The 57,671-nt window shown below is 45.0% G+C and carries 52 protein-coding genes (2 of these 52 running past the window's edge); 18 read left to right on the top strand and 34 right to left on the bottom strand.

What is annotated here, in order from left to right; all coding sequences use genetic code 11:
- Positions 1 to 1,795, bottom strand: the 5' portion of a protein-coding gene (locus A4R26_RS18080) for an efflux RND transporter permease subunit (protein ID WP_081165957.1). 557 nt of this gene lie to the left of the window's left edge; only the first 1,795 of its 2,352 coding nucleotides appear in the window; the start codon lies at positions 1,793 to 1,795; its stop codon lies beyond the left edge, outside the window.
- A gap of 585 nt (positions 1,796 to 2,380) precedes the next feature.
- On the opposite strand from A4R26_RS18080, the gene porZ reads away from it, so the two are divergent.
- Together porZ and recO are read left to right on the top strand one after the other, a co-directional pair.
- Positions 2,381 to 4,666 (top strand): type IX secretion system anionic LPS delivery protein PorZ, encoded by a 2,286-nt coding sequence (gene porZ / locus A4R26_RS18075; RefSeq protein ID WP_165760322.1) that lies wholly within the window; start codon positions 2,381 to 2,383, stop codon positions 4,664 to 4,666.
- Positions 4,663 to 5,403, top strand: a complete 741-nt coding sequence (gene recO, locus A4R26_RS18070) for a DNA repair protein RecO (protein ID WP_081165951.1) — start codon at positions 4,663 to 4,665, stop codon at positions 5,401 to 5,403. Before porZ ends, recO begins: the two co-directional genes overlap by 4 nt.
- Positions 5,404 to 5,598: 195 nt before the next feature.
- On the opposite strand, the gene A4R26_RS18065 is transcribed toward recO, so the two are convergent.
- Positions 5,599 to 6,771 carry an amidohydrolase family protein gene (locus A4R26_RS18065; protein ID WP_081165948.1) on the bottom strand — a complete coding sequence of 391 codons (1,173 nt, stop codon included), beginning with the start codon at positions 6,769 to 6,771 and terminating at the stop codon, positions 5,599 to 5,601.
- Between the two features lie 141 nt (positions 6,772 to 6,912).
- Between A4R26_RS18065 and prfA the strand changes: the two genes are divergently transcribed.
- Positions 6,913 to 7,977, top strand: a complete 1,065-nt coding sequence (gene prfA, locus A4R26_RS18060; protein WP_081165945.1) for a peptide chain release factor 1 — start codon at positions 6,913 to 6,915, stop codon at positions 7,975 to 7,977.
- Between the two features lie 723 nt (positions 7,978 to 8,700).
- Here prfA and A4R26_RS18055 read toward each other — a convergent pair.
- From A4R26_RS18055 to A4R26_RS18030, 6 genes are all read right to left on the bottom strand, one after another.
- The gene (locus A4R26_RS18055; protein ID WP_081165942.1) at positions 8,701 to 9,093 is read right to left on the bottom strand and encodes a VanZ family protein; all 393 of its coding nucleotides are present in this window, start codon (positions 9,091 to 9,093) and stop codon (positions 8,701 to 8,703) included.
- A 223-nt stretch (positions 9,094 to 9,316) separates the two neighbouring features.
- On the bottom strand, positions 9,317 to 10,114 hold the full coding sequence (locus A4R26_RS18050; RefSeq protein ID WP_133054722.1) for an anti-sigma factor: 798 nt from the start codon (positions 10,112 to 10,114) through the stop codon (positions 9,317 to 9,319).
- Positions 10,115 to 10,143: 29 nt separating this feature from the next.
- Positions 10,144 to 10,689 (bottom strand): RNA polymerase sigma factor, encoded by a 546-nt coding sequence (locus A4R26_RS18045; RefSeq protein ID WP_081165936.1) that lies wholly within the window; start codon positions 10,687 to 10,689, stop codon positions 10,144 to 10,146.
- Positions 10,690 to 10,785: 96 nt separating this feature from the next.
- Positions 10,786 to 11,166, bottom strand: a complete 381-nt coding sequence (gene gcvH / locus A4R26_RS18040) for a glycine cleavage system protein GcvH (protein ID WP_081165933.1) — start codon at positions 11,164 to 11,166, stop codon at positions 10,786 to 10,788.
- A 119-nt stretch (positions 11,167 to 11,285) separates the two neighbouring features.
- Positions 11,286 to 11,975: a peptidylprolyl isomerase gene (locus tag A4R26_RS18035; RefSeq protein WP_081165930.1), complete on the bottom strand. Its 690-nt coding sequence runs from the start codon at positions 11,973 to 11,975 to the stop codon at positions 11,286 to 11,288.
- A gap of 172 nt (positions 11,976 to 12,147) precedes the next feature.
- Positions 12,148 to 12,492 (bottom strand): hypothetical protein, encoded by a 345-nt coding sequence (locus A4R26_RS18030; protein WP_081165927.1) that lies wholly within the window; start codon positions 12,490 to 12,492, stop codon positions 12,148 to 12,150.
- Positions 12,493 to 12,667: 175 nt separating this feature from the next.
- On the opposite strand from A4R26_RS18030, the gene serS reads away from it, so the two are divergent.
- The 5 genes from serS (at position 12,668) to A4R26_RS18005 (ending at position 18,477) form a co-directional block, all read left to right on the top strand.
- On the top strand, positions 12,668 to 13,939 hold the full coding sequence (gene serS / locus A4R26_RS18025) for a serine--tRNA ligase (RefSeq protein WP_081165924.1): 1,272 nt from the start codon (positions 12,668 to 12,670) through the stop codon (positions 13,937 to 13,939).
- Positions 13,940 to 14,063: 124 nt separating this feature from the next.
- The gene (locus tag A4R26_RS18020; protein ID WP_081165921.1) at positions 14,064 to 14,711 is read left to right on the top strand and encodes an autotransporter domain-containing protein; all 648 of its coding nucleotides are present in this window, start codon (positions 14,064 to 14,066) and stop codon (positions 14,709 to 14,711) included.
- Positions 14,712 to 14,739: 28 nt separating this feature from the next.
- Positions 14,740 to 15,399, top strand: a complete 660-nt coding sequence (locus A4R26_RS18015; RefSeq protein WP_081165918.1) for an autotransporter domain-containing protein — start codon at positions 14,740 to 14,742, stop codon at positions 15,397 to 15,399.
- Between the two features lie 193 nt (positions 15,400 to 15,592).
- Positions 15,593 to 17,035 (top strand): DUF1800 domain-containing protein, encoded by a 1,443-nt coding sequence (locus A4R26_RS18010; RefSeq protein ID WP_081165915.1) that lies wholly within the window; start codon positions 15,593 to 15,595, stop codon positions 17,033 to 17,035.
- Positions 17,036 to 17,265: 230 nt separating this feature from the next.
- Complete coding sequence (locus tag A4R26_RS18005; protein ID WP_081165912.1) at positions 17,266 to 18,477, top strand: DUF1501 domain-containing protein; 1,212 nt, start codon at positions 17,266 to 17,268, stop codon at positions 18,475 to 18,477.
- Between the two features lie 66 nt (positions 18,478 to 18,543).
- Here A4R26_RS18005 and A4R26_RS18000 read toward each other — a convergent pair whose 3' ends face one another.
- Together A4R26_RS18000 and gyrB are read right to left on the bottom strand one after the other, a co-directional pair.
- Entirely contained in the window at positions 18,544 to 18,750 is a 207-nt protein-coding gene (locus A4R26_RS18000) for a hypothetical protein (protein WP_081165909.1), read from the bottom strand.
- A gap of 400 nt (positions 18,751 to 19,150) precedes the next feature.
- Positions 19,151 to 21,130, bottom strand: coding sequence for a DNA topoisomerase (ATP-hydrolyzing) subunit B (gene gyrB / locus A4R26_RS17995; RefSeq protein WP_081165906.1), 1,980 nt, complete (start codon positions 21,128 to 21,130; stop codon positions 19,151 to 19,153).
- A 278-nt stretch (positions 21,131 to 21,408) separates the two neighbouring features.
- On the opposite strand from gyrB, the gene A4R26_RS34485 reads away from it, so the two are divergent.
- Both A4R26_RS34485 and A4R26_RS17985 read left to right on the top strand, forming a co-directional pair.
- Positions 21,409 to 21,996, top strand: a complete 588-nt coding sequence (locus A4R26_RS34485) for a MerR family transcriptional regulator (protein WP_107685854.1) — start codon at positions 21,409 to 21,411, stop codon at positions 21,994 to 21,996.
- A gap of 99 nt (positions 21,997 to 22,095) precedes the next feature.
- Positions 22,096 to 22,638 (top strand): hypothetical protein, encoded by a 543-nt coding sequence (locus A4R26_RS17985; protein ID WP_081165904.1) that lies wholly within the window; start codon positions 22,096 to 22,098, stop codon positions 22,636 to 22,638.
- A gap of 248 nt (positions 22,639 to 22,886) precedes the next feature.
- Here A4R26_RS17985 and A4R26_RS17980 read toward each other — a convergent pair whose 3' ends face one another.
- The 7 genes from A4R26_RS17980 to rsfS form a co-directional block, all read right to left on the bottom strand.
- Positions 22,887 to 23,987 (bottom strand): mechanosensitive ion channel family protein, encoded by a 1,101-nt coding sequence (locus tag A4R26_RS17980; protein ID WP_081165902.1) that lies wholly within the window; start codon positions 23,985 to 23,987, stop codon positions 22,887 to 22,889.
- Positions 23,988 to 24,076: 89 nt separating this feature from the next.
- Positions 24,077 to 24,850, bottom strand: a complete 774-nt coding sequence (locus tag A4R26_RS17975) for a hypothetical protein (RefSeq protein ID WP_081165899.1) — start codon at positions 24,848 to 24,850, stop codon at positions 24,077 to 24,079.
- 47 nt (positions 24,851 to 24,897) lie between these two features.
- The gene (locus A4R26_RS17970; protein ID WP_242674940.1) at positions 24,898 to 25,737 is read right to left on the bottom strand and encodes a UDP-2,3-diacylglucosamine diphosphatase; all 840 of its coding nucleotides are present in this window, start codon (positions 25,735 to 25,737) and stop codon (positions 24,898 to 24,900) included.
- A gap of 93 nt (positions 25,738 to 25,830) precedes the next feature.
- Positions 25,831 to 26,256, bottom strand: a complete 426-nt coding sequence (locus A4R26_RS17965; protein WP_081165893.1) for a gamma-glutamylcyclotransferase family protein — start codon at positions 26,254 to 26,256, stop codon at positions 25,831 to 25,833.
- 5 nt (positions 26,257 to 26,261) lie between these two features.
- A complete protein-coding gene (locus A4R26_RS17960) occupies positions 26,262 to 26,897 on the bottom strand; it encodes a LutC/YkgG family protein (RefSeq protein WP_081165890.1) in 636 nt (211 codons plus the stop codon).
- A gap of 8 nt (positions 26,898 to 26,905) precedes the next feature.
- Complete coding sequence (gene ftsH / locus A4R26_RS17955) at positions 26,906 to 28,963, bottom strand: ATP-dependent zinc metalloprotease FtsH (protein ID WP_081165887.1); 2,058 nt, start codon at positions 28,961 to 28,963, stop codon at positions 26,906 to 26,908.
- A 137-nt stretch (positions 28,964 to 29,100) separates the two neighbouring features.
- Entirely contained in the window at positions 29,101 to 29,502 is a 402-nt protein-coding gene (rsfS, locus tag A4R26_RS17950; RefSeq protein WP_081165884.1) for a ribosome silencing factor, read from the bottom strand.
- A 198-nt stretch (positions 29,503 to 29,700) separates the two neighbouring features.
- Here rsfS and A4R26_RS17945 point away from each other — a divergent pair, with 198 nt between their 5' ends.
- The gene (locus tag A4R26_RS17945) at positions 29,701 to 30,459 is read left to right on the top strand and encodes a biotin--[acetyl-CoA-carboxylase] ligase (RefSeq protein WP_242674939.1); all 759 of its coding nucleotides are present in this window, start codon (positions 29,701 to 29,703) and stop codon (positions 30,457 to 30,459) included.
- 102 nt (positions 30,460 to 30,561) lie between these two features.
- Here the strand turns inward: A4R26_RS17945 and A4R26_RS17940 are convergent, their stop codons facing one another.
- The 4 genes from A4R26_RS17940 to A4R26_RS17925 all read right to left on the bottom strand — a co-directional run bounded on the left by A4R26_RS17940 (position 30,562) and on the right by A4R26_RS17925 (position 32,998).
- The gene (locus A4R26_RS17940; protein WP_081165881.1) at positions 30,562 to 31,452 is read right to left on the bottom strand and encodes a DUF5777 family beta-barrel protein; all 891 of its coding nucleotides are present in this window, start codon (positions 31,450 to 31,452) and stop codon (positions 30,562 to 30,564) included.
- A 118-nt stretch (positions 31,453 to 31,570) separates the two neighbouring features.
- Positions 31,571 to 32,137, bottom strand: coding sequence for a YceI family protein (locus A4R26_RS17935; RefSeq protein WP_081165878.1), 567 nt, complete (start codon positions 32,135 to 32,137; stop codon positions 31,571 to 31,573).
- Positions 32,138 to 32,201: 64 nt separating this feature from the next.
- Positions 32,202 to 32,636: an OB-fold protein gene (locus A4R26_RS17930; protein ID WP_081165875.1), complete on the bottom strand. Its 435-nt coding sequence runs from the start codon at positions 32,634 to 32,636 to the stop codon at positions 32,202 to 32,204.
- 14 nt (positions 32,637 to 32,650) lie between these two features.
- Positions 32,651 to 32,998, bottom strand: a complete 348-nt coding sequence (locus tag A4R26_RS17925; protein ID WP_081165872.1) for a hypothetical protein — start codon at positions 32,996 to 32,998, stop codon at positions 32,651 to 32,653.
- A 753-nt stretch (positions 32,999 to 33,751) separates the two neighbouring features.
- On the opposite strand from A4R26_RS17925, the gene A4R26_RS17920 reads away from it, so the two are divergent.
- Positions 33,752 to 34,963 (top strand): ROK family transcriptional regulator, encoded by a 1,212-nt coding sequence (locus tag A4R26_RS17920; protein WP_081165869.1) that lies wholly within the window; start codon positions 33,752 to 33,754, stop codon positions 34,961 to 34,963.
- Between the two features lie 162 nt (positions 34,964 to 35,125).
- On the opposite strand, the gene bcp is transcribed toward A4R26_RS17920, so the two are convergent.
- Positions 35,126 to 35,587 carry a thioredoxin-dependent thiol peroxidase gene (gene bcp, locus A4R26_RS17915; RefSeq protein WP_081165866.1) on the bottom strand — a complete coding sequence of 154 codons (462 nt, stop codon included), beginning with the start codon at positions 35,585 to 35,587 and terminating at the stop codon, positions 35,126 to 35,128.
- A gap of 93 nt (positions 35,588 to 35,680) precedes the next feature.
- A complete protein-coding gene (locus A4R26_RS17910) occupies positions 35,681 to 37,393 on the bottom strand; it encodes a M23 family metallopeptidase (protein WP_165760321.1) in 1,713 nt (570 codons plus the stop codon).
- A 440-nt stretch (positions 37,394 to 37,833) separates the two neighbouring features.
- Here A4R26_RS17910 and A4R26_RS17905 point away from each other — a divergent pair, with 440 nt between their 5' ends.
- Both A4R26_RS17905 and carB read left to right on the top strand, forming a co-directional pair.
- The gene (locus A4R26_RS17905) at positions 37,834 to 38,049 is read left to right on the top strand and encodes a hypothetical protein (protein ID WP_081165860.1); all 216 of its coding nucleotides are present in this window, start codon (positions 37,834 to 37,836) and stop codon (positions 38,047 to 38,049) included.
- 594 nt (positions 38,050 to 38,643) lie between these two features.
- Positions 38,644 to 41,466 carry a carbamoyl-phosphate synthase large subunit gene (gene carB, locus A4R26_RS17895; RefSeq protein WP_081165854.1) on the top strand — a complete coding sequence of 941 codons (2,823 nt, stop codon included), beginning with the start codon at positions 38,644 to 38,646 and terminating at the stop codon, positions 41,464 to 41,466.
- A 74-nt stretch (positions 41,467 to 41,540) separates the two neighbouring features.
- Here carB and A4R26_RS17890 read toward each other — a convergent pair whose 3' ends face one another.
- The 4 genes from A4R26_RS17890 to A4R26_RS17875 form a co-directional block, all read right to left on the bottom strand.
- The gene (locus tag A4R26_RS17890; RefSeq protein ID WP_081165851.1) at positions 41,541 to 42,197 is read right to left on the bottom strand and encodes a response regulator transcription factor; all 657 of its coding nucleotides are present in this window, start codon (positions 42,195 to 42,197) and stop codon (positions 41,541 to 41,543) included.
- 17 nt (positions 42,198 to 42,214) lie between these two features.
- Entirely contained in the window at positions 42,215 to 43,006 is a 792-nt protein-coding gene (locus A4R26_RS17885) for a sensor histidine kinase (protein WP_081165848.1), read from the bottom strand.
- A 191-nt stretch (positions 43,007 to 43,197) separates the two neighbouring features.
- The gene (locus A4R26_RS17880; protein ID WP_081165845.1) at positions 43,198 to 43,839 is read right to left on the bottom strand and encodes a hypothetical protein; all 642 of its coding nucleotides are present in this window, start codon (positions 43,837 to 43,839) and stop codon (positions 43,198 to 43,200) included.
- Positions 43,840 to 43,933: 94 nt separating this feature from the next.
- Positions 43,934 to 44,407, bottom strand: coding sequence for a hypothetical protein (locus tag A4R26_RS17875; RefSeq protein ID WP_081165842.1), 474 nt, complete (start codon positions 44,405 to 44,407; stop codon positions 43,934 to 43,936).
- A 598-nt stretch (positions 44,408 to 45,005) separates the two neighbouring features.
- Here A4R26_RS17875 and A4R26_RS17870 point away from each other — a divergent pair.
- On the top strand, positions 45,006 to 47,102 hold the full coding sequence (locus A4R26_RS17870) for a ComEC/Rec2 family competence protein (RefSeq protein WP_081165839.1): 2,097 nt from the start codon (positions 45,006 to 45,008) through the stop codon (positions 47,100 to 47,102).
- A 114-nt stretch (positions 47,103 to 47,216) separates the two neighbouring features.
- Entirely contained in the window at positions 47,217 to 48,740 is a 1,524-nt protein-coding gene (gene purH, locus A4R26_RS17865) for a bifunctional phosphoribosylaminoimidazolecarboxamide formyltransferase/IMP cyclohydrolase (RefSeq protein WP_081165836.1), read from the top strand.
- An 82-nt stretch (positions 48,741 to 48,822) separates the two neighbouring features.
- Here the strand turns inward: purH and A4R26_RS17860 are convergent, their stop codons facing one another.
- From A4R26_RS17860 to mutY, 7 genes are all read right to left on the bottom strand, one after another.
- Positions 48,823 to 50,148, bottom strand: coding sequence for a DUF7033 domain-containing protein (locus A4R26_RS17860; protein ID WP_081165833.1), 1,326 nt, complete (start codon positions 50,146 to 50,148; stop codon positions 48,823 to 48,825).
- Positions 50,149 to 50,228: 80 nt separating this feature from the next.
- Positions 50,229 to 51,605 carry a LutB/LldF family L-lactate oxidation iron-sulfur protein gene (locus A4R26_RS17855; protein WP_081165830.1) on the bottom strand — a complete coding sequence of 459 codons (1,377 nt, stop codon included), beginning with the start codon at positions 51,603 to 51,605 and terminating at the stop codon, positions 50,229 to 50,231.
- A 25-nt stretch (positions 51,606 to 51,630) separates the two neighbouring features.
- Positions 51,631 to 52,227 (bottom strand): DUF3109 family protein, encoded by a 597-nt coding sequence (locus A4R26_RS17850; protein WP_081165827.1) that lies wholly within the window; start codon positions 52,225 to 52,227, stop codon positions 51,631 to 51,633.
- A 95-nt stretch (positions 52,228 to 52,322) separates the two neighbouring features.
- Positions 52,323 to 52,919, bottom strand: a complete 597-nt coding sequence (gldD, locus tag A4R26_RS17845; RefSeq protein WP_081165824.1) for a gliding motility lipoprotein GldD — start codon at positions 52,917 to 52,919, stop codon at positions 52,323 to 52,325.
- A gap of 105 nt (positions 52,920 to 53,024) precedes the next feature.
- On the bottom strand, positions 53,025 to 54,377 hold the full coding sequence (gene gldE / locus A4R26_RS17840; RefSeq protein WP_081165821.1) for a gliding motility-associated protein GldE: 1,353 nt from the start codon (positions 54,375 to 54,377) through the stop codon (positions 53,025 to 53,027).
- A 169-nt stretch (positions 54,378 to 54,546) separates the two neighbouring features.
- Positions 54,547 to 54,996, bottom strand: a complete 450-nt coding sequence (locus A4R26_RS17835) for a single-stranded DNA-binding protein (protein ID WP_081165818.1) — start codon at positions 54,994 to 54,996, stop codon at positions 54,547 to 54,549.
- A gap of 218 nt (positions 54,997 to 55,214) precedes the next feature.
- Positions 55,215 to 56,285, bottom strand: a complete 1,071-nt coding sequence (gene mutY, locus A4R26_RS17830; protein ID WP_081166315.1) for an A/G-specific adenine glycosylase — start codon at positions 56,283 to 56,285, stop codon at positions 55,215 to 55,217.
- A 436-nt stretch (positions 56,286 to 56,721) separates the two neighbouring features.
- Between mutY and A4R26_RS17825 the strand changes: the two genes are divergently transcribed.
- Both A4R26_RS17825 and A4R26_RS17820 read left to right on the top strand, forming a co-directional pair.
- Positions 56,722 to 57,042 (top strand): HU family DNA-binding protein, encoded by a 321-nt coding sequence (locus A4R26_RS17825; protein ID WP_081145882.1) that lies wholly within the window; start codon positions 56,722 to 56,724, stop codon positions 57,040 to 57,042.
- 25 nt (positions 57,043 to 57,067) lie between these two features.
- Positions 57,068 to 57,671: the 5' portion of a tetratricopeptide repeat protein gene (locus A4R26_RS17820; RefSeq protein ID WP_081165815.1), read on the top strand. It continues 242 nt past the right edge of the window; only the first 604 of its 846 coding nucleotides appear in the window; its start codon is at positions 57,068 to 57,070; the stop codon falls past the right edge of the window.

Genomic DNA, 57,671 nt, shown 5'->3' with positions numbered 1-57,671 from the left:
ATAACTGGCTGCTTCGTTTTTCAATAGTGCTTATAAGTTCGGGCAAACGTTTACTTCCAACATCGGCCATGCTTACACTTATACGCGCCTGCCGGCGGTTGCTATCCATAAACGAAGCTACCACGCGGTTGAAGTTGTTTTGTTTACCGCTGCTGTCAGTTGAGCCTTTGCCGCTCAGGTATTGCGACAAGAACAGCAGGTCGCCTTCATTGGGAACCCGGTAAGCAGCGCTGTCGCCATTGTAATAAGCCTGGCGCGCGAACTTCAATCCTTCCACTATCGACAACGGCCGCGCCATTTCGGGTTGTGCAGCTATGAATTGCGATAAGGAATCGATGCGGGCGAAGGTTTGAACCGGACTACGCCGCAAACCCTGTTTTTGCTTGGTATCTACAACGATCTCCAGCGGCATTACCCCTCTGAAGTGTTGCTCGAAGTATTTCAGGTCTTTGTAGATCTTATCGGTCTTTGGCAGGTCATCAACGATAAAACCTACCGATTTCAATTTGAACATGCCTGCTACGGAAACAAGTAAAATGATAACCGTAATACCGTAAATGAGTTTTTTGTGATGTGACGACCAGCGTTCGAGGTTATCGAGGATCTTAAGCAACCATTTGTTCTCGAGGTAACGGGTGTGTCTTTTCTTTGGATCGGGTAAAATGCTCAGCACGCCCGGAATGAACATGATGGAAATAAAGAACAGCGCCATGATATTGATACCGGCAACAACGCCAAACTCTTTCAGCACTTCGCTTTTGGTTAAAGCAAAAACAGCAAACCCGATAGCTGCTGCAATGTTACAGAACAGCGTTACAATACCCATGCGGCTGATCATGGCTGTTAAAGCTACGCGCTTCCTGCTCTCATTGGTAAATACCTCGCCGTTTATATCATTATAAGCGGTATGATATTTATTGAGGAAGTAAATACAATTGGGAATACCTATTACTACTATCAATGGAGGAATAACGCCGGTAAGCAGCGTGATCTTGTATCCCATCCATTCAATTGTTCCCATACACCATATTACGCCAATGATCACAACAGCCAGTGAAATAGCGGTAGCGCTCAGACTGCGGAAGAATATCAATAAGATTATGGCTGATAGAATAATTGAACCCAACAGGAACAATTGCATTTCTGCGGCCACCTTGGTAGCCAGGTTGGTTCGTATCAACGGCAGGCCGCTGTAGTGCATTTCGAGGTTGTGCTTTTTTCCAAAAGCATCTGCGATCTCAACTATTTTAGCTACAACTACATTTCTGCGTTTGGAGTTCAGTACGTCTTTATTGATGCGTATACCCATCATGTACGTATTTGAAGCGGGGTCGTACATCAATCCCTGGTAGAAAGGCAGGCTAAAAAAAACAGCCGCCATACTATCGAGCTCCGGTTGCGTAACCGGCCGGCCGGGAAAAACAGGAACGGCATTCAGCTTTTCGTTCATTGCATCCTTTACCAGGTTGGTAGCGGCGGGTACACTCAGCACATCCTCTACGGCAGTAACGTTCCTGATATCTTTAGCCAGCGCTGCATAATCGTTGAAAACTGGCGCCTGGAACAATTTATCGGTAGTGATACCTATGGCCATCAGGTTCCCGTCTTCGCCAAACTGGCTGCGGAAAGCCTGGTAAGCCTGGTATTTTGGATTATCGGTTGGAATGGCTCTCGTAAACTCATAGCTCATCTGTACTTTGGAAGCGTGGTAACCCATTACAACGGTACAAGCCAACAGGATTATCAACAGGGTCCAGCGTGATCTTAAAATAAACCGGGCGATTTTTTCCCACATAAGATTTATCAAATATTAGATCCTCAAATAAAAAGGCACAAGTCACAAACGCACAAGGCGCTGGCAGTAGCCGGTCCTTGCCTCATTCATTCTATGTTCTTCCGCCGCCAGGCGGGACAGTGGTGCGCAAAGAAACTCAATTTAACAGGATTAAGGAAGTTTATTTGCCGCTAATAAAAGCCGCTAACGAACTTTTAATGTCAGCGCATTAGGAAACAATTAATAACAACATAACACCTTCATCCTGCTTAACCGGCACAATGAGCAACCTGCCCATAAGTACGTTTTTGAAAACAGTTTAGTATTAATGCACACATATTTTTAACTGTCGGCCACTATTTCAGGCCGTGACATAATAACAATTTACCGTAGCCTGCTTCCGGCCTGATGCAGGATCGTCCATGGCTTATCCCCGGTTTTTAACACCTTTCACAGGAGAAAGCGGGAGACTCCCCGAGAAATCCGCCACCCGTTCCGAAGGATTTCGACACCCGACCCGAAAACCGGGGCGAGATTGGCCCGCCGGTTGTATATTACCAAATCAACTACATATAACTACCTTTGAAAACTATGTTTCAACGGATCATGGCTCTTTATTGCCTCGCGCTTACCATTCCGTTCGTATCCATGGCTCAGTTGCAGCCAATAGGTCAATGGCGGGATCACTTACCTTATCAACAGGTAACCGGTGTTACGCATACCGCCGATAAGATATGGGCCGCTACCCCTTACAGTTTGTTTTCAGTTGATGCTGCCGATAACAGCATTGAACGATGGAGCCGCACCAACGGGCTTTCTGAAACAGGCATCAGCGCTATTGCTGCTGAACCTGGTGGCCGGCGCCTGGTGATCGCCTACACTAACAGCAATATCGATGTGCTGGTCGATGAAAAAGTGATCAATATAAATGCTTTAAAAAATGCCGCTACAGCCGGCGATAAAAGCGTTCGGTCAATATACATTCACCAACAGCTGGCGTATGTAGCAACCGGTTTTGGAATTGTGGTTGTCAATCTTGATAAATACGAAATAAAAGATACCTGGATCATCGGTAACAACGGCTCAAAGATCAAAGTGAATTCAGTTGCAGGCGATGGCGCTTTTTTATATGCAGCTACCGAAGAAGGAATAAAGAAGGCACCGGTAAATAATATAAACCTGGCCGATTTTCGCAACTGGCAACTGGTATCAGGCGCCAGCGGATTGCCTGCTGGTGTTGTACAATCGGTAGTATCGGTACAAAACAAAGTGCTGGCGCTAAAGAACGATACCCTGTATTTACAATCAGGCGCCAACTGGAATGTATTTTACCGCGATGGCTGGGTTATCAAAAACTGTACGGTATCAGACAACGTCATCTTATTAAGCGAAACCAATAACAATTCAGGCCGTATTGTAACGCTTACCGCCAGCGGCTCTTTTGAAAGAATAATTCAGGATGCGCAGCTGACGCAGCGGCCGCAACAGGCGGTTGCTTTCCAAAACACCTATTGGATCGCCGATACGCTGGCCGGTTTATCAAATTTCAGCGGCGCTTCCTTTAACCGGTTAATACCCGGTTCGCCATTATCAACCGTTACCGGTGGTATGCAAATAGTGCACAACACGCTTTGGGCTGCCGCAGGAAGTGTAAATGCCAACTGGGAACCGCAGAATAATAAAAACGGATTGTTTACTTTAAGCGATAACAACTGGAACTATTTCAACAGCACGCGTTTTTCCATACTCGATACCCTCCCCGACCTGGTATCGGTTGCTGTAGACCCCGCCAATGAAAGCGTATGGGCCGGCTCCTTTGGGGGTGGACTTGTGAATATTAAAAAGGATAACAGTATACAGATCTTTAAACAAAACTCGGCCATACAACCAGCATACTTCAACCCGGCCAGCTACCGGGTAAGCGGCCTCGCTGTAGATGCGGAAAGTAATCTTTGGGTTGCCAATTACGGCGCCCTGAGCCCGCTGCACGTAAGGAAGGCCGATGGCAACTGGCGTTCTTTTATCATTCCGTTTTCCCTCAGCGAACAAGCCGTTTCGCAAATTGTAATAGATGATAATAACCAGAAGTGGATCGTGCTGCCGAAGAACAAGGGACTGGTCTGTTTCAGTCATGGCGAAGGCATAGACAACCCCGGCGATGATAAATGGAAATTGTACCAAAGCGGCAAAGGAAACGGCAACCTGCCCGATAACCAGGTGCGTTGTATTGCAAAAGATAAAAACAATTTCATCTGGGTTGGAACCGCTAAAGGCGTTGGCATAATTCAATGTGCCCAACAGGTTTTTACCAGCCAGGGATGCGAAGCGGTGCTGCCCGTTGTACAGCAGGATAATTTTGCCGGCTATTTGTTCAGCGACGAAGATGTGCAAAGCATTGCCATCGATGGCGCCGATCGAAAATGGATAGGTACAAAAAACGGCGTATGGCTTATAAGCGCCGATGCCAATAAGATCATTTACCGGTTTACGGAAAGCAATAGCGAACTGTTAAGCAATGACGTAAAACAAATTGCCATCGACGGAAAAACAGGCGAAGTGTTTTTTGCAACCGCCAGAGGCATTTGTTCATTTCGCGGTACAGCCACCGAAAAAACGGAAACCAATAGCGATGTGCTGGTTTTTCCAAACCCCGTACCGCCGGGTTACAACGGCACCATTGCCATCAGGGGCGTTGCCCATAATGCCATTGTAAAGATCACTGAATTGAACGGGCGGCTGGTATATCAAACAAGGGCCCTGGGCAGCCAGGTCGTCTGGAACGGAAAGGATTATAAAGGCCGCTCTGTTTTAAGCGGCATCTACCTGGTATTCAGCAGTGATGAGAACCACCAGGAAAAACAGGTTACAAAAATCGTATTCATTCAAAAATGACGCTGCACAACACTAAAGGCATTGTATTACGCACCGTAAAATACGGCGAAACCAGTGTGATCGTCACCATTTTCACGGAGCTGTTCGGCATACAATCGTATATAGTGAACGGCGTTCGCTCTTCTTCCAAAAAAGGAAGCGGTAAGGCCAACCTGTTTCAGCCAGGCGCCATTCTCGACCTCGTAGCTTATCATAACGAACTGCATCACCTGCAGCGCCTCCGTGAATTCAGGTGGAGTTATTTATACCAGCACATTTTTTTCGATGTAGTAAAAAATTCCGTAGCGCTATTTATGGTAGAACTGTTATCGAAAACGCTTAAACAACCCGAGAGCAATCCGGAACTGTTTTACTTTGCGGAAGATGCGTTTACACATCTCGATAAAGCCGATGAGCAGGTAGCAGCGAACTTTCCATTATACTTTGCATTACACCTGGCCTCGTTCTATGGTTTCCGTTTTACCGACAGGTATACTGAAGCAACCCCCTATCTCGATCTGCAGGAAGGGGAATTCGTACATGAGCACCCGGTGCATCCGAACTTCCTGTCGTATCCATTCAGTTATATTACTTCACAACTGTTAAAGGTTATGCAGCCGCAGGAGCTCACGCAAATAAAGCTGAACAAGGAAACCCGCCGTACCTTATTACATGCCTACCAGGTCTACTATGCGCTGCATGTACAGGATTTTGGCGTAATGAAAACACTACCTGTTTTACAGGAAGTATTGGGATAAATTATATCTATTGTGAATTTTAAATAGCCGTCGCAGGGCACAAGGGGAGCCAGTTTCCGGTTTCCGGCGGATACAATAGAACTTACAACTTAATATTTACGAACTGAATAATTCAACAACCCGGTACCCGGTAACAGGGGCCTGTATTGGCTTTCCCTGAATCATGGAACCTGGAACATGTAACTTTTCTCCTGTTTATACCAGTCTTTCAACCGTAGACAGATCTTCATCAATAATCAACACACCCGGTTTTTTTCCCGTGTCAAAGCTGCCCACCACAGCATCCAGCTCAAGTGCGCGGGCGCCATTCAATGTAGCCCATTGCAATAACTCCTTTGTAGCTATATGAGGGAAATGGCGGTGAATGGTTTGCAGTTCGGCCAGCACGCTCAACTGGCGATTAGAAGCCAGGCTATCGGTTCCCACAACGATAGCCGCGCCGTATGTACGCAACAGGTCGAGATCGGGCAAAGGATTGCCGATGTATTCATTGGCGTTGGGGCACACACAAAAGAACAAATTGGCAACCGGCAACTTGCAACCCCTGCTGCCGGCAGCAATAAATTCAAGATCGTTTTTATTGGTATTGGTATTATGTACCAGTATCAGCGATTGATTGGGCAGAAAATGCGATAACCAGGAAGGCATTCCGGCCGGTTTGTAAAACGAGATGTCGATACCCAGCGCCTGGTACAACCGGTGAAAATCGCCGGTGCCTTTCTCTATGAAGTCCCGTTCGGCCGCGCTTTCCTGGCTGTGAATGGTAAGCAGGTGATTGCCTGGGAAACGGGTGATCAGTTGAAACAGGGCCGGAGAAACCGAATAAGGGGCATGCGGCACAATAGAATTCGATTCTGCCGGTGTTCGGTATAACCGGGCAAACTGGTCATAAACCGCCCTCGATGCCTCGAACCGCTGCGCGGCCGTACCTTCTATAAAACCCATCGTTTCAATGAAATTATGGTACAGCAGCCGCCCTTTCTTTTTTTGTTCTACCGTATTGGCCGTATTACAAATATCACCTGCCGCCACTATGCCGTTTTGCAGCATACTGTTTTCTGCATCCTCTATGGCCCTGCCGATCAGCCGGGCATCGAAGCCGCGTTGTTGAATTACCCGCACCAGGAAGTCAACCATGCCCGTTTTTTCAGGAATAAGGCCCTTCATATGGCTTAGTTCGAGGTGGCAATGGCAGTTCACAAAACCCGGGCTCAGGATACCCGAAAATCGGCTGATATTATCCCCCGCCGCTGCCGCCGGAACAATATCCACAATTTCCCCCTCCTGACTGGTGACCAAAACGGAATCGCCTGATAACCATTCATAACCGGTAAATAAATGATCGGCCTGGAACTTTCTGTAATTCATGTAAGCGATGAAACAATTAACTTTGCAGGTTTATAATGGTCGGAAAATGCGGGTTAGGCGCACCGGGCTGCCCGCAATGGTGAAACATTGCCAGGGTAACCGTTAAAAGCCCTTTCCACCGTTCAAAATTAAGTCAAAACTATGTTAGACAAGCTGGAAGCTATAAAAGCCAAGTTTGAGGACCTGGGAGTTGCGTTAACAAACCCTGAAATTGTAGGCAATAACAGGAAGTTCAGGACCATGAGCCAGGAATACCGTAGCCTGGAAAAGATCGTAAAAGCATACGAGGATTATAAAAAGGTGCTGAGCGAACTGGAGGTATATAAAGAAGCCCTGAACGGCGAAGATGCTGAATTGCGCGAACTGGCCAAGGAAGAACTGCCGGTGCTGGAAGAAAACAAGGAAAAACTGGAAGCCGCCATCCGCCAGTTGCTGATACCAAAAGATCCGCAGGATGAAAAGAACTGTATTCTGGAGATCAGGGCCGGTACCGGTGGCGACGAGGCCAGCCTTTTTGCCGGCGATCTGCTGCGCATGTACCTGCGCTATTGTGAAAAGAAAGGCTGGAAAACAGCCGTGCTGAGCGAATCGGAAGGTACTGTAGGCGGCTACAAAGAGGTACAGCTTGAAGTAACCGGTGAAGATGTGTATGGCACGCTGAAGTTTGAAAGTGGCGTACACCGCGTACAACGCGTTCCCGATACCGAAACATCGGGCCGGGTGCACACCTCCGCCGCTACCGTGGCGGTAATGCCCGAGGCCGAGGAAGTAGACGTAGAAGTAAAGGACAGCGACGTAAAGATGGAAACGGCGCGGAGCGGTGGAGCCGGTGGGCAGAACGTAAACAAGGTGGAAACCAAAGTAATTCTCACCCACCTTCCTACCGGTACGGTGGTAATGTGTCAAACAGAACGCACCCAGTTAGGCAACCGGGAAAAGGCTATGCAAATGCTGCGTACCAAACTGTATGAAGAAGAGGTACGTAAACAGGAAGAAGAAATTTCAAGACATAGAAAGAGCCTGGTAAGTTCGGGCGACCGTAGTGCAAAGATCAGAACATACAACTATCCGCAAGGCCGTATCACCGACCATCGTATTGGCCTTACCGTTTATAACCTCGATGACGTAATGAATGGCAATGTGCAGGAATTTATCGACGCGTTACAGTTTGCCGAGAATGCTGAAAAACTTGCTAAACAAAACTAGTTGTAAAGCACTATAAAGTGAACTGGTAATAAAGTACCATAAGTAGTTAATAAAGTACATAAAACACAAAGGAACGTCCCGCCGGTTACCCGGCGGGACGTTCCTTTGTAATGATCATCTATCGGATAAAACTATAATGAAAGCGGCCCTATATGGTAGGCACTCCTGTGTAACCCGGTGCAGATCGATGTTTCACAGGGTTCCAAATTAACCGGTTACCTCGAAACACATTGACCATATCTTCCTTAAGAACTTAAGATTAATTTTCCATTAATTTCACTAGTATAATAATCCCCGTTATAACGGTATATGTTACCGAAGTTATAATTAAGGAGTTATAGCAGCTTTAAATTAACGTTCGTTCGGTGTATAATTAGGGGTTTTACGTGATACTGCTTCCACAGCCGCCACTTAAAAACACGCGAATGTTAACGTTTTACAAAAAGATCGAAAACCGTAATGAAATTCAAAATTTAGGTAGTTCCTTTGCATTAGAAATTAATACGCACAGTTCTTTGCCAGTTAGCCCAGGGGATTTAATGTTACTTTAACGGGCTTATCTATACTAATGGCATTGGATTTGCGTTATATAATAAAGTTCTTTTTTAACGACTCACACAAAGCAGTCAATTTTCTCATAAGCAGTTAGTTTTGGTTACGGCCCCTGTTTCTACAGGGGCTATTTTTTTGCATATAACTAACTGAACTTCAATAAGCAATTTGCTATTTAACTTTCACAAACCAATGGTATACCGCAGCAGCTACAGCACCAGCCGAATCGGCAATAATATCATTACCGTCAAAACTGCGGTTAGGAATATAATATCTTTGTAGAAATTCTAACCCAATCCCCAATCCTATACTGAAAAGTGTCAGTGTTACAATAATCTGCTGCCATTTTGCTTTATCATTACGACGAAAATAAATGCTGAACGCCCATAACAAAACAATACCGCCGAACAAAATGGCATGCACCACTTTGTCGATGCCTTCAGTTGAAAATACGCCGGCGCTGGGTATTGCAGAACCAGGCAAACACAGTAAAAAAATGGTTATGGCTGTCCAGGCAAAAGGAATGATCTTCCAGGTACAAAGCTTTTTAACAAGACGCATCATGGCGTGGAAGTTAGCTCAAAAATGATTACCATTCACAAAGGTGCAGGAGTTACAAGTTACAGGTTGCAGGGGAAGACAGGTTCCGGTTACCAGTTGCCGGTTTCCGGGAAATACAAATACAGGTCACAGTTTGCAGGTTGCCGCCAACAATTATGGGTTGCGGATACAGGACTTTCACGTTTCACAGCTTGCCCCGATGGAGTTGGGGATTGCCGTCTGCCGGCTACACTTTACCCATTACATACATTTTGCCCTTAGGAGTAGGACTGCCACCCTGCTGTTCAAGGGTGATGGCAAATAGCTGGGCGCGGGGAATATTTTTCATTTTAACCATCATTAGGCCTTTATCCATATCGAGCATACCGGCATCAACCGGCTGGTTGTCAACTATGGCCCATAACTGGTATTGCATACCTGCCTGAGGTTGCGGCAGGTTGCCAACCATGAGGTAAACATCTTTTGTGCGGGTATCCCATAAAATAGTGGCCTTGCCGTCCGGGGCCGGACTGGCAGGCACGGCGCTTCCTTCCATTTTTATCTGGGCCATATACGGGCTGTTCAATGCCTGAACGGTGCTTTCGTAATTACCCAGTTTGGTTTGCAGCACTTCATTATTCTTAGCCAGCTCAGTTTGTTGCGCCAGCAGCTGATCGTAGCGTTTGCTGAAATCCTGGTATTTATTAAAATAATACACATTAAGGCCAACACTGCCCAACAGCAAAACAATGGAAGCAGCGGCCACATAGCGCATAGCCATGGGAATGGCGCCTCGCTTTACAGGCCGCAACTGAACCACAGGAGCCGCCATTTTACCGGCATCGCCATCCGGCCCGGCAGCCAGCTGTTGTAAAACGGCTTCCCGTACGCGGGCAGGCGGCGCTACAGCAGCAGCCATGGCGTGTTGCTCCAGCGAAAGCTCAAAAGCATCCCGGGCAGCCCGTACTTCAGTATGCTGCGTGCACATTTGTTCAAACTGTGTCCGTTCCGCTTCATCAGCGAGCCCCAACACATAGCTTTCCACTATGCCGCTTGATATGTATTCCTGTATATTCACTTTAATAATCCGCGTAACTGAATCAATGCACTTCGAATGCGTGTTTTCACAGTGCCAAGCGGTAATTTTTCCAACTCGGCAATCTCTTCGTGCGTATATCCTTTAAAATAAGCCAGTTCTATCAAAATTCGCTGCTCCGCCCTCAATTTTTCCAGCATTTTCCGCAATCCGATCGTATCAACCCCCGGCTGCAATACATCCCTGGCCTGTAAGGTATCTACGTTGCCCTGTATTGATTGGTTTTTGCGGCTGTTCTGGTACCCCCGCGACCGCAGGGTATCGATGGAGGCATTACGGGCAATGTTCATCATCCAGGTAAACAGGCGGCCCTTGCCCGCGTCGTACTGTTCTATCCTTCGCCAGATATTTACAAATACTTCCTGCAGCACATCATTGGCCAGCTCGGCATCGTTCACTATCTGCAATACAATACTGTACAGGGCAGATGCATAATTATCATATAAATACGCAAAGGCTTTATTGTCCCTGTTACGTAGCAGGGAAACCAACTCCTGTTCGGTATATGTTAGTGTAATACCCAATGTGTTTACCCGGAAACGTGGCGTGTTACAAAAAAAGTGGTCATTTAAACCACTTTCAATTTACGTAATAACGTTCGCACCGGATTTTAATTTTTTTTAGGCGCCTGTCAGTTGTTTATAAGCAGCAGCATCCATCAATGCATCCACGTCGGCCGGGCTGTTCACGGTCATTTTTACCATCCAGCCTTCGCCATACGGATCGGAATTTACCAGCTCTGGCGAATTGGCCAATGTTGGGTTCACTTCGTTGATAGTGCCGGAAACAGGCAGGTACAGGTCAGAAACGGTTTTAACAGCTTCTACCGTACCAAATACGGCTTCAGCCATCAGGGTTTTGCCCACTGTTTCTACTTCTACATACACTATATCACCCAATTCGCGTTGGGCAAAATCAGTAATACCAATGGTGGCAGTATTCCCTTCCAGCTTTATCCATTCGTGATCCTTAGTGTAACGGAGATTATCCGGAAAATTCATGTGTTTAAATTTTGTGCTGCAAGATTAAGAAATTTATGTTAGCTGCAAGGGCCCAAAGGCTGAAAGTGTACAATTATGTTTTTACCGGCTTACCGGCAGCACTTTCCGTACTTCTCACATCATTGCCTTTTAATAAGGGAAGCCTTAATGATCTTCACATCCACATCGGGACGGTTACGCTCGCCGGTGGTAACGGCGGCTATACTATCAATTACATCCAACCCTTTTATCACTTCGCCAAATATCGTATACTTCTGATCGAGCGAAGGCGTACCGCCAAGGGTTTTATACACTTCGCGATGGGCTGCCGGGATCTTATAGCCGTTTAACCGGGCTTCAACGTGGTTCAGGTCATTATCGTCATAAACCCTTCCATGTACCAGGTAAAACTGGCTGCCATTGCTTTCACGCGTAGGGTTTACCTCGTCGGGCGTACGGGCGGCCGCCAACGCTCCTTTTTTATGGAATAAGTAGGGACGCATTTCGGCGGGGATCGTATAACCGGGACTGCCCTGCCCCAATGCCTCGCCAGGTTTGGCGGTTTTACTTTTGGGGTCGCCGGTTTGTATCATGAACTGGCTCATAACTCGGTGAAACAACAAACCATCGTAAAAATGCCTGTTAACAAGTTTTATGAAGTTGTCGCGATGTTTTGGGGTAGAATCTGATAACCTTATTACCAGAGTACCCTTTGAGGTCACCAGTTCCACATCTTTGTTAAGGTCGCCCTTTTTTACCTGGTAGGGTGGATCGGTGCTATAGGATGACACAAGAATTACAAAAGCGAGAAAGAGGAGTAGTTTATTCATAGTGTTAATATGATAATGTGATATTGTGATAATTCGATAATGTGATAATTAATGCAGCCATCCCGGCAATCTTACATAAAACGAATGATAATGAGGTTTACGTATATATGAACCCGGCCCAGTTTCAGGCTTCCATTATCGAATCATCTCATTATCGAATTATCACATTGGTTTAAAACTCCTGTTGATCGAAATACAGCAGAATATGATCTTTCAAAAAATTCTCCTGTTCGTGCAGGTTCATCACCGGCAGGGCTTTCAACTGCCTGAAGTGCGGCCAGCCTTCTTCATCTACTCCTTCCAGTTCGTAAAAACCGCTTTGCGCCAGCAGCGAACAGGTAGCAATATGCATAAGATCCTGCTTTTGCTCCTTGCTGAACTTTGCTTTTATATCGCCGAACTCCTGTATACCTATTAAGAATAATATGGTTTCCATATCTGGTTTCCTGCCAAACCGTTCAATCAGCTTTTCTTCCAGCTTCCACCAACGGCTTTGTAAATCGTCATTTGCTTGCATAGTGCAAAATTAATGTGATAATGTGATAATTCGATAATGTGATAATTGGCGTCTGAATTTCGGAAATCACGCCAACACGCGCATACCCCGGGCATTGAAGCTGTATTTCAGTACCGAATTATCGAATTATCACATTAACTAATTAGTATTATTTTTGCCGCAAACCTGATTTCACATGTTACAGATCGCATTTATTCGACAAAACACAGCACTGGTAAAGGAACGACTGGCTTTAAAGAATTTCGGGGAAATAGCATTGGTAGATGAGCTCATATCCCTTGACGACGCCCGTAAAAAGTTGCAGCTTGAATTTGATACTACCCAGTCAAAAGTAAATGCAGCATCCAAAGAAATCGGGCAATTGATGGCCAAAGGCCAGAAAGAAGCGGCCGAAACCGCAAAACTGGAGGTTGCTTCTTTAAAAACAACTTTACAACCGATCGCCGATCAGCTGGCGGCAACGGAAAAAAAATTACAGGAGCAGATCGTAAAGCTGCCTAACCTGCCATCTGATAAAGTGCCCCCGGGCAAAACACCAGAGGACAATATCACCATTCGTGAAGGCGGTAATAAACCAACCCTGCACGCCGGTGCGGTACCGCACTGGAACCTCACAAAAAAATACAACCTCATCGATTTCGAGCTGGGAAATAAGATCACCGGAAGCGGTTTTCCCGTATATATTGGTAAAGGCGCCAAATTGCAACGGGCGCTTATTCAGTATTTTCTCGATTTCAATACCAATGCCGGTTATACCGAATTTATACCGCCGCATATGGTGAACGAAGCATCGGCCTTCGGTACCGGTCAGTTACCCGATAAGGAAGGACAAATGTATTTTGTTACCGAAGACAACTTTTACCTGATACCAACAGCCGAAGTTCCGGTAACGAACATTTATCGCGACGAATTATTGAAAGAAGCCGATCTGCCGGTTAAGATGACGGCATATACTCCCTGTTTTCGGCGTGAGGCGGGCAGCTATGGTAAAGACGTACGTGGCCTGAACCGCCTTCACCAGTTCGACAAAGTGGAAATAGTACAGATCGTTCACCCCGATAAAAGCTATGAAGTGCTGGAAGAAATGGTGAACCATGTAGAGAAACTGCTGAACACATTGAACCTCCCCTACCGCATTTTGAAATTATGCGGCGGCGATATGGGATTCGCATCTGCACTTACCTACGATTTTGAAGTATGGAGCGCCGCTCAGCAAAAATGGCTCGAGGTAAGTTCCGTATCGAACTTCGAAGCATACCAAACCAACCGCATGAAAATACGGTTTAAAGATGCCAATGGTAAAAACCAACTTGTGCATTCATTGAACGGAAGCTCGCTTGCATTACCAAGAATAGTTGCCTGTTTGCTCGAAAACCATCAAACCGCGAACGGGATTGAATTACCGGCTGTACTTCACAGTTACTTCGGCGCACAACAGATAAACTAATACGCGCATGTGATGTTTTACTCATTTGTTTATACTTAACATAAAACTTTGCTAAAGGAAGTACACGTAATAAGTACTTCCTTTTTTGTTTTTCATATTTGCGGTATCCAAAAACCAAAGTAATATGAAACAAAGATTTTTACTTTCCTTCATTTTCGTTTTTACATGTATGGTAGCCACCCGGGCGCAGATCGGCAAAGGTTCAACATGGCTGGGTGGCAGTGTAGGCTATAGCCATTCGAAAGATAACTCCGGCGCACCTGCAACCAGCACCAAACAAAATAATTTTTATATAAGCCCGGCTATCGGAACTGCTGTTAAGGAGAATCTCATTTTGGGAGTTTCCCTCAGTTATAATAATAATACTACCAAATTTGGTTATACCTCTGCTAAAAAAGACAGACTCTACGGCGGCGGCATCTTTTTACGTAAGTACTGGCCCGTTGTAAACAGGCTTTACATTTTTGGTGAAGCCGAAGCATATTATCAGGCTATTCGCAGCACTGATAATTACACTACCGGCGGTAACGAACTAAAAGTGAAAGGCTGGAATAGCGGTATTGCATTAACACCCGGTTTATCGTATGCCATTACCAGAAATTTACAACTCGAAACAGGACTTAACTCTCTTTTCTCAACCCGGTATCAAAAAAGAAAAAACAAACAAGGTTTCACTAACACAGAATCCAGCGCATTCAACACCGGCATCTCACTCGATAACGCGTCGGATATCTTTATAGGCTTCCGCATCCTGATCAATAAAAAAGCATAGGCAGCTCAGTTAACCAAACCAAATCGTTATGAAACAGAAATTCTTACTTTCTCTTTTATTCGTTTTTGTGTTGCTGACCACTTCTTATGCACAGATCAAAAAAGGAAGTAACTGGTTAGGAACAAATATCTCTTACAGCAAAACGAAAAACAACTCCAACAACCAATTAGTTCCACGGGAAGTTCGCGCAACAAACGTAATGCCTGCCTGGGGTACGGCAATAAAAGATAACCTGGTGGCCGGCATTTTCGGTTCCTATACCCATACCAACAGAGAGCGTGATGGGTATACTATTGAATACAGCGAGAAATCATATGGCGGCGGTTTGTTTGCACGCCAATATGTGCCGGTGTTTAACAGGTTTTACATTTTCGGCGAAGGCCGGGTAAGGTACCTGCACTTTAAAGCAGATCACAGCTGGGCATACCCCGGTGTATTTGGCACGGCCACTGTAAAAGGCTGGGAAACCGGAATCAGTTTTACACCAGGCATTAGCTATGGACTTACCAATCTTATACAACTGGAAGCAGGTTTCGCCTCGCTTTTCGATGCCGCTTACAGAAGCGCAAAGTCCGGCTCTAACTCTTTTAGTAACGAACCAACCACCAAATCATTTAGTGCCGGGGTCAGCCTCGAAAATGCTTCGCGCTTATTTATTGGCGTTCGTTTTTTGATCAACAAAGGGTAAGCATCTCTATCTATTCAACATCGACCTGAAGGCCATCGTTCACGATGGCCTTTTTTACATTTCGCCTGCAAAAACCCGCAATTCAACAGCACAAAGAGCCCTTTACAGGCCCTTTGTACCAACACGCCATTAATTTAATATAAATCGTTAAACTTTTAATCCCGTGGGTAGTCACATGCAAAACACCCATGAAATGACTGTGACTCCCCAGTTGAAAAATCAACACCTGCTCTGGCGCGCCGGCTTTGGCCCAATGGCCTCAGCATATCACCAACTGTCAACCGTCTCGTATAAATCCTACGTCAATTCCCTGTTCAAGGCCTCGGCCAAAGGCCCTCAGATGATCGATGTGGCGGACACCGCTGTCAAAGGGCTGATTATGGGCGTTCAGGAGGCAAGTACAAAAAAGCGCGACCTGAATCCCGAAGAGCGCAGGCGCATTCGCCAGCAATCGCGCGAGAACATAAAGAACCTCAACATTACCTGGTTGAATGAAATGGTCGACAGCGATCAGCAACTGCGCGAAAAAATGTCGCTCTTCTGGCATGGGCATTTTGCCAGCCGCAACATTAACATCCTGTATCAGCAACAACTGCTCGATGTTATTCGCCAGAACGCACTGGGCAATTTTGGCGACCTGCTGCGCGAAGTAAGCAAGAGCGCTGCCATGATCAACTTTCTCAACAACAATCAAAATAAAAAAGGCCATCCCAACGAAAACTTCGCCCGCGAAGTAATGGAACTGTTCACCATGGGCCGCGGTAACTATACCGAAAACGATATTAAAGAAGCCGCCCGCGCATTTACCGGCTGGGGAGCAACTTTAAGCGGAGAGTTTGCTTTTAGAAAATTTCAACACGACGATGGAAAAAAGACCGTGCTTGGCAAAACCGGTAATCTGAATGGCGATGATGTGCTGAACATTTTGCTTGAGCACAAACAAACCGCTACTTACATTACCCGCAAAGTATATCGCTTCTTTGTGAACGACATACCCGATGAAGCGCATGTAACGTGGCTGGCTGACCGTTTTTATCAAAGCCGGTACGATATAAAAGAATTGATGAAAGACATCTTCAGCAGCGAATGGTTCTATGATGCCAAAAACATCGGCTGCAGAATTAAATCGCCGGTTGAGCTCATCGTTGGCATTCGCCGCGCGCTGCCCATGAAACTCGAGAACGAACAGGTGCAGCTGTTGTTGCAACGCATCCTTGGGCAGGTGCTCTTTTACCCACCCAACGTTGCCGGATGGCCCGGCGGAAAAAACTGGATCGACAGTTCTTCGTTAATGTTCCGCCTGCGCATACCGCAACTGATCTTCGATAACGATGAAGTGACCATTTCGCCAAAAGACGACGACGACCAGATGATGGGTATGAAGGAGATGAAGAAAAAGGGCAAAAAGGGCGGACAAATAATTTCCGCCGCCGTTGACTGGGAAACCTATTTGAAGAAATTCGAGAAAGTGCCCCGCGAAAAATTACTCAATTCTGTTGCAGGCATTTTGATCCAGGGCGTTGAACCGGTAAGCGAAAAGGTCCTGAGCAAATACATCGATGCATCGAGCCGCGAGCGCTATATAAAAACGGCAACCATTCAACTGATGAGCACACCGGAGTATCAGCTATGCTGAACACGAAACGCCTAACGCCAAATGCTGAACGCGCAACGTTAAAGGCAGAAGGCGTAAAGCCAAAGGCAAAGTAAAATAGGAAAAATGTGCCTGGCGCCAGATGTCGAAAAGGCAAAGCAAAGAAGAAAATTGTATTTGTATTTGCGTTCCGCCTTAAGCGTTCAGCGTTCGGCTCTATCTAAAAAAACCAGAACATTAAACTTAGTACTAAGAGATAAAGAACTTATTATATGCTAATAAAGAGAAAAGAATTCCTTCAAATAGGCTCACTGGCAACAGCGTCGATGATGCTGCCGAAATTTTTAAAAGCATTTGAAAAACCGGTGCCGGCAGCCATCGGTGTGCCGCAGGGCAATAAAGTGGTAGTGGTTTTACAATTAAGCGGCGGAAACGATGGCCTCAACACCGTAATACCTGTACGCAACGACATTTACTATAAATCGCGCCCGCGCCTCGGCATAACCAAAGAACAGGCGTTACTGGTAACCGACGAAGTAGGATTACACCCCTCGCTAACCGGCTTAAAAGACCTGTACGGCGATGGCAGCCTGGGTATCCTTAACAGCGTGGGTTACCCGAACCCCGACAGATCGCATTTCAGAAGTATGGATATATGGCATAGCGCCAGCCAAAGCAATGAATATGTTTATACCGGCTGGGTAGGCCGCTACCTCGATGCGCAATGCAATGGCTGCGACAAACCCACACAGGCGTTGGAAATAGATGATGTATTAAGCCTGGCCATGAAGGGCGAACATGTAAAAGGGCTCGCCATGAAAGATCCGCGGCGGCTGTTCACATCGAGCAACGAAAAATACTTCAAGGAAGTAGCGGCCAGTCGTGCGGCAAACAGCGAAGAAAAACCGGTTGACTACCTGTATAAAACGATGGCGGAAACAGTAAGCAGCGCTGATTATATTTACAAACAAAGCCGCATACACCCAAGCAATACCGAATACCCAAAAACCGATTTGGGAAATAGCCTGAAGACCATCGCAAGCCTAATATTCTCAGATATCAATACCAAAGTATATTATGTTTCGTTGGGAAGCTTCGATACGCATGTGGCGCAGGAAGCACAACAAAAAAGATTGTTTAAAGAGATGAATGACGCCATTACCGCATTTGTAAAAGACCTTAAAAACAACAATCGCTTTCAGGATGTATTGTTGATGAGCTTTTCTGAATTTGGCCGGCGTGTTGCACAAAACGCCAGTGGCGGAACCGATCATGGCACTGCCAATAATATGTTTTTAGTAAGCGGCGGATTGAAACAAAAAGGGGTATTGAATGCGTTGCCCGATCTCGCAGACCTGCAGGAAGGTGATCTGAAATACAAAGTAGATTTTAAAAATGTATATGCAACTATACTGAATAAATGGTTGCAGGCAGATGACAAAAAAATCTTAGGCAGTCAGTATGATCACCTGAGCTTTATATAAAAAAACAAAGGCGTGTCACGGTTAAACTGGCAACAACGCCTGCAAACCGCGACACGCCTGTAATATTTACTCCCAGCCTTGTTTGGCTATACCGGCCTTAATTGCAGCCAGCGCCTTTTCCTCGCCCAACAAAGTGGTTAATTTATTTCCTTTACCATCATGGCCCTGCGCCATATAAGCTCCCTTTGCAGTTTTGGTAATAACCGCATCCTGAATAGGAACACCCTTTTCTTTTGTTTTTACGTTGTATGCAGTGAGTGTAATTTCTGACATAATTAGTTCATTTACGTGGTTAGTATAATTAAAAAAAGATGACAACAACTCTTACAAAATCTTAGCCAGAACACTAAAATAGCCTTTAAATATACGAAAATCCGATGTGCTAATGTGATAATCCCGACTTAGCCGGGACAAGTAATGCTAATATGCAAATGACTTTGGTCAGTTTCCCGCGCAAAGTACGGAAGCTTTCTTTACAATGAGTAGTAAATGTACATATAAGTAAATGTGCTATGAATACACAAATTATAATTCGTTTGAACATTGACTAACCAACACACTGAATCATTAAACACATTTTCATATTCACATTCTCAAAAAAAAGAAATGTGCTAACGAAAATCATTCCTTTTCATTAGCACATTAGCTAATTAGCAAATCAGCCCATTATGTATTACACGTCGAGACGTGCATATTTTGCATGACTTTCTATGAATTCACGGCGCGGCGCTACTTCATCACCCATCAGCATACTGAAGATGCGATCGGCTTCGGCAGCGCTTTCAATGGTTACTTTTTTCAACGTGCGGGTTTGAGGATTCATGGTCGTTTCCCACAATTGTTCCGCGTTCATTTCACCCAAACCTTTGTATCGTTGAATACCAACGCTTTCTTCTTTTCCACCGCCCAGTTTTTCTACCAGCGCCTTGCGTTGTTCTTCATTCCATGCATACGCCGATTCTTTACCCTTTTTAACCAGGTATAATGGCGGCTGGGCAATGTATACATAACCCTGCTCAACCATTTCTTTCATATAACGATAAATGAAAGTAAGTATCAGTGTGGCAATGTGGCTACCATCCACATCGGCATCGGTCATGATGATGAGTTTGTGATAGCGGAGTTTTGCCAGGTTCAGCGCTTTGGGATCTTCCGGTGTACCCACTGTTACTCCCAGCGCCGTATACATATTGCGGATTTCTTCGTTCTCATAGATCTTGTGCTCCATGGCTTTCTCTACGTTCAGGATCTTACCACGCAACGGAAGAATTGCCTGGAACGCACGTTCACGGCCCTGTTTGGCAGTACCGCCGGCCGAATCACCCTCAACCAGGAACAGCTCGCAACGCTCCGGATCACGATCGCTGCAGTCGGCCAGTTTACCAGGCAAACCGCCACCGGTCAATACCGATTTACGCTGCACCAGCTCACGGGCTTTACGGGCAGCGGCCCTTGCCTGTGCGGCGAGGATCACTTTAGAGATGATATTCTTGGCTTCCTTGGGATTTTCTTCCAAAAATGCTTCAAGCACTTTTGAAACTGTTGAATCTACAACACCGCTAACCTCACTGTTACCCAGCTTTGTTTTTGTTTGTCCTTCAAACTGCGGCTCGGGTACTTTTACTGAGATGATCGAGCTTAATCCTTCGCGAAAATCATCGCCTTCAATTTCCACCTTGGCTTTTTCAAACAGGTTCTGGCGATCGCCATAGCCTTTGAAAACACGGGTCAATGCACGGCGGAAACCGGCAACGTGCGTACCGCCCTCGATGGTATTGATGTTATTTACATATGAATAAATGTGCTCGCTATAACTGTCGTTATACGTCAACGCCACTTCCACCGCCACATTCGTATCCGGATCCCTTCCTTCAACATAAATAACGTTGGGTAAGAAAGAGGTACGGCCGGCGTTTTTATCGAGCATTTCTACAAACTCGATGATACCGCCTTCACTGTAAAATGTTTTGGTATAGCTATCGCCGTTATCGTCCTTCTCACGAAGATCGGTCAACGTAATGCGGATACCCCTGTTGAGGTAGGCCAGTTCGCGCAAACGGCCTTCGAGGATATCTGTTTTGTAAACGGAAGCGGTGAAAATAGTGTTATCGGGCCAGAAGTGCACCAGCGTACCGGTTGAAGAGCTGGCGCCAATTTCACGTACGGGATATTGAGGTACACCAATGCGGTATTCCTGTTCGAAGATCTTTCCTTCGTTCTGAACAGTAACATGCAGCTTGGTACTTAATGCGTTCACGCAACTAACACCCACCCCGTGCAAACCGCCTGATACTTTGTAGGTGTTCTTATCGAATTTACCACCCGCATGCAGTACGGTCATTACCACCTCCAACGCGCTTCTTTTTTCTTTCGAGTGCATGCCCGTAGGAATACCCCGGCCATCGTCCTGAACAGAAATTGAATTATCGTCGTGGATAGTTACTACAATGTTTTTACAATAACCGGCCAGCGCTTCGTCGATAGAGTTGTCTACAACCTCGTAAACAAGGTGGTGCAGACCTTTCTCACCGATGTCTCCGATATACATCGCAGGACGCTTGCGTACTGCTTCCAAACCTTCTAAAACCTGAATGCTATCTGCTCCGTAACCGTTATTGGCAGTGATAGGGATTTCCGTAGTTTCTGTAGCCATAGATTCGTGTGGAATGCTCTTGCAGTTTATAAAAAATTAATCCTGCAAATTTACTAAAAATTAAAGGGTTTGCCCTTATTTAAGGCCCCTTTTTATGAACTTTTTTCCGGGGCTGAAAAGCCCCAACAGCCTGTGTTTTAAGCAATAAAGCAAAAGGTTTTCCACATAAATCAACAATCGTTGATAACTTCTCTTAAGTATCGGATTTTTAACCTTTGTATCTTTACTGCACGATATTTGATAGCTTTTACATTTTTACCAGGTTATCAATTGGATTTATGGACAACCGCAACTACTCCCAGATTACTTTTGAATTCAGCGAACCCGAAAATGAGGCCTCGGTAGGGGTACGTGTAAAAGCGTTAAAAACCGGGCAGGAACCGGTTCAAACCATTGTTGAAGAGCCTGGCATTGCCGATGAACCGGCCGTTGCGGAAACCGAAACGGATAGCAGTTCACCGGTTCCCGCTAAAAAATCAACCCGTGGCCGTAAATCGCTGAAAGCACTGGATGCAGAAGCCGACCTGGTAAATATCCCCGATGACGAAACATTGTTTCAACGCCAGTACTACTCTATTGGTGAGGTAGCCGATATGTTTGGCGTAAACCAGTCTTTGCTGCGTTTCTGGGAGAATGAATTCGATATCATTCAACCCCGCAAAAACCGTAAAGGCGACCGCCATTTCAGACCAATAGATATAAAAAACCTTGAATTGATCTACGACCTGCTGCGTCGCAGAAAGCTTACCATCGAAGGCGCCAAGGACTTTTTGAAAAAGAACACAAAGGCGGCAGCCCATTTTGAAATGATCCAGTCTCTGCAATCACTGAAAGGATTTTTGCTTGAAATAAAAGCGGCTTTGTAGTAGTAAAATTTAACATGTAACAACTGCCCACATCCTGCGGAAAACTTTTATTTCACGTTCTCGAAAAATCTGTAAATTCCCTATAACAACAAGCCTCCTATGTGGAAATATCTGTCCATAGCTCTTTTCCTGATTTGTCAGTATCACACCAATGCACAAACCGTAACAGAAAGTACCCTCGCCGGCAACTGGTTGGTTACCCGCTGGGAAACGAACGACCGGCTCCTCGACTTTCAGGATACCCTCGCCAGCCTCCGGTTCATGGTTGACAATTTCAAGTATAAAAATAAAGTGCAGGACATTTTGCGCGAAGACAGCATTCGTATGCGCCAGGAATTGAGAAAAGTGCTGGCTTCAGCCGCCGCCATACGCTTTAGATTATTATTCAATAAAGACAAATCATTCGTCTGGAGCGGAAGCACCGATAACAGCGCACAATTTAAAGGAACTTACTCCCTTGGCGCCAGCAATCAAACCCTCGTTTTAACCTCTTTCGATGGCCTTAGCAAAAGCTACCGCACAATGGTGTTGAAAGTACACGCCTTGCAGCCCGATAAAATGACCATTGAAATTCCTTCAGAAGATTCGGGTAAACAAAGCAGGTTTACCTTAAAAAAAATGGAAGCGGGCGGTCAGCGGTAATCATATGATTTTAATTGCATCAAAAGCCTGTTTTCTTAAACCGGCAAAACTGTTCAATTCGATTTCCGCACTCTTCAATTAAATTATAAGAGCTTTCAATTTCAATTACAACACAATTCAATTGAATTACCGCACTGTTCAATTCAATTACAACACTGTTCAATTGAATTACATGACCGTTTAATTCAATTACAAATGCCTTTAATTAATCAATTGGGTGTTTCGGCTTAACCGAATGAGCGTCGGGTTTACACTATCTGTTTCACTTCCGCTTTTCCGCCTTCTTCTTTGGTAGCCAGCCTAATATTCATTTCTTCCATCAAATTGATAAGCGTAAGGTTTATCTGCTGGCGCAGTTCATTGAAGTCGGCTACCGGTATCGGCGCAGCAAAATATTCAACATGGATGATAAATGCATTTTTGAGGATATCTGACAGGAATACGGTATGCCCTTCTACCTGGTCTTTCCGTTGGTTAAAAACGTTCTTTACCCGTTGCACAAACTGGTTTACCGAATCGTGCGGCGTTTCGGCATGCAGTTCAAGTGTTACCAGCGCGCGCCGTTGCGTACGCAGTGAAAGGTTATCAAGTATGCTGTCAACCATTTGTTTATTGGGCACCGTAACATAGGTTTTTTGATCGGTTCGAATACGGGTGCTGCGCAACCCGATCCTTTCTACGGTACCGGTAATATCCTGAACTTTAACCTGGTCGCCCATGGTGAAAGGCCGGTCGAAAAAGATAATGAATGAAGCGATCAGGTTCTCGAGACTTTCGCGGGTTGCCAGCGCAATGGCCGCTGTAGCAATACTAAGCCCGGTGAGTAAATTGCTGATGTTATAGTGAAAAGCGAATTTCAGGATCAGCAAAATGCCGAAGATCACCAGCACTACTTTAAAAAAATCCTTGAAGAAAACTACCAGTTGGTTGTCGGCAGGGTTCACCGTATGGTCGGCGCGGTGATGCAAAATCATAGTGATGAAATCCATAATACGCAACAACAGCCATATAAATACAATGATGAGAATGATCACGGAAATAGCATCTACAAACTCACGTACATTGGCCTTGTAAATAACTACATTAAGCACCTTCGGAAAAGTAAGTTTGTCAAGCGCAATGATGCTGGCCAGAACGAGCAGAAAAACCTCGAGCGGGGAAACAACCAGTTTTACAAAAGCTTTCTTATCTACTCCACGTACTACCCGCTTTATCATTATAAATAGTAACCCGGCAACGTAGCGCGATAAGAAACGCTTCAATATAAAGATCAGGAATAAAGTACCGGCTACGATCAGGTAACTCTTAATGGTATTGTCGAGAAAGATATAATCTAAAAAAGATCCCATTCTTAATAATTCAGGCTTTAAGGTTTTTCAAAGTTATAAACTTTAAAAAAGTATGCTTCTATAAAAAGTTATAATCTTATGAAAAGCGATCATCGATAAGAGTACACTTCCAGCCGGTTATTACGCAATACATACAGGTTACCAGGCGTGATCTTTATCTTTTGTGCATCGCGCATAGCTGCCGGAATTGGGTAGTTCTGCAAATTCAACGTGCCCTGTTCGTAGCGATATAACATACCGGCATCACGGCCGAACATAACATTGCCGATCACGGTGAAATCGGTCCAGCCCTTTAGCTGAATACGGTTCTTGAATGCACCATAATAATCGAACAGGTAAACCCCTTTCAAAGAATCGTATAAGTATACCAAACGGTTCTGGTCAACGATAAATTGCGGTGAGGGTGCGGTATCTACTATTAACCTGAAGTCGGTGCTTTGGTCTATTATGCGGCCATCTTCTCCTACCCGTTTCAATTTGCTTTCCAGCTCATCGTATACCCAAATGTTATTGTCATACGATTGCCCAATGGCATTCACCTGAAACAACTGCTGTTTTCGAAGATCAATTGTTGCACGGGTATTCAAAAACCGGTCCAAAACAACGATGGTCCCAAAGTCGCGGTAGTACAACAAAACCCTCAGCGGATTGGCTACATCCATTAAATACAGCTTCCCATACTGCCGCACATTATTGAAAACCGCAATGGAATCACCGTCGGGGCCCATTTTTTTTATTTGCCCGGTACTGTTTATTATATACAGGTTACCAAGATTATCAACGGTAAAATCGATAACCTGCTCGCCGGCCAGTTTATTAAATACAAAAAAAGTATCAGTGGTTGAGATACTTTGAGCAGCCATGAATTTGCTGCAACATAAAAAAACGGCTAGTATGATCAGGGACCTGTTCACGGATGGCGCACGATTTTATTTTCCAGTTCAGGATAACGGGTTTTGAGATATAATTGTTGTCCGTCGAAAACGGCATACGTATAATAACGGATCCAGTCGCCAAGGTTGATATACCGGCTGCCGCTCTTTAATGCGAAATCGATAGGCAAATGCCGGTGGCCGAATACCAGGTAATCGTAATGCTGTTCTTTGAGAATATCCTTGCAATAAGTGATCAGCCACTCCCCTTCTTCGCCATAGAACTTTTCATCGGCCATACCGGTAACAGTACGGCTTCTGCGGCTGAGATAATTGGCCAAACCCATACCGATATAGGGCGGTAAAATACCAAATAACCATTGGCAAACCGGATTGCGGAAGACCTTCTTCATCATCTTATACCCATGATCGCCGGGGCCTAACCCGTCGCCGTGGCCAACCCAGAATTTTTTATTATTGAATTCGAATGCACGGGGCTCGAAATATACGGGAATGTTCAACTCCTGTTGAAGATAGCCCTGCTTTGCGCCGTCCTTCATCCACATATCATGATTGCCAACGAAGAAATGAACCGGAATGCCGGAATCGGTTATTTCGGCCAGCTTTCCCAGTAAACGCACATAACCTCTTGGCACAACAGTACGGTATTCGTACCAGAAATCGAACATATCACCTACGATAAAAATAACGGCTGCATCCCTGCGTATTTCTTCGAGGAATGCCACAATACGTTTCTCGCGTTCCAGGCTCGATGCATAGTCGGGAACACCCAGGTGGAAGTCAGAAAGGAAATATACTTTTTTACCGGGTTGCATTTGGTGAATGGTCAATGGTGAATGATGAATAGACGATAGCAAAAATGGTTCGCACTTTGAGTTTGGTCATACACTTCAACATTCAGCATTTTCTGTATTTCATTATCAAATTATCTGATTATCCAATTATCTCATTCATTTCCCGATCTTCATCTTATAGGCAACGAAATCACCCGATTCAATACGCGGCCGGTCGGTGATCGGTCTGTTGTACCAGTACATCCATGCAACAACAGTTGAATTCCGGAACAATACATGCACCGGTTCTCTTCTGAAAAGCGGCACTTCGCCGGGTTCAACGATGAGGCCCTCATAATCATCTATCACTTCCATGGCCTGGTCAAACTCTTCTATGTTTGCAATATGATATACTTCCCCAACGATCAAATGTTCTTCTGTACAAGGAACCGCGCCGGGGTATTCGCCCATGTCGTATAAATTTCCCTGTATAGCGCCCATTCCGTCGAACACAAAATACCGGGTAATATGGGATAATATCGGGTTCAGCAGCCCGCTGCGCAGTGAGCCATAAACAAACAGCCGGTAAATGTTTGATTGCATGTTTATTATTGATCAACAAGAAATACGTATACTTCTTTTGGCCCATGAATTCCTACAACCAGCGTTTTTTCAATATCTGCCGTACGGCTGGGCCCTGTTGCAAATGTGATCAATGAAGGAAGATTGCCGGAATATTTTTCCCTGGCCTTCAACAATGCATCTTTAATATCATATACCAGTTGACTGGTATAGGCAATGCAAATATGCACGGGCGCATAAACGCTCACCGTGCGGCCGCTTTCCTGTGCAGCCGACATTACAATACTGCCGGTACGTGCTACCAGCCATTCACAGGTGGTGATGGCGGTATCGCAGGAAGCCAGGTCGTTGTGGGTGTAATGAGTGAATTGATTTTCTGCCAGTATTCTCCGCAAACCTTCTTCTTTACAAAATATCTTATCCCATTTGTTAGAGGCTGCTATCAGGCTAAGCTGGGCGGCCAGTTCCTGATGATTTTCGCAGAAAACAAATTTGCCCTGCAGGCTGGTGAATCGCTGGGCGAATTCAAGGCCCAGATCCTGTTGAGACGGTTGATATACTGAACTGCTGCCCTCACTTTGCGGAAAAGGGAGAGGCGTTGAGTTCGTCAACGCCTTCCTTATCTTTTTTAAAATATTTTCTTTAGCCGGAGAAACGTTCATAATAGCAATTATGTAGCCGGGTGATTAGTTACATTACTGTCATATGGAGGAACACCTTCGCTGATGGCGCCTTCGGTATGACCTTCACCATCTACATCAAGCGTTTTCTTGTCGGTAAAGGGTCGTTTACCGATCAATGCTTCTACGTCACTCTGGAATAATACTTCTTTTTCGAGCAGGGCTTCGGCAAGTTTTTCTACCTGAGCCTTTTTCTCGGTAAGTAATTTCTTTGTATTTACGTATGCTTCGTCGATCAGCTTGCGAACCTCTTCATCGATGATCTTGGAAGTTTCTTCCGAGTATGGTTTGGTAAATGAATTCTCTGCAGATGGATCGTAAAAACTTACGTTACCCACTTTTTCATTCATACCATATACTGTAACCATCGAATAGGCTATGCGGGTGATCTGCTGCAGGTCGTTCTGTGCGCCGGTAGATATTTTATTGAAGAAAATATCTTCACTGGCACGGCCGCCGAGCGTCATGCAGATCTGGTCCATCAGTTGATCGGTATTGTAAAGGTATTGCTCTTTCGGAGTGTACTGTGCGTAACCTAAAGCGGCAACCCCTCTTGGAACGATCGTCACTTTCAGTAATGGATAAGCATGTTCGAGGAACCAGCCGCAAATGGCGTGACCAGCCTCGTGGTATGCGATAATGCGTTTTTCGTCGGGAGAAATGATCTTGTTCTTCTTTTCCAAACCGCCGATCACCCTGTCAACAGCATCCTGGAAGTCGTCCATTTCAACTGATTGTTTGCCTTTACGGGCTGCGATCAGCGCGGCTTCATTACAAACGTTGGCGATATCGGCGCCGGCAAAACCTGGTGTTTGCTCGGCCAGTTTATGAATATCAACTTTTTCAGAGATCTTGATCGGCTTCAGGTGCACTTTGAAGATGTGCTCGCGGCCTTTCAGATCAGGTTTGTCGATCGAGATCTGGCGATCGAAACGGCCCGGGCGTAACAGGGCGGTGTCAAGTACATCGGGGCGGTTGGTAGCAGCCAGCACGATGATCCCGCTTTCGCCGCTAAAACCATCCATTTCTACCAGCAACTGGTTCAATGTGCTTTCACGCTCGTCGTTGCTCATGATCGCGTTCTTGCCACGTGCGCGGCCAATGGCATCAATTTCATCGATGAAAATGATACAGGGCGCTTTTTCACGGGCCTGTTTAAACAGGTCGCGAACACGGCTGGCACCTACCCCAACAAACAGCTCTACGAAATCGCTACCGCTCATGCTGAAGAAAGGTACCTGTGCTTCACCGGCCATGGCTTTTGCCAGCAGGGTTTTACCGGTTCCGGGAGGCCCTACCAGTAAAGCGCCTTTAGGTATTTTACCACCGAGTGAAGTGTATTTTTTGGGATTCTTTAAAAAGTCAACGATCTCCATTACCTCTACCTTGGCTTCATCGAGACCGGCCACATCGGCGAAGGTAATGTTCACTTTCGTGCCTTTATCGAACAGGGTAGCTCTTGATTTACCAATGTTGAATATTCCGCCTGGACCACTGCCGCCCGAGGCGCCGCCACCCATTTTACGCATCAGCATTACCCAGATAAGTACGATAACTACAAGGGGTAACAGGAATTGTATAATAGAGCCGAACCATTCGCCTTCCTGGATCGGAATGTTTGGAACCTTCTCTATTTCGGGGTGTACTTTATAATGGTCATCGAGTTTTTTATCAAACTCCTCGGCCTTGATCACCTTGAACTCAAAATGAGGACCTTTATCACCAACACTTGGCCAGTTTTTAGAAAGCTGATCCTTGTATTTGGGCAATCTGTCTTTCTTGATAAAAACCCGAACCGTATTCTTATTGGTAACTGTATTGAGCTTTTCTACATCGCCATTATCCAACATTTTGTAGAACTCGAGGTCGGTAATGGTTTTAGCATCCGGAGCAAAGGAACCAAATAACTGAAAGCCTACTAAAACAGCAAAAATGATAGCCCAAACCCAGTAAATATTGAATTTTGGACCTTTTCGCTGCCCACCGTCATCGCGGGGACGTAAGCGAGGAAAATTGCGGTCGTTCTGTCTTGACTCGTCCTGTGACATATATTGTTGCTTGTCCTTGGTTTTTCTATTTAATATAATTAATGATCGATGGCACCTAATTGTTCGCCTAAAAAGCTGTTAGTTAATCATTATTTCGCACAAAGCCGCATTTTAACATTAATTTTTGCGACCAGGGCTTAATATTCTTCACCTTCAGCGTCGTTCCACATTTCTTCGAGCTTGTAAAATTTGCGGGTTTCGGGCAGCATTACGTGAACAACGACGTTAACATAATCGACTAGTATCCAGTGCGATGACTGCTGCCCTTCGCTATGGTAGGGGGTTTCTTCTACTGTTTTCTCAACATGCGCCATCACAAAGTCAGCAATGGCTTTAACCTGGGTGGTACTGCTGGCTTCGCAAATGATGAAATAGTCGGCAACAGCTTCGGGAATTTTACGTAAGTCCAACGAAACAATATTGTCTCCCTTCTTCTCCTTTATGGCGTGAATGATTGCTTTGAAAATCTTTGAATTTTTTGTTAACCTGGCTACACTTTTTCGCTTACGACGGGTAGCTACTCTTGAAACTTGTTCCAATAATCTGGTGTTTTAATGATCAATTGTGTTTTTTCATTCTGGTAGTGAGGAGCGCAGTTATCAGACTCGATCCGTTTCCCTGACCAGGGATTGACTACTGGTATTTAAAATACGAATAAATCCGCTTATTACAACATTTCTCTTCTTAAACGCTCATGGGTAATCCCTAATTTCGCACATCCCAAAAATAATAATCTTTTGGCACATCCTGGTAAACGGGCACCCATTGGTCATCCTTATATAATATTACCAACAGTAGACAGCACCAACAACTATGCCATGCGGCAAATACAAGCCGGATTGGCAACTCATGGTGCCACCTGGTTTGCCCTTGAGCAAACAGCCGGTAAAGGCCAGCGGGGAAAAAGCTGGATAACAACACCTAATCTTAACATAATGTTCAGTACTGTTGTTATACCCGGTTTATTACCCACCCGCCAGTTCTGGCTTTCTGCAACAGCAGCCCTCGCCTGTTATGACTTTTATAAAAAATATGCCGGGGATGAAACCTGTATCAAATGGCCCAATGATGTGTATTGGCGTGACAGAAAGGCAGGAGGCATTTTAATAGAAAATGTTTTTCGCGGCACAGATTGGCTATATGCCGTAGTGGGTATCGGGATAAACGTGAACCAGGTTGTTTTCGACCCTTCGTTGCCCAACCCGGTTTCGCTGAAACAGATCACCGGCCGCGATTTTGACGCTGCAGCATTGGGCAGGGAGCTTTGCCAGTGCCTCGAAAACCGTTACCAACAGCTGCAGGAGGGCGAAACAGAAAGCATCATGCAGGAATATCAGCAGGTACTGTACAAATTACATCAGCCTGTTACCCTCAAAAAAGGAAATATTTCATTTGAAACCACTATTGCCGGCGTAACAGATACAGGAAGATTGAAGACAAAGGATGTGATGGAACGGGAATTTGATTTCGGCGAAGTGGAATTCGTAATTCGATAATGTGATAATGTGATAATTCGATAATTAAATCCGGAGCGTTGCTCCGGATTTTTAATTCCCTGTATTTCCATTATCACGATATCGAATTATCACATTATCACATTATTTCTTCTTTCTTACCTGAAACACCCTCGATAAATTAAATCCGAACCGGATATCGCCCTTCCAGAAATCGTCGGTTGTGCCGGTAAGGAAGGCTTTTTCATTCATACCGGTACTGTTGCTGAAGTGTAACTGAAATACGTGACCGCCGGTTTCAATGTCGAACCCAACTGATAACGGATCTTTTGTTCCCGGTTCACGGCCGGCCAGAATGGGATGATAATCTACTACGAATGCGGTACGTTTTGAAAGCTTCAGTCGCGCACCGAAACCCAACGCCCAGGTATTGTTTTCATCATCGGCATTGGTAACCAGGTTGCGGTGCACCAAAATGGGGCTTAACTGCAAACTGAATGCATTACTGAACTTACGGCCAATGATAACCTGGTTGTAATACGCCAGCCGCGAAGAAAAATAATTTTTACGCGTTGTATCGGCCCACTTCATTGTATGCGCGGTAATGCCCGACATCCAAATCAGCGAAACGGGAAAGCCGCCATCGGCCTGCCGCACAGGGCGCCATTTAAAAAAGGCGTCCAGCTCTTTATTCAACGTGCTTCGGCCAACACCTATCATTAAATTATCGGTTATTCCATAATCGAAACCCATGCGCATACTGGCTTCATCAAGGCCAAAGAAATTATCGGCGCCGTTGCTTAAGAGGCCGAAACGGTGAAGGATCCGCACATCGAGCACTCCTTTGCCCAGCAGTTCCATAGACTGCCCGTTTATTACCCGGGTTGATTTAAATGCGGCAGTTGACCATTGTTTTTTTGTATCGTTGGCAGAATCCTTTACCAGTTGCAACAGGTCCTGATCCTGGGCCTGAAGGGTATTGCCTGCCACTGCAACGATAAAAGCAGTAAGCAGTATGTTGGTTATTTTAGTCATATCTGGGTTGGTTTTTATTTAAATGCCAGTGGCTGATGGCAAAATGGCTAAAGGGGTTATTATTGGAAACCCGCTGCTTCCCTTTGCCTTTCGCTACCCGGCGGTCCGTCACTACTTACTAGCCTTTCAATGGCTCTAATGTGCAGTTGACGGTAATGGTTACTTTATCCGACATGTTCTCTTTTACAGGCCCCGGTATTTTTATACTGAAATCTGACATCAGGATGTCGAACTGCGAAACAGCTCCCAGTCTGCCGCTCTTAACAGTTACCTTTCCTTCAGCTTCAACATCCTTTGTTTGTCCATGCATAGTGAGTTTACCTTTCACATGCGCATTATATACACCGTCTTTTGTATAGGCGATGTCGCCATTGTTTGCAATCTGACCCCGAAATTCAGCCCTGGGAAATTTGTCGCTCTCTACATAGTTTTCATTGAAATGCTCCTGCATCAACGCTTTTTTAAATTCAAACCCTTTCATCAGCACAGCGAACTGAAGCGCACCGGTTTTTGAATCAAGCACACAGGTAACACTCCGGTGGCTGGCTGTGATGGTTTCAATAACGCCTTTTGAAACAAAACTTATGGAACCGCTTTTCGTAAAGAATTTATCCTGGGCAATTAACGAAGTGGTAATTAATATGAAGCAGCATGAAATAATGCCTTTCCTGATCAGTAGGTTCATTGTAACAATATTTGGTTTTATGAATGGTGTTGCGCCTGTGCCGGCGACCTGGCACGGGTGGGGTTTAATTGGCAATAACGCAACGGTTCAGCTGAACATCTGAACCCAGCAAACCGGTTTCATCTTTGTTAAACCCGGTAATGGCGCCCTTGATAGTTATTGTTGCACCTCGTTGTAATGAACCGGCAGCAGCGTTGGCACTGGTGTCTAAAACACAACGCACGCCGTTCATTTCGGTAGTATCGCCCAATACAATGGTACCACCCGGTTCAACGCTTTTGATTGTTCCTTTCACCGACAGTATCTTGTTCAGGTATTTTTTATGGGCCAGGTCTTCGTTGCTGACAAACTCATTGATCAGTGCAGGTGCATCCACTGAGTAATCGGCCTTTACATCGGCAAGCCCCTGAACGGTCCTGTTATACTGGTACCAGGCATAAATGGCAGTTATCATTATAATAACTGCTATACCACCAATGATCATCCTTTTTTTTGTCATGAAAAAAATACTATTTAATTATTGGGAGCGCCGGCATCAACCCAGCAACTGATGGTTTTTATCTGGCTTTCGGTAAGAGACCCGTTCTTCGGCATAAAACGTGAAACCACCGCTGATTTTATTTCTACTGCAACATTTTTAATTTGCCCATATGTAGTAAGGGCGCCGGGGCCATTGGAGCTTCCTGCTGCATGACAATCAGGAATAGCGCAATTTGCCTGAATGATAGGGTTTACGTTCATGGCAAATGACGTATTGCCATCGCATGTGTCGTTACCATATAAAAGTTCCTCCTTATCATTATAACATCCGTACAATAACATAATACCGCCTGTTAGAACGCCTGCAATTTTTTTTATCATAGTACAACAATTGAAACAGCTGTTTATACCTGCACCGGAGTAAGCATGGGTATTTTCGACTTCAGCATGGTATTACTGAATGGGTGCATTATCAAATAACTATGGAGTTGTACGATCAACCGTTTAGTTTGGTTGCCTCAACCGCATTTTCATCAATGACTTTAACCAATGCTTTGCTATGCCTGCAACAACCGTCACAGCATGAAAAACCCTGCCCTTTTAAGGACAGGGTAACCAAACCCTAAAACTAAAAAATAACCCATAGAAGTACACCGTTTGCACGACGTACCTACTGCGTTGTATTGCTCATACCAGTTGATCCTACTCACCGGTTCATTCATGTACCGGTGCATCAGCTGGCTTGTACATTAAAATTGAATATTACTTTACCTGTTAAGATATAAGACCGGGTACCGTATAGAATACACCATTGCACCCCTCGCGGGACTTGCATAAAACTATACGACAAATATTCCTGGAAAGTTGCCCCGACTGTATGCTATCGCCGAGATATATTGTTAGGATCTCGTGCTAAAGCATTATCTTATTCTTTGTAAAATGGCCGGAGCCTTACGTTAAAATCAGATCAAAGCACCCGTTTTTGGGAAAAGAAGTGAGAAAACGACCCGTTGCAGGTAGTGCTTCAGGTGCGGCAACAACGGTTGCCCCGAAAATGTCCCGGCCGACTTTTACATTGTGCTTTAAAGTTCTGATACTTAACAGTAAATTTGATAAAAGTTTCAGCTACTGTACATGACGGAAAAGAATCAACTGTATAGAAAAAAGATCGTAAAGCATCTGTATTTCTCTAATATGCTGTCCTGCGCCGACCTAAGCGACAAGATCAATAAAAGTTTGCCCGTAACTACCAAGATGCTGGGAAAACTCATTGAAGAAGGCTGGGTAACGGAAACTGGCTTTGCGGCTTCAACCGGCGGCCGGCGGGCCGTTATGTATTCACTGAAACCCGATGTGCTGTATGTGGTATCGGTGGCTATGGACCAGTTGATAACCCGTATTGCCATCCTGAACATGCAAAATACCCAGGTAGCTGCCACCGAAATATTTGAGCTTCCCCTGCCCCGCAACCCGAAAGCGCTGGCGACCCTGACTGAAAAGATAGAAGAGGTCATAAGCAAATCGGGTATTTCAAAAGATAATATAGCCGGCGTTGGCATTGGCATGCCAGGCTTTGTTGATGCCCTGCAGGGACAGAACTATACCTTTCTTGAACCGGAGCAGGGTACGTTAACGCAATACATTTCTTCAAAACTCAAACTGCCGGTATTTATCGATAACGATTCCCGGCTTATAGCGCTGGCCGAGCTGATGTTCGGTGCGGCCCGTGGTAAAAAAAATGCCATGGTAATAAATGTAGGCTGGGGCGTTGGATTGGGCATGATCCTGAATGGCGAGTTATTCAGGGGCCACAATGGATTTGCCGGTGAATTCAGCCATATTCCGCTTTTTTTGAATAATAAATTATGCAGCTGTGGTAAAAGCGGCTGCCTTGAAACCGAAACCTCGCTGTTGGTGGTAATTGAAAAAGCCAACAAGGGATTGAAGGAAGGAAAAATTTCACTGTTGAATGAATTACCTGTTGACCGTGCCGAGCAGGCGTTTCAGGACATAATAAAGGCCGCCGGCAAAGGCGATAAGTTTGCCGTTGAAATTCTATCCGAATCGGGTTATAATATCGGCAGAGGAGTAGCTATACTAATTCATTTACTGAACCCTGAACTCGTAATCTTAAGCGGCCGGGGATCATCGGCTGGTAAAATATGGCAGGCGCCTATTCAGCAGGCTTTAAATGAACATTGTATACCGCGGCTGGCGCTGAATACCGAGTTAGGCATTTCTTCACTTGGCTATCAGGCCGAAATAACCGGCGCTGCCGCATTGGTTATGGAGAATTTTGAAAAAAGCGAATGGAAAAAAGAAGCTCAACCGGGGGCGGTGGCGTAATTGATGCTGTCACTTCAGCGGTTTCTTTACCCAGTTTAACTGAAATAAGGTCGTATAATTTTATTGTAATGGTAGTCATAAAGCATTAATGGACAATGAAGACAACCATTAATACTATATTATTAGTTTTTTACACACCTTAATTTATTGTTATTAATCAAGTTATCTACTCAACTCGACGATCTCTTCCGCATGCTGTTTATTCTTTGGCCGCAGGAATATTTTACTAATAAAACCCTTTTCATTGATCACAAAAGTGGTGCGGTGAACGCCCATATATTTGTTACCGAACATTTGCTTTTCGCCCCAAACGCCATACTTATTTATTATGGCATGACCGGGATCGGCCAGTAAAGTAAATGGCAGGTCGAATTTGGTCTCAAACTTTTTATGGCTTTTTTCATCGTTCGGGCTAACTCCAAGCACTTCAAAGCCATTCTTCTTTAGCAACCCATAGTTATCGCGCAGGTTGCAGGCCTGAACCGTACAGGTAGGGGTATCGTCTTCAGGATAAAAATACAGCACCACCTTCTTCCCTTTGAATTCGCCGAGCGAAACTTTTCTGCCATTCTGGTCCCTGGCACTGAATGCCGGCGCTTTATCGCCTTCCTTTAATGTGATCATAAAATGCAAATTAGCTCATTTGCCAATGAGATAATGTGATAATAAAAAGCCCTGGGGCTGGCCCATCAGGCAGCTATTATTTTCAATAACCGATTATCGAATTATGTCAAATACTTTTTCAGTAACATTCCCGGCCTCGTCTTCAGCACGGATCTTCAACCGGTGCTGGCCCGACATACACTTTTCATCAAAATAGTACACGAAGGTTTTGCCCTTATCGTTGGTGAACCGCAGCCATTTTCCATCGAGTTCGGTACGCACATTTTTGATTCGGTCGAAATTATCGGCTACAGTGAAAACAATGCGCGAGGCCTTGCTTACATCCGATCCATCGGCAAAACCAACCGGGGTAACTGCAGGCGGTTCCACATCAACTACCAGCTGAAAATTTCCGAGGTCACGGAACCGGGCCGATGCCCAGTTGCCCTGCCATTGTACTTTCTGAATCTCTTTTTTGGTACCGGCAAACCATTGCATAATTGTACGCGACTTTTCCGCATCGGTCAGCGGCCTGTTTGGCTGAATACGCACCAGCATGGAATCGCGCAGGGGAATATAGGCAGCGCCAATTGTATGTATCGATGAAACCACCTGTCCGTTTGTATTGGCGGCTTTATTGTAGCGGATATGCACTGAATCGTACAAACAGCGCTCGCCAATGTAAAATTCGCATTCCTCACTTTCGTACCCATCCATCATTAGCGGGTAAAACTTTTTGGCTGAGGTCACAGGCTGTTCCTGGCCACGATCGTTGAGCTTATACTGAACCTTATAATTAAGGGTACTGGTGTTTCCGCTGGCGTCCTTAACCACAATTGCAACCTGGTGCACAGCGCCATCGCTTACATCTACCACCCCATCGCCTTTTTTTCGTTTATAAATGCTGTTCATATAACCGGGCAGTTCAGACAGGTGCTGCAAAAAAGCGCCACCCTGTGACTTTGTCTTATAATCGATATGGGCATTCAGGTCGCGGGTATCGTTGTAACTGATGTTATCCATTCTGAAGCCTACCACCGGCTCATCGTCAAACAGCAGTGTCGATTCAAAAATGCCATTATGATTGGGAGAACCTGTTTGGGTATCATAAGCGCCGATGCCAAAGCTCACCAGCGGCGAAGCAACGGTTATTACCGACGGCGAGGGCAGGTAGCGCGAACCGGAAACCGCACGCACCGGATATACGCGGGGCGATTGCTCATAAACGCTACGGGTTCTGTCGTACACCGCCAACCGCTGCAATACCGGCGGTATATTGTCGGCCACCGGAAAACCGAATAAAAAAGGATTCACATTTACATCCCCATTCGTGCGTCTTACTTCAAAATGCAAGTGCGGCGCCTGCGACCCGCCCGTATTTCCACTATAAGCCAAAAAGTCGCCTTTTTTCACCGGGAAAAGATCGGGCGTTAATTCGAGAAAAACCTTCCACGATTGTTGCTGGTACTGCTGGTCTTTTACCCATTTTTCCAGGGTAGGGTTGAATGCATTCAAATGCGCATATACCGTAGTAAAACCATTGGGATGCACAACGTATATAGCCCGGCCAAATCCATAGGGTTCTATTTTGATACGACCAATATAACCATCAGCAGCTGAATACACCGGCAGGTTTTCACGGGCGTTCGTTTTTATATCAAACCCCATGTGATAGTGATTGGGCCGCAATTCGCCAAAATTGCCTGCCAGCCGCATGGGAATACTGAGCGGGTTGCGGAAGTATCCCTGGGGATAGCCCGAAGGCGAAAATAACTGGGCTGCCAGATTGGTGCTTTTCAGCAATAACAATAGTGTGATTATTCTCATGGGTGCTTTTGCTTGATTAATCGATAAAAAGTTTGCCAGTGCCTGTTGCGGTAGCCGCGACATCGAGGCTGCAAAACTACGTGACTGGCCTGTTCCGGTAAAATGTTATGTAAAAAATGAATACTGTCATCTTAAGTACAGGGCGCTACTAACTTTCGTAAACAGCGGCTACCCATTACCCATTACAGGATGTTAAAAATACCATGATATCCTTTGTGAAAACGTGCAAAAATGTCAATATTAAAAAAATATTAAGACGGGTTACCTCGGAATAAAATCAGAATAAAAATAGAGGAAGATCCAATACGGGTATACATCTGTTAATTTTTAAAAAATACCCACATAGTGGTATGATTTTTATAAACATTGGAACAGCATTTGGCGTATATAAGTTGTCTTAAATAAAGTAATGGACAGAATAATTTTACAAACTCGGTTTTATGAAAACGATTAGGAACAGGATGATACTTTTATTGGCTCTGTCGATCGGCACGATAGTAGGTATCTTTCGTGGAAGTGAAGCAAAACAGAAATGGGTTTTCCGTATCAAAAGTCGTTTTGATGAAAAACGTCAGATAGCCGAACAAAAGAAGCTGATACGGGGCGGAGGTGTTGCACTTGACGATATTGAATTAGCCGCTTTTCACAACAACTGATTTACCATAAATTTCAGCCAGCAATTCAAAGCCTTTGCCGGATGGTGAAGGCTTTTTTATTACCTGATCCCGAAGCCTTCCAAAACTTTCATCCTGACGATCTTTCAACTAAACTCTTTACGGGGTTTCCTTTTTTTTAACTTTTACAGCGTTTCATTTACCACTGTTTCCCTCCCATCATCAGCGTGCCCTTTTCTTTGCTTTTGGTTACCTCCGTTTTCTTACCGCCGGCTACCTACCTTCCCGGTTACCTATTTCTCAGGTTGCTTAGCCCCGCGTTTTTAGCATCATCCCAATTAACAACCCTGGCATTTCCCCCTTCTTTTGAATCACGTTTGCCGCAAATGCTACCTGATACCGCGTGTTATGTCAATTTGCGACCGCTTCCGGCTTTTCACTCCCTCTTCAAACGGCCTCTATTTCATTGAGAACCTGCTCATATTGCGTTCTTTTAAAAATAATCCCGAAAATTCCCCCCGCATCCTTACTTTTGCGCAATTTATCCCGCCGAAATCCCGCAATAATTGTGGCGAACACGGCGCCAGATGAAGGTTCAACAAGGTTTATTCAAAAAAAAATCGCTCTTTACTCAAAATGCCAAAAGACACGTCTATCAAGTCAGTATTAATTATCGGTTCAGGTCCCATTATTATCGGCCAGGCTTGCGAATTCGATTATTCCGGTTCACAGGCTGCCCGTAGTATCAGGGAAGAAGGAATTAAAGTAATTCTCATCAACAGTAATCCGGCTACCATCATGACCGACCCTATGATGGCTGACAAGGTATACCTGTTGCCACTGACGGTAGAGAGCATTGAGCAAATACTGGAAGAAAACCAGATTGATGCGGTGCTACCGACCATGGGGGGACAAACAGCCTTAAACCTGGCTAAAGAAGCTGCGGAGCTGGGTGTGTGGGAAAAATACAACGTTCGGTTGATCGGTGTTGATATTGCAGCCATCGATACAGCTGAAGACCGGGAGAAATTCCGCCAGCTGATGTTTAAGATAGGGGTAAAGGTTGCTCCTTCAAGAGTGGCCAACTCGCTGCTGGAAGGAAAGGAATTTGCCCAGGAAATAGGCTTCCCGCTTGTAATTCGTCCTTCTTTTACCCTTGGAGGAACTGGTGGCGGTTTCGTGCACGACAAATCTGAACTGGAAGCCGCGCTCGACAGAGGATTGAAAGCTTCGCCCATTCATGAGGTGCTGGTTGAAAAAGCCGTTTTAGGCTGGAAAGAATATGAGCTGGAGCTGCTGCGCGACAAAAACGACAACGTAGCCATTATTTGTACCGTAGAGAACCTCGATCCCATGGGCGTGCATACCGGCGATTCCATCACCGTTGCCCCGGCCATGACCCTGAGCGATACCGCATTCCAGGACATGCGTAACCAGGCTATTCTCATGATGCGCAGCCTCGGTAACTTCGCGGGCGGCTGTAACGTGCAGTTTGCATTGAACCCTGCAACAGAAGAATTGATTTCAGTTGAAATAAATCCGCGGGTAAGCCGCTCATCGGCCCTGGCATCCAAAGCCACCGGTTACCCGATCGCCAAAATTGCCGCCAAACTCGCTATCGGCTATAACCTCGATGAACTGAAGAACCAGATCACCAAAACCACTTCGGCTTATTTTGAGCCGGCACTGGATTATGTGATCGTAAAAATGCCGCGCTGGAACTTCGATAAATTCAAAGGCGCCAACGATACGCTCGGTTTGCAAATGAAGAGCGTGGGCGAGGTGATGTCAATCGGCAGAAGTTTTACCGAAGCCATTCAGAAAGCCTGTCAGAGCCTTGAGAACAATGCGGTTGGGCTGGGCTACTATGGCAAAAGCCAGATGCATGCCGAAGAACTGATCGAATACATCAAAACCCCGAAATGGGACCGCATCTTCAGAATTAAAGATGCGTTGATGGACGGCATTTCAGTAGGTACCATCTCTAAAGCCACCGGTATCGATCGCTGGTTCATCAATGAGATCATGAAGATCGTAGACATCGAAAAAGAGATCGCAAAATATAAAACAGCCACCCTGCCCATCGAATTACTGAAAGAAGCCAAGTTCAACGGCTTTAGCGATGAGCAGATCTCCCGTATTATGCAGGATGGCAGCGATGAAGAAATTTACGCCAAACGCAAAGCGGCAGGCATTACCCGTGTTTACAAAATGGTTGATACCTGCAGCGCCGAGTTCGAAGCAAAAACACCTTACTTCTATTCAACCTTCGAATCGGGCAACTACAACGAAAGCAAAGTAAGCAACCGCAGAAAAGTGATCGTGCTGGGCTCTGGCCCCAACCGTATTGGCCAGGGTATCGAGTTCGACTATTGCTGTGTGCACGGTTTGCTGGCGCTGAAAGAATGCGGTTACGAGGCCATCATGGTGAACTGTAACCCCGAAACGGTGTCAACCGACTTCGACATGGCCGATAAACTGTACTTTGAACCCGTATTCTGGGAACACCTGTGGGAACTGATCGAACACGAGAAACCGGAAGGGGTGATCGTACAGCTGGGCGGACAAACAGCCCTGAAGCTTGCAGAGCGACTGACCAAAAAAGGAATTAAGATCATAGGTACTTCTTTCGATAATATGGATATCGCGGAAGATCGCGGCCGTTTCAGCGATATGCTGAAAGAACTGAAGATTCCCTACCCCGACTATGGAACCGCATACACGGTTGATGAAGCGGTAGAAGTAGCCAATAAAGTAGGATATCCTGTTCTGGTTCGCCCCAGTTATGTACTGGGTGGACAAAGGATGCGGATCGTGATCAACGATGAAGAAGTGGAAAAAGCGGTAGTAAGCCTGCTGAAACACATCCCCGGTAACAAGATCCTTATCGATCACTTCCTCGATCGTTGCCAGGAAGCGGAAATAGACGCCATTTGCGACGGAGAAGAGTTTCACGTAATGGGCGTTATGGAGCACATTGAGCCTGCGGGCATCCATAGCGGCGATAGCAATGCCGTGTTGCCACAGTTCAACCTGAGCCCGCTGATCGTTGAAACTATGGAAGAATATGCGCGTAAGATCGCATTCAAATTGAATATCAAAGGGCTTATCAACATACAGTTTGCCATCAAAGACGGTAAAGTGTATGTGATAGAGGCCAACCCGCGCGCATCGCGCACAACGCCATTCATTGCCAAAGCTTACCAGATCCCTTATCTGAATGTGGCAACCAAGGTGATGCTGGGCGCCAATAAACTGCGCGACTTCAAATTTGTAAAACGCCTCAAGGGCTATGCTATCAAAGAACCTGTTTTCAGCTTTGAGAAATTCCCCGGCGTAAGCAAAGAACTGGGACCTGAAATGAAGAGTACCGGTGAAGCGATCCGGTTTATTAAAGACCTGCGCGATCCTTACTTCCGTCAGTTGTACAAAGACAGAAGTATGTATTTGAGTAAGTAGTTCATTGTAACAGTATAAAAAAGCCCCCAAGGTAATACCAAGGGGGCTTTTTGTTGTTGCAATATTTTAAGCGATCAGATCTCTACCATACTGTGTTTGATAGCAAAAATAACCAGCCCAACCCGGGTTTTTACTCCCAGCTTTTCGAACAGTGAATTCCGGTAATCGTCGACCGTACGGGGGCTCACGAACATTTTGCCGGCAATGTCTTTATAGGTCAATTCGGTGCAAACCCATTTCAGGAACTCCTTTTCCTTTTCGGTAAGGTGAGCCGGCTCATTGGGTTTATCCATGTCTTTATGCAAACCGCTGATGATCTTGCCCGATATCAGTTCAGAAAGGTAAAAGTCTTTGTGTAAAACAGAATCCAGCGCCAGCTTAAGTTCTTCCGGCTCTGCATTTTTCATGATATAGCCTTTGGCGCCGAGCCGCAGCATGCGAATGATGATATTCTCATCGCTGAACATAGAGAGGGCGAGGATCTTTACCTGCGGAAAATTCTTGTAGATCCATTTGGCTGTTTCATACCCGTCGATATCCGGCATGTTTACATCGAGCAGAATAATATCGGGTATAACATGCTTACTGAGCTTCTCCTTCACTTCCTGCCCGTTACTGGCCTCAAACAATACCTTATAGGTTTCAAAAGAATTGATCAAACGCGCCAGTGCATTTCGTAGCAATGTGTGATCATCTGCAACCGCTACCTGTATGTTATTATTAACAGTCATTATCGCTCATTCACTTTTTAATGGGGTAAAGGCAATTGAATGGAAACAATAGTACCCTGGCCAGGCTCACTTTGCATATCAATTTCTGCACCAATCAGTTTTGCCCGGTTGAAAATACTCTTTAATCCAACACCAGCCGCAGAGGATGTGGAATTTTTCTTTTCCGCCACATTGAAACCAATACCATCGTCGGTTATCTTCATTATGAATTTATCATCGAGATAGGTTAATATAACCTGGATCTTTTGCGCTTTCGAGTGTTTTAAAATGTTATTCAGGTTTTCCTGGAAGATCCTGAACATCACGATCGATTTCTGATCGTCGAGACTTTGCTCGATGCCCGAAATACCAAATTCAATTTCAAGCAAACCTGTCCTGTTTATGCTTTCCAGCTCAAAGTGGATCGATTCGGCCAGCCCGATTTGGGTTATGCGGTCGGTATGCAGGCTTTTGGTCAAATTCGCGAGGTCTATCATGGCTTTGTTCAACACCTGCCGGGCGCCCTGTATAGGTTCCCAGGCCTCGTGTTTATCGGTCATGGGCAATACCGCCAGCGAAAGCTTTACCACCGACAGCATTTGACCAATATTATCATGCAGTTCCTGGCCTATATTCTTGAAGGTCTCTTCCTGTATCTCCAGCTGCGATTTCAGGGTTTCCCGTTCATACTCTTCCTTCATCCGGTTTATTTCTAAAACCTGCCTGTGTTGCCGCCGTTGGTATAGGAAAAGGATGGTAACAATAAAGCCTACCAGCAATACCGCCAGTATAGCACCGATTATTATTACAACGTATATCTCTGAGTTCATAACAGGATTATTGGAGCAGGCAATTTAGCATAAAGTTTAACGCTACAACGGGTAACCCGTATAGTTTTTATACAGTCGCCAAAACGCAATAATGACCGTGGAGTAAGAAAATAATTAACAAACATAACAAGGCTAAACAAATGTGCGTTTCGACGGCGGTAAATGAACAGGGTATTATCGGGAAGCAAACGTTATCGTAACGATCGCCGGTACCGGAGCCTGCACAAAAAAGCGATGGAAAATAAAGAATATAATAATATGTTCAGGAACGTTAGAATGTAGTTCAGGTTCTTGAGAATGATACCGGGTAAATTATGCAGATAGTTCCATAAACCTATGAGCGGAAATGTACAACAGTAGAAAAATAATAATCCCGAACAGATCCAGAAAGCCGGTTCCTTTATCAGGTTTACCGAATGGGTTGACTGGAATAGTTCAAAAAAATAAAAAATACAGGCTGCCACCACCAACAGGCAACCGATTGAATAGGTGATGGTATGAAATGATCGCTGTTGAATAAAAAGCCTGTTGAGCAGTACCAGTACCGGGTAAACCGCCAATAGCCATAAGATGATCTTCCTGACTTTAAGATTATATATACTATATGCTACAATGAACAGGTAAAACATGAATTCGAAAGAGGTAAAAACGATATATAACAGGGTGACGTTGATTTTATACTGAAGCAGTAGCCAGGCTGTAACTTCTACCACCAGGGTAATCAACATAAAAAAGGGGAATGCTTTCAGGTACCGCGGTACGGAAGCCTGGAAAAACAGGGTAATTGACGCCAGCAGGCAAAGGATCTGAATTATTAACGACGGAAAGTTCATCAGCCGCTAATGTAGAGAATTCGGCCAGAAAACAAAAAATCCGTCACAGTTTCCCGCGACGGATTTGTATAATATTAACCGTTGCTATAATTACTTATATTACTACCATTCCTTTATCGCCCTTGTCGATAATCGTAATACCAAGTCCCCAATCGTCATTTTCAACGCCGCTTCCGGGAGGCCATTGGCCCATATTGTAGGCCAGCAGTTGTTTGCCTTTATTGGTTTCCTGGTAAACGTTCTTATGGGTAATACCGGTTGCTGTTTCCTGACGGTCTGTGGCAACAAACACGGTGGTTTGCTTACCGGCATAACCTTCTCTCTCATTAAAATTTTCAGGATATACGCCAAAGTGAACGCTAACACCGTTTGCACCGGCTTCTTTCGCTTTTTGCAAAAATTCTTCCAGTTCTTCTATTGAATAAAAGAGGCTAAGTGAATCTTCCTGGCCAATGCGCTCGGAATTCTGCTGCCATCTTTCCTGTTTATATGTGCGGATAAGTGTGTTTACATGGTTCGAGTCCACGTATTTTCCCACCCTTAAGGAATTTTTTTCAATAGTAGTCATAGCTTGTGAGTTTTGATATGAGTGATTGTGTTGTCGACTCAAAAGTAGCCGTCAACGCATAGAAAACTTCGGCTACAACTAGGTGTTAGCCAACTAATTACGAATTACTATTATTTGTAACGTGAAGGAGTTCAACGAGTCACGTGAAAAAGACGGTTCAAATACCGTAAAAAGTGGAGAGAATAACCGCTAATAAACGGGCGCAGCAACCCCGTCTTTTTACGGGGATACGATGACCGTATATTCCCCGTACAAAAAACCGTATCTAATAAATCGCGCTTTTCTGGCATGTATCCGGTTTTTGTCAGAAATTAGACATGGAGAGTTGCTATCATCCCGTTTTAGAAATCCAATGGTCCTGTGAAAACCCGCCGACAGATTTCCTCAAGGCTTTTGTTATCCTACAAATCCTCTTGAGGAAATTTTATTCTGATAACAGAATTTTTCCTTTTCAAACTACCTGCTTTATCTTTTTACCATTAGCCTTGTCCTTTTTGATAAAGTAGGTAGTTTGTTTTTTTAAAGTCCTCCCTTCCATTCTGTGTAATCACTGGTTCCCCGTATTATTACCATTTCCATTGTATTTTTCCCTTTCGGTATGCCACATTTGCCTGCCTGGCCCATTTGGAAAGCATCGCCTTTTATCAGGCTTATTGTTCCGCTGATTGCCGGTATTACGTGTCAGTGGTATTTGGTGGTATCAGCATTTTCTTTATGGCTTCTTTTCGCCTTCAGCGCATTTGCATTATGGCTGTTCTCAGCTTTTCCACTTTCACGCCAATTCAGAGCCCAATGGCATAACGGCCTGTGGCTACACGCGATGTTATTCGCTATAGGAGGTTTAGTGTTGTATTATAACGATATCCGAAATCAAAATCCGAATATAACCAGGCAATATGTTGCAGGAAAGGTTGTTCTGGTAACCATTGAAGAACCACTGGCTGAAAAAAAGCAATCCTATAAAACCATTGCATCCGTTCAGGCAGTTCTGTTTGACCATTCTATTACCAAAGCCAGCGGAAAGATCCTTCTGTATTTTCAGAAAGACAGTATGACTCAACAACTTCAGTATGGCAAACAGTTGTTACTCTATAAAGCATTGCAACCGATAAAAAATACCGGTAACCCGGGGTGCTTTGATTATCAGCGCTATTGCGCTTTTCAGGGCATTTCATACCAGGTTTACCTTAAGCGGGGCGAGTTTGTTGCGCTCAAAATAGAAAATGAAAATCTGTTTCGGAAATTTCTTTTTTCCACAAGAGAGAAAATCATAACCATTCTCAAAAAATATATCCCCGGCGCAAAAGAAGCAGGGCTGGCAGAAGCTATGCTTATAGGATATAAAGATGACCTCGACAAACGCCTTGTTCAATCCTATTCCGATACCGGCGCCATACATATCATCGCCATCTCCGGCTTACATCTTGGCCTTATTTACTGGCTTTTAACCCTGTTATGCAAACCTCTGGCAATGCGCAAACCGGGCAAAATATTACAACCTGTGCTGATCATTGCCGGTCTCTGGTTTTTCAGTTTTCTTTCCGGCGGCTCTCCTTCTGTAATGCGTTCGGCAGTTATGTTCACCTGCCTCGTTATCGGAGCGAACATGAACCGGAAAATATCTGTTTTCAACACCCTCGCCGCTTCTGCATTTTTGTTGCTTTGTTACAATCCGTTCTGGTTATGGGATGCAGGTTTTCAATTGTCATATGCGGCCGTACTTAGCCTCGCCATCTTTTATAAACCCATTTACGATCTGTTGTTCTTCGCCAGTAAACCGATCGATATTCTATGGAAAACGGTATGCGTTACCCTTGCCGCACAACTACTCACTGTACCGGTTTCAATATATCACTTCCATCAATTTCCTAACTTATTCCTGTTTGCCAATATTCCGGCGGTTCCCGTTTCAAGCCTGATCATCGTTGGAGAGATCATCTTATGCATCACCAGTGTATTCCCAGCCGTTGCAGCAGGCACAGGTTATTTACTGCACCATGTTATTTACTGCCTGAATACATTCATTGAAAAAGTAAGCCAGCTACCGTTTGCCGTTGCAGGCGATCTGCAGATCAACTTACCACAACTCATTTGCCTCTATATGTTCATTTCGGCAACTGCATGGTGGCTATTAAAGAAAAGGAAGACCGGCATATACGTTTCGCTGTTGTCTATCCTGCTTTTTACCGTGTTCCAGACAATTGAAATATGGAATGCGCAGCATCAGAAAAAACTTATAGTATACAACATTCCAAAACACAGCGCCATTGACGTTATACTCGGTACGAAATATTTGTATAAAGGCGATAGTTTGTTACAGCAAAATGATCTATTACAAAAATTCCATCTACAACCCAGCCGGTCGCTTCACCGCGTAAACAACCGGAACAACACCGGTAAATTACCGGGTGAAAAAAACCTTTTCCGGTTCGGAAATACGTCCTTTTTACTCGTCGACCAACCCGGTAAGTTCAGGACCAGCACATCAAAAACGCCTGTTGACATTATTATTCTTTTGAATAATCCACCCATCAGGATCGCAGAACTGACCAGTGTTTTCAACTGCCGGCAGTTCGTGTTCGACGCATCCAATAAACCCTGGAAAGTAGCCAAATGGCAGCAGGAATGCGATCAACTCCGCATTCAGGGGTTTTCGGTGGCAGACAGGGGAGCCTTTGTTTTCACCCTGTATTAACCTACCTTTGCGCCCTTAAAACAATTCCGGTGGCTACCGGAATTGGCAACAAAGCCCGGTGCGGCCGGGAACAATCTTCAATGTCCTTTCACTACTTCCGAATAAATTACGCATATGACCAAAAAGATACAGTCTGCACTTATTTCCGTTTTTTATAAAGATGGCCTCGAACCCCTGGTTAAGGAGTTGCAAAAGCAAGGCATTACAATCTATTCTACCGGTGGTACTCAATCATTTATAGAGAAGTTGGGCATTCCGGTAGTGCCGGTTGAGCAGTTGACTACCTACCCTTCTATCTTAGGCGGCCGGGTTAAAACCCTGCACCCCTCGGTTTTTGGCGGTATCCTCGGCCGCAGAGAGCTGGAATCTGACGTTCAGGAAATGAAACAATACAACATTCCTGAAATTGACCTGGTAATTGTTGACCTGTATCCTTTTGAAGAAACGGTGGCTTCTACCTCCGAAGAAAAACTGATCATTGAAAAGATCGATATCGGTGGCCCTTCCATGATCCGCGGCGCCGCCAAAAATTTCAGCAATGTGGTAGTACTGGCCGCAAAATCTGATTACCAGGTGCTGGCCGATATGCTGGCCGCACAAAACGGCACCACAACCCTTGAACAACGCCGTGCCTTTGCCTCCAAAGCATTTCAAATAGTAGCGCACTACGATGTGGCTATCGCAAAATATTTCAATCCCGAAGGCGACCTGTACTTCCTGGAATCGGTTCCGAGCCCCAAAACAATGCGCTATGGCGAGAATCCGCACCAAACCGGCATTTTCTATGGCGATCTGAACCAGTTGTTCGATCAACTGAACGGAAAAGAGCTTTCTTATAATAACCTGGTCGACGTTGACGCTGCCGTTCAACTCATCAACGATTTTTCTGCCGATGAAACCGGCGCCGTATTCGGTATTATCAAACACACCAACGTGTGCGGCATCGCTTCAAGGAACACGGTTAAAGAAGCCTGGGATACAGCCCTGGCCGGCGATCCTGAAAGCGCTTTTGGCGGTGTGCTGGTTTGCAACAAGACCATCGATAAAGCCACTGCAGATGCCATCAATGAGATCTTCTTTGAAGTTTTGATCGCTCCTTCGTTTGCTGAAGATGCCCTGGCCGTATTGAAATCTAAAAAGAACCGCATCCTGTTACAACAAAAAGCGACCTCTACCCGCACCAATCAATATAAATCTGTGCTGAACGGCGTACTGGCACAGGGCGAAGACAAAGGCAATTACCTCGAGTGGAAAGAAGTAGGCGGCCGTGAAAGTAATGCAGCTGAAAGGTCTGACCTGGTTTTCGCCAACATTGTTTGTAAACACCTGAAGTCAAATGCCATTGCGCTGGTTAAGAACAAACAGCTCATAGGTAAAGGGTGCGGACAAACCAGCCGGGTTGATGCTTTGCGTCATGCACTTGAAAAAGCGCGTCAGTTCGAATTCGATCTGAATGGCGCCGTACTGGCCAGCGATGCCTTCTTCCCATTCAATGATTGCGTGCAGTTAGGTCATGCAGCAGGCATTACCGCCTTTGTTCAACCGGGCGGCTCCGTTCGTGATAAGGATTCTATCGAATACTGCCAGCAAAACAACCTGGCAATGGTTATGACCGGCATGCGCCATTTTAAACACTAATTACTACGTTATCGATAAAAGCAACAAGCCTCCCGGTACATCGGGAGGCTTGTTGCTTTTATTCCTTATTTAAATACGATTCCTATTCATCATTGTACGCATCCCAGTACACCGTTTCTTTCATAAACACTTCAAACATCTCACGCCAGCCTGCATACAACGGGTCGGTACCCAATATGAAATTATGCCAGATGGGAATAAATACGCCTTTACATTCCTTTATGTGCTCATAGTACTGTATAAGTTCGTTATATGTTTGCTGCGGCGTCTGTTTCTGCTCAAACAATGAATTGGCATCCATAAAACAGAACGGGTATAACATCAGAGAAGTTGCTTTTTCATATTCAAGATCGTACCAGTGAAAGGGCGAGCATACTGAGGCCCTGAAGCCATTTATACTTCCGTACCCCATGGAAAAATCTTTTTCTATACCCGTTTCAATTAACCTGCGGCAGGTGACGGGAAGGGAAAAACGAATATAATGCTGCCGGCTTTGAACGATCTGTTTATCGCCCACCACTTCCAGCCATTCCAGCTCTTCTTTCAACAATGAAGGATCGTCACCGCTTTGCCAGGAAGGATGCCAGCCTAAATGAAAAGTATTGGCATAATAGGTTATCAGATCGCGGAACGCCTTGCTTTCGTATGAATTGTTCTTATCGTAAAGCGATGTTTTTTTGGCCGCCAGAAAAAAGAACCAGGGTTTTACGCGGCAATACAAATGCCACGCATCGAGCCATTCGAAACAATCGAATGGGTCTTTTCTTTTTCCGCGCAAAACCAGCCACCTGTCTTTCACCCTCGCCCATTCGCCCTTTCGCGCATCATTTATAAAACCACCCACCGTTCGTTTCAGGCCCTTGTGCAGGTACGACCAGGCCATATCGACATCGTAGGTCAATATGCATTTGAACTGCGATTGCCTGAACACGAGACCGGGGAATTTGAACTGTAATGCTTTTTTGAGCGATTGCAACCAGTAGTTTACCAATGGCTGCGACAAAAAATGTTCGCGAAAGGCAAGCGCATTGGTATGCGCATACCTGCCATATGCATCTTTTTCATGAGGCAGGTATTCTTCGTACCGGCTTAAAAGATAAAACGAAGCGGCAAAAATATCGAACGGAAAATCACCTGTAGTTTCAAAGAAGGCTTTATGAAAGTTGATCTCAAAACACTCTATGGTTTGCGGCCGGATACCGGTCTCGAACAACAACGCGGTATTTCGAATATAGAATTCATCTTCTGAAAACTCCCGTGCCGAGTAGTTTATGCGTGGCTGTGCTGAAGTTTTAAAATACGCCTCGTCGGTAGTGACCGTTATCGCTTCATCGAATAATTCATTCCCAATAAAATCAACAATGTATTGCAGCCGTGGTGTGGTGGTATGGGTATACAGAAGTAGCATTGGTAGACTGCAAAATAAAAAAGTCAACCGTAAATGTTGACTTTTTTACTACTATCTTTTGGTAAATACAGAAGGTTTATTTATTTCCCCCTCTTTTCCTTCCACATCTGATTAAAGGTCTTTCCGGCAAAGTTCAGGTCGGCGCGGTTGGTGGTCCAACCTTTAAATACCTTATTTACCATCCAGTTCTTTATTTTCTGGTTACCCATATTCATCATACTCCTGTGCAGGCTGGCCTGTTTCCATACCTTCCAGGCTACTTTTTCGCCCCAGGCGGCATCGCCATGCGTTACCGCATCGTGGCGGTTCTCGAGCAGGATCTCATGCAGGTTTATCTTAACGGCACAAACTTCCGTACAGTTTCCGCATAATGATGAGGCATAGCTTAAGTGCTTCCATTCACCCAAACCTTTCAGTTGGGGGGTAATGACAGCGCCTATTGGTCCGCTATACGTTGTTTCATATGCATGCCCCCCGATGTTCTTATAAACAGGGCAGGCATTTAAACAGGCGCCGCAACGGATGCAATACAGGCTTTCCCGCGTTCTTTCATTAGCGATGATGTTGGTGCGGCCGTTATCGAGCAGTATCACATACATTTCATCGGGCCCGTCGGGCTCACCCGCCTGCCGGGGACCTGATATTATGGTGTTATACGAGGTGATCCACTGGCCGGTACCATAGGTAGCCAGCAGGGGCCAGAAAAGGGCGAGGTCATTCATGGAAGGAATAACCTTTTCGATACCTGTTATAACGATATGTGTTTTTGGGAAAGCGTTACTTAAGCGGGCATTCCCTTCGTTTTCGCTTACTGCCACACCGCCAATATCGGCCAGTATAAAATTGGCGCCGGTAATGCCTATTTCGGCCTGAACGTATTTATCACGCAGTTTATCACGGGCCACAAGGGTCAGTTGTTCTGCCGACAAATTGGACGCCACGTTCAGTTTATCGGCAAACAATTTTGCAATGTCTTCACGGCTTTTATGCATTGCCGGGGTAACGATATGGTATGGCGGTTCGCCATCAAGCTGTTGTATGTATTCGCCGAGGTCGGTTTCTACGCTTTCAATACCATGTTCTTCCAAATGATCGTTGAGGTGAATTTCCTCAGTTACCATGCTCTTACTCTTCACGATCGTTTTGCAATTCTTTGCCTTGCAGATCTTCAACACCTCTTCTATCGCCTGCCTGCTGTCTTCTGCCCAGATCACCTTTCCGCCACGTTTGGTTAAATTAGCCTCAAACTGCTCCAGGTACTCATCGAGCTTTTCAATAGCCCGCCATTTTATGTTTTTTGCCCGTTCCCTTGCCAGGTGAACATCGTTGAACTGTTGTTTTCCCAGCGGTACGGAAGCATTATACTTTCCTATGTTCCAGTTCACTTTTCTTCTGTGCTCAAGATCGGCAGCCTTTATGGTGCTTTTGGCCATGAAAGTGGAAGAATGCTCACTCATATCCTATAATTCAGCGTTCTAAATTTTATTTCTTTTTCGCGGTATAATACTCGGTAGCTGCCTTATCCAGCGCATTGTAAAAATCTTCGCCGTATTTGCGGGTAATTGGCTCTTTCAGGAATTTGTATACCGGAACTTTTAACTTTTTGCCTAAAGAGCAGGCGGGGCTGCACAATGTTGGGCGGGGCTCGTAGTTCATGCGATCGTAATCGCCTTTACGGCCGGTTTTTTGAATGATGGGAAAGAAATGGCAGCTTATAGGTTTTTTCCAGCCGATAACGCCATCATTATAAGCCTGTTCAAAAGCACATTTGATGATGCCTTTCTCGTCGCGGGTTCCGTACACACAGATCTCATTATCGCCGCCGAGGGTGGGCGTTACCCAGCCGAATTCTTTATGATACACGTATTTGCCTTTACGCTCGATTTCTGCAACAGAAGCGGGCGTGAGGTAGGGTTTTATTTTTTCATACAGGTCTACCATGAGGTCGAGCTCTGCATCTTCCAGCGGTGCACCGGCATCTCCTTCTTCACAACAGCCGCCTTTACATTTATTGAGGTCGCACACAAACTGTGCTTCGGCTATTTCATCACTGATCAACACGTTGTCTACTACTATCACGTAAAAAAGATTTTAAGGCGTAAAATTAAACATAAAGAAGCAATGGGAACCGTAAACCTTTGCCATACCGACAAAATCCGCGACACAGCAGGCCTTTACTTCCAACGGAAAGTATTGATAAGGTGCTTCATATCTTCCTGCAAAAAGTTGTTTACCACACCCAGTGAGTCTTCGTTGGGACTGGCATCAAAATACAGGGCGCCCCGTAAGAAGTGGTTTACCGAGTCGGTCACAAAGAATTGTTTGGCGGTAGCGGCATTGCCGCCTACCGAAAAGAATACGCCGCTTATGCCGTTCGATGTGCGCATGGCCGAATCTACGATCTCGGTGGCGCGGGTGCTGTGTTTGTAGGTCATGTTGAAAGCATCGTTTATCAGTTTGTTGAGATCGTTACTGCCGATCGCTTTGTAACTGATATAGATCTTTCCGGAAAAGCGCGGGAAATCGATATTGATCCAGTAGGGATTTTCAGGTTTGTCTTCAAAGAAGGTGGAATCCTTCAAGACGTTTGCATACACGGGGTATTCGAATGTATACGGATAGCCAGGCTGATCGAACAGTTTGTATTCATGTTTGGGAAAGTCGATCTTAAAATAACCCTGGGGCCTGGGAGTGTAGGGACTGTTACAGGCCACCACCACCGAAATCGCTAAAAAAATGAAGCAAAGGTGCTTTATGTGAGAAATTTTCATTTAAATAATTCCTTTGGTTTTAAGTGTCAGGTCTACGTTGCAGGTTTCAGGTTGCCGGAAAACTCATGTCTTTGTACCTGTAACCTGAAACTGACTTCTGCCTTGCTAGCTTACCTGTTTGTCCTGCTTTATGTTGATGGTCACTTTGATTTTTCGAATGCGGTTGCGGTCTACCTCCAGGGCCACAAAATCGAAATCGCCGATGGTAGCGGTATCGTTCACTTTGGGTATTTCCCCTACCAGTTCGAGCATTAAACCTGCCATGGAGTCGCTGTCGCCTTTAACCTGGTCGAATGTATCTTCCTGCAGGTTCATCATTTTGCAGGCGTCGTGTATCATGGTGCGGCCTTCAAAGATCCAGGTATTTTCATCGATCTTTTTGATGCCGGTTTCTTCTTCATCAAATTCATCCCTTATATCGCCTATGATCTCTTCGAGAATATCTTCCAGCGTAACTATACCGCTGGTTCCGCCAAATTCGTCAACCACTACGGCAAAGTGTATATGCCGGGTTTGAAATTCTTTCAGCAGGTCTTCGATATGTTTTTGTTCGTGCACAAAGAATGGTGGCCGAACAACAATATGCCAGTCGAAATTGTCGGGCTCGTTCAGGTGCAGCAGCAGGTCCTTGGTATGCACAATGCCAACAATATCGTCGAGGCTTTTCCGGTACACCGGTAACCGGGAGTAATGCAGTTCTTCTACCCTTCTTTTCAGCGTTTGAAAATTGGCTTCGTACTCAATACCGTTCACATCGAGCCGGGTGCGCATGATCTGTTTAACGGTAATATTGGGGAATTTGTAAATACCGGCCAGTATGCGTTGTTCTTCTTCTTCGTGTATGGTGTTTTTGATTGCCTGTTCCAACTGCTGGTGGGTGAAAGCGCGGGACGCTCTGCCGCCAAAGATGTTCTCAACCGTGTCGGAAACCTTCAACAACCAAACCGCAATGCGTTTGAACATATAGAAGATCACTTCAACCAGGAAGGACGCTTCATATGCCGAACGAAGATTATTCTGAGATGCGCGCACCTTGGGTAAGATCTCGCCAAACAGAATGATGAGGAACGAAATAATGATGAGCTTTATACCATACACTACCCACATGCTCACGTTACCGGGTTTTATGATCAGCACCTGGTCGATAAAGAAACTGGTGAGAATGATAACGGCGATATTCACCAGGGTATTGGCGATCATCAGCGAAGTCTGTAACGCCCTGGGTTCTTCCAGCAGGGAGGCAATCCTTTTCCAGCCGGTGTCCTGTTTTGTCTTAAGCATGTTAATATCCCGGTAGGTAAGCGAGAAAAAAGCCATTTCTGCACCGGAGATAAAAAAAGAGAGCAGTAATAACACCAATACCGCCGCAGCCAGCAGGGTGGTAGCCTGAACATTGGTCACCATCAACAGTAGCATATTCACATACTCTGATCCAAAAATCAACAAAGGCTTATCCAAAGCATGGGGTTTTCATGAATAATATTTATCGCCAACTCGACTTATTTACCCGTTGTTAAATTGTAAATCAACAAAGTTAATCAGAAAGGGGCCGGTTAAAAAGCAATTTTAAACCTTTTAATCGGCCCCTGCTGCTACTTATTTCGAACTGCAAAAATAATAGTATGCGTTAGAATGGCAAATCCTGGGATGGGGAATCGCTTACAGGAGGAATATCGGTACTGGTAAAACCTTCTATATTTTCACTATGTGTAGTTGTTGTGCCATGCGTACCATGGCTTGCATCGGCTCTTTTATCCAACATTATCAGGTTGTCGCCGACCACTTCGGTTGCGAATTTCTTGTTCCCTTCCTTATCTTCCCAGCTGCGCGTACGAAGCCTGCCTTCAATATATACCAGGCTACCTTTGTGTAAGTACTTCTGCGCCAGTTCGGCCAATCCTCTCCAAAGTACCACGGTATGCCATTCTGTTTGAGAAATGAGCTTGCCCGATCTGTCTTTAAAAGTTTCGGTGGTTGCCAAAGGAAATTTTGCTACGGCAATATGTCCCTCAAGGTGCTGTGTATCCGGGTCCTTTCCTAAATTACCAATTAGCATTACCCTGTTTACTCCTCTCATAGATGGTAAATTTGATGTTAATAATCGTCTGCGCCTTTTTATTCCTTTTTAAAGTTAAATTTTTTAATAGAAAAAAAGAGATTTTTTTAGGCCTGATTATGACCGGGATACCCATCTGTAGTGACTTTCACAAATAGTATAGTTTTTACCATATATGATCATGGGCATGAATCGGTGTACGCCCGGTCATATGAACGATTATCAAGATCCTTAATCCTTTAAAACAATTGAGCCGGAGGAGCCGGCTCACCCAGATATGTTGTTATAAACCGTGGAAAGGCATATTTCGAAAGCTGTTTCTTATCTACAAGTAAATAACCGTTCAAAGAAGGCAGGGCTTCCCCGGCCACGATTTTAACAAACCGGCCATGAATGGTTTGATGGGTCAGCTGCTGGCGGTACATACGGCTGATACTTTCAATATGTACGGCCTGGCCATTCACCAGCTTTTTCAGGAAAGGCATTTTGAGTGTAATGTCTTCAACGGCAGCGGTGGATTCGAATAAAACAAACTCGAACAGGTTTTCCCAGATATCCTTAGCCGTTCTTTGTTTTATGTACCATTTTCCTTTATACTCTACGATAAAGTAATACAACCAGCGCTCTTTCTTTACGATGGCCTTTTGCTTTACCGGGAGTTGGCTTACCACATTCTGCCTGAATGCTTCGCATTCTTTTTGCTGAACACAGGTGCTGCATAAAGGGTTTTGAGGTTTGCATATTACGGCGCCAAAATCCATTATGGCCTGATTATAGATGCCGGGCTCGTCGCAAGGTAATAACGACTGGGCAAGGCTTTGGTACAACTTCCTGCCCGCCGTTGTATCAATAGGCGTTGAGTTACCGAAATAGCGTGCAATGATGCGTTGTACGTTACCATCGAGCACCGCATGCGGCAGGTTGAAAGCAAATGATGAAATGGCAGCGGCCGTATACGGACCAATGCCAGGCAACGCTTCTATTTCTTCATAAGTGGAAGGAAAAATACCGTTATACTCACCGGCAATTTTACGGGCGGTTGCAATAAGATTTTTACAACGGCTATAGTAACCGAGCCCTTCCCACATTTTAAAAACCTTTTCTTCGTTTGCACGGGCCAGATGAAGGATCGTTGGAAATGCAGCAATGAATTTTTCATAATAGCTCCATCCCTGTTCAACTCTTGTTTGCTGTAGAATGATCTCGCTCAGCCATATCTTATAGGGATCTTTCTCTCCTTTCCATGGCATAACACGCGTGTTGCTGTTCTTATTCCATTGTAATAACCTTCGCGTAAAATCAGGTTTCATCTGATAATTATATTTTTTTACAGGCCCGATGAAACTTACCCCCGCCAATTTTCATTGCTATCTATGTTAAATGAAAATTAGGATAGACGTTTCATGTAAAAATTTGCTTGTTTTTATCTAAAAAAATCGACGAAAAGGCCCTTTTTTGCCCATAAACGGTCGAAAAAACTCCTATTTTTTTAAAACTGAAAAAAAATGCTAATACTTGTTTCGAGGTCGTTTAGCTATATAACATTCTGAATATGAATAATTTATGTTATACAACCTGTCCGGAAATTGTTTAAAATTCATTTTCAATTGTTTATAGTTTTCTTGCAAATGTGAAAATTTACAGTTAATTTCATTAAAGAATTGATTTAGTGTAGATTGCCTTTGACATTCCTATGAAAATTTTTTTAAAAAATTAAAATTTGTAAACCCGTAAAATTCATGCGACATGAGAAAGGCAGACCTCGTTAACCAAATATCGGAAAAAACAGGTATACCGAAGGTTGATGTGCTGGTTACGCTGGAGACCATGTTCAAGGAAGTAAAAGACACCTTGTCCCAGGGCGAGAACATCTACATTCGTGGTTTTGGCAGCTTTATCACAAAGAAAAGAGCAGCCAAGATTGGACGTAATATCAAAAAGAATATTGCGGTTCATATACCCGAACATTTTATTCCCGCATTCAAACCAGCCAAAGAATTCGTTGCAGAAGTTAAAAAACTGCAATCTGTAAAAGAAGATCAGCCAAACCCGGATGATGAGATGTAAATTTGCTGCTTAAATGATTTGATTCTTGAAAAAGCAACAATTGATCCTGGTTAGCAGTGGAGTTGGTCTACTGTGTCTGATCTATTTTTTTGGTAATACCATTCCCCCTAAAAAAAGCCCTGGTGCTGTTGCAGCGGCAGCCGGTTCAAAAGAAATAAGTTCTAAAACCATTCTGGAAGCATCCAGGCAGCAACTAACACCTGCCCAGCAGGCTTTTGTTGCCCAACTGGAAACGGGTGTTGTACGCGGCGACGTTAAAGAGCAACAGATCAAGGTTTTTAAGCAGCTGGCTGACTTCTGGAAAGACTCAGCCCATTTACTGCTTCCCTACGCTTATTATTCTGCCGAAGCCGCTAAATTGGAAAATTCTCAAAAAAGTCTCACCTTTGCTGCCCAATTCTTTTTAGAGGGCATTCGCCGGCAGGAAAACCCTGAATTACAACGGTGGATGGCAACAGAGGCTAAAGGGTTGTTTGAGAAGGCATTACAGCTCGCACCAAACAATGATTCGCTAAAAGTAGGATTAGGAAGCGCCATACTTTTCGGGAACCTGGGCGAGGGCCCGATGGACGGGATCGCAAAGATTAGGGAAGTGGCAGAGAGAGATCCTGAAAATATGTATGCGCAGT

The sequence above is a fragment of the Niastella populi genome (genome assembly GCF_002078015.1).
Classification (GTDB): domain Bacteria; phylum Bacteroidota; class Bacteroidia; order Chitinophagales; family Chitinophagaceae; genus Niastella; species Niastella populi.
Note: the sequence above shows the minus strand (reverse complement) of the source record. Positions and strands in the feature narration are given on the sequence as shown.

Coding starts and splice junctions, on each gene's coding strand:
- purH (WP_081165836.1), top strand. CDS start 47,217: ATGACCAAAAAGATACAGTCTGCACTTATTTCCGTTTTTTATAAAGAT.
- A4R26_RS18020 (WP_081165921.1), top strand. CDS start 14,064: ATGAAACAAAGATTTTTACTTTCCTTCATTTTCGTTTTTACATGTATG.
- A4R26_RS18015 (WP_081165918.1), top strand. CDS start 14,740: ATGAAACAGAAATTCTTACTTTCTCTTTTATTCGTTTTTGTGTTGCTG.
- A4R26_RS17905 (WP_081165860.1), top strand. CDS start 37,834: ATGAAAACGATTAGGAACAGGATGATACTTTTATTGGCTCTGTCGATC.
- A4R26_RS17890 (WP_081165851.1), bottom strand. CDS start 42,197: ATGACTGTTAATAATAACATACAGGTAGCGGTTGCAGATGATCACACA.
- ftsH (WP_081165887.1), bottom strand. CDS start 28,963: ATGTCACAGGACGAGTCAAGACAGAACGACCGCAATTTTCCTCGCTTA.
- A4R26_RS18030 (WP_081165927.1), bottom strand. CDS start 12,492: ATGCAAGCAAATGACGATTTACAAAGCCGTTGGTGGAAGCTGGAAGAA.
- A4R26_RS17930 (WP_081165875.1), bottom strand. CDS start 32,636: ATGACAAAAAAAAGGATGATCATTGGTGGTATAGCAGTTATTATAATG.
- A4R26_RS17910 (WP_165760321.1), bottom strand. CDS start 37,393: ATGAGAATAATCACACTATTGTTATTGCTGAAAAGCACCAATCTGGCA.
- porZ (WP_165760322.1), top strand. CDS start 2,381: ATGGCTCTTTATTGCCTCGCGCTTACCATTCCGTTCGTATCCATGGCT.
- gyrB (WP_081165906.1), bottom strand. CDS start 21,130: ATGGCTACAGAAACTACGGAAATCCCTATCACTGCCAATAACGGTTAC.
- A4R26_RS17880 (WP_081165845.1), bottom strand. CDS start 43,839: ATGAACTTTCCGTCGTTAATAATTCAGATCCTTTGCCTGCTGGCGTCA.
- A4R26_RS17925 (WP_081165872.1), bottom strand. CDS start 32,998: ATGATAAAAAAAATTGCAGGCGTTCTAACAGGCGGTATTATGTTATTG.
- bcp (WP_081165866.1), bottom strand. CDS start 35,587: ATGATCACATTAAAGGAAGGCGATAAAGCGCCGGCATTCAGTGCCAGG.
- A4R26_RS18035 (WP_081165930.1), bottom strand. CDS start 11,975: ATGAATAAACTACTCCTCTTTCTCGCTTTTGTAATTCTTGTGTCATCC.
- A4R26_RS17885 (WP_081165848.1), bottom strand. CDS start 43,006: ATGAACTCAGAGATATACGTTGTAATAATAATCGGTGCTATACTGGCG.
- A4R26_RS17920 (WP_081165869.1), top strand. CDS start 33,752: ATGACGGAAAAGAATCAACTGTATAGAAAAAAGATCGTAAAGCATCTG.
- A4R26_RS17825 (WP_081145882.1), top strand. CDS start 56,722: ATGAGAAAGGCAGACCTCGTTAACCAAATATCGGAAAAAACAGGTATA.
- A4R26_RS17855 (WP_081165830.1), bottom strand. CDS start 51,605: ATGAGTGAGCATTCTTCCACTTTCATGGCCAAAAGCACCATAAAGGCT.
- A4R26_RS18065 (WP_081165948.1), bottom strand. CDS start 6,771: ATGAATTACAGAAAGTTCCAGGCCGATCATTTATTTACCGGTTATGAA.
- A4R26_RS17835 (WP_081165818.1), bottom strand. CDS start 54,996: ATGAGAGGAGTAAACAGGGTAATGCTAATTGGTAATTTAGGAAAGGAC.
- prfA (WP_081165945.1), top strand. CDS start 6,913: ATGTTAGACAAGCTGGAAGCTATAAAAGCCAAGTTTGAGGACCTGGGA.
- A4R26_RS17985 (WP_081165904.1), top strand. CDS start 22,096: ATGTGGAAATATCTGTCCATAGCTCTTTTCCTGATTTGTCAGTATCAC.
- A4R26_RS17975 (WP_081165899.1), bottom strand. CDS start 24,850: ATGGCTGCTCAAAGTATCTCAACCACTGATACTTTTTTTGTATTTAAT.
- gcvH (WP_081165933.1), bottom strand. CDS start 11,166: ATGAATTTTCCGGATAATCTCCGTTACACTAAGGATCACGAATGGATA.
- A4R26_RS17980 (WP_081165902.1), bottom strand. CDS start 23,987: ATGGGATCTTTTTTAGATTATATCTTTCTCGACAATACCATTAAGAGT.
- A4R26_RS34485 (WP_107685854.1), top strand. CDS start 21,409: ATGGACAACCGCAACTACTCCCAGATTACTTTTGAATTCAGCGAACCC.
- A4R26_RS17870 (WP_081165839.1), top strand. CDS start 45,006: ATGCCACATTTGCCTGCCTGGCCCATTTGGAAAGCATCGCCTTTTATC.
- A4R26_RS17960 (WP_081165890.1), bottom strand. CDS start 26,897: ATGAACGTTTCTCCGGCTAAAGAAAATATTTTAAAAAAGATAAGGAAG.
- A4R26_RS18010 (WP_081165915.1), top strand. CDS start 15,593: ATGACTGTGACTCCCCAGTTGAAAAATCAACACCTGCTCTGGCGCGCC.
- A4R26_RS18055 (WP_081165942.1), bottom strand. CDS start 9,093: ATGATGCGTCTTGTTAAAAAGCTTTGTACCTGGAAGATCATTCCTTTT.
- carB (WP_081165854.1), top strand. CDS start 38,644: ATGCCAAAAGACACGTCTATCAAGTCAGTATTAATTATCGGTTCAGGT.
- A4R26_RS17965 (WP_081165893.1), bottom strand. CDS start 26,256: ATGCAATCAAACATTTACCGGCTGTTTGTTTATGGCTCACTGCGCAGC.
- mutY (WP_081166315.1), bottom strand. CDS start 56,285: ATGAAACCTGATTTTACGCGAAGGTTATTACAATGGAATAAGAACAGC.
- A4R26_RS17935 (WP_081165878.1), bottom strand. CDS start 32,137: ATGAACCTACTGATCAGGAAAGGCATTATTTCATGCTGCTTCATATTA.
- A4R26_RS17940 (WP_081165881.1), bottom strand. CDS start 31,452: ATGACTAAAATAACCAACATACTGCTTACTGCTTTTATCGTTGCAGTG.
- A4R26_RS18005 (WP_081165912.1), top strand. CDS start 17,266: ATGCTAATAAAGAGAAAAGAATTCCTTCAAATAGGCTCACTGGCAACA.
- A4R26_RS17875 (WP_081165842.1), bottom strand. CDS start 44,407: ATGACTACTATTGAAAAAAATTCCTTAAGGGTGGGAAAATACGTGGAC.
- A4R26_RS18000 (WP_081165909.1), bottom strand. CDS start 18,750: ATGTCAGAAATTACACTCACTGCATACAACGTAAAAACAAAAGAAAAG.
- serS (WP_081165924.1), top strand. CDS start 12,668: ATGTTACAGATCGCATTTATTCGACAAAACACAGCACTGGTAAAGGAA.
- gldD (WP_081165824.1), bottom strand. CDS start 52,919: ATGAAAATTTCTCACATAAAGCACCTTTGCTTCATTTTTTTAGCGATT.
- recO (WP_081165951.1), top strand. CDS start 4,663: ATGACGCTGCACAACACTAAAGGCATTGTATTACGCACCGTAAAATAC.
- A4R26_RS17860 (WP_081165833.1), bottom strand. CDS start 50,148: ATGCTACTTCTGTATACCCATACCACCACACCACGGCTGCAATACATT.